Annotated in this window: 53 protein-coding genes and 1 pseudogene (1 of these 54 running past the window's edge); 19 read left to right on the forward strand and 35 right to left on the reverse strand. The window is 30.5% G+C overall.

Features of this window, described 5'->3' with window-relative positions; all coding sequences use genetic code 11:
* Positions 1-93 (forward strand): IS3 family transposase (locus DAD81_RS03040; protein ID WP_157961064.1); only part of this gene is annotated, 93 nt, incomplete at its 5' end.
* Positions 94-375: 282 nt separating this feature from the next.
* Here the strand turns inward: DAD81_RS03040 and DAD81_RS03045 are convergent.
* The 6 genes from DAD81_RS03045 to DAD81_RS03070 all read right to left on the reverse strand — a co-directional run bounded on the left by DAD81_RS03045 (position 376) and on the right by DAD81_RS03070 (position 4,048).
* Positions 376-1,086: an aromatic aminobenezylarsenical efflux permease ArsG family transporter gene (locus DAD81_RS03045; protein ID WP_111706768.1), complete on the reverse strand. Its 711-nt coding sequence runs from the start codon at positions 1,084-1,086 to the stop codon at positions 376-378.
* Positions 1,087-1,518 carry a nitrophenyl compound nitroreductase subunit ArsF family protein gene (locus DAD81_RS03050; protein ID WP_111706769.1) on the reverse strand — a complete coding sequence of 144 codons (432 nt, stop codon included), beginning with the start codon at positions 1,516-1,518 and terminating at the stop codon, positions 1,087-1,089.
* 11 nt (positions 1,519-1,529) lie between these two features.
* Positions 1,530-2,507, reverse strand: coding sequence for a permease (locus DAD81_RS03055; protein ID WP_111706770.1), 978 nt, complete (start codon positions 2,505-2,507; stop codon positions 1,530-1,532).
* An 11-nt stretch (positions 2,508-2,518) separates the two neighbouring features.
* Positions 2,519-3,130, reverse strand: a complete 612-nt coding sequence (locus tag DAD81_RS03060; RefSeq protein WP_111706771.1) for a class I SAM-dependent methyltransferase — start codon at positions 3,128-3,130, stop codon at positions 2,519-2,521.
* A 203-nt stretch (positions 3,131-3,333) separates the two neighbouring features.
* Positions 3,334-3,654 (reverse strand): thioredoxin family protein, encoded by a 321-nt coding sequence (locus tag DAD81_RS03065; protein ID WP_111706772.1) that lies wholly within the window; start codon positions 3,652-3,654, stop codon positions 3,334-3,336.
* A gap of 61 nt (positions 3,655-3,715) precedes the next feature.
* Positions 3,716-4,048: an ArsR/SmtB family transcription factor gene (locus tag DAD81_RS03070; RefSeq protein WP_111706773.1), complete on the reverse strand. Its 333-nt coding sequence runs from the start codon at positions 4,046-4,048 to the stop codon at positions 3,716-3,718.
* Between the two features lie 96 nt (positions 4,049-4,144).
* On the opposite strand from DAD81_RS03070, the gene DAD81_RS03075 reads away from it, so the two are divergent.
* From DAD81_RS03075 to DAD81_RS03085, 3 genes are all read left to right on the forward strand, one after another.
* Positions 4,145-5,323 (forward strand): Lcl C-terminal domain-containing protein, encoded by a 1,179-nt coding sequence (locus DAD81_RS03075; RefSeq protein ID WP_111706774.1) that lies wholly within the window; start codon positions 4,145-4,147, stop codon positions 5,321-5,323.
* A gap of 16 nt (positions 5,324-5,339) precedes the next feature.
* Positions 5,340-6,587, forward strand: coding sequence for an Lcl C-terminal domain-containing protein (locus tag DAD81_RS03080; RefSeq protein ID WP_111706775.1), 1,248 nt, complete (start codon positions 5,340-5,342; stop codon positions 6,585-6,587).
* Between the two features lie 121 nt (positions 6,588-6,708).
* On the forward strand, positions 6,709-8,037 hold the full coding sequence (locus DAD81_RS03085) for a sulfatase-like hydrolase/transferase (protein ID WP_111706776.1): 1,329 nt from the start codon (positions 6,709-6,711) through the stop codon (positions 8,035-8,037).
* Here DAD81_RS03085 and DAD81_RS03090 read toward each other — a convergent pair.
* From DAD81_RS03090 to ileS, 3 genes are all read right to left on the reverse strand, one after another.
* Positions 8,027-8,647: a lipoprotein signal peptidase gene (locus DAD81_RS03090; RefSeq protein ID WP_111706777.1), complete on the reverse strand. Its 621-nt coding sequence runs from the start codon at positions 8,645-8,647 to the stop codon at positions 8,027-8,029. The two genes, DAD81_RS03085 and DAD81_RS03090, sit on opposite strands and share 11 nt — an antisense overlap.
* Positions 8,648-8,720: 73 nt before the next feature.
* On the reverse strand, positions 8,721-9,098 hold the full coding sequence (locus tag DAD81_RS03095) for a TraR/DksA family transcriptional regulator (RefSeq protein WP_111706778.1): 378 nt from the start codon (positions 9,096-9,098) through the stop codon (positions 8,721-8,723).
* 4 nt (positions 9,099-9,102) lie between these two features.
* A complete protein-coding gene (gene ileS, locus DAD81_RS03100) occupies positions 9,103-12,510 on the reverse strand; it encodes an isoleucine--tRNA ligase (RefSeq protein ID WP_111706779.1) in 3,408 nt (1,135 codons plus the stop codon).
* Between the two features lie 134 nt (positions 12,511-12,644).
* Here ileS and DAD81_RS03105 point away from each other — a divergent pair, with 134 nt between their 5' ends.
* Positions 12,645-13,535: a metallophosphoesterase gene (locus DAD81_RS03105; protein WP_111706780.1), complete on the forward strand. Its 891-nt coding sequence runs from the start codon at positions 12,645-12,647 to the stop codon at positions 13,533-13,535.
* A 266-nt stretch (positions 13,536-13,801) separates the two neighbouring features.
* Here the strand turns inward: DAD81_RS03105 and DAD81_RS03110 are convergent, their stop codons facing one another.
* Complete coding sequence (locus tag DAD81_RS03110; protein WP_111706781.1) at positions 13,802-14,542, reverse strand: TerB family tellurite resistance protein; 741 nt, start codon at positions 14,540-14,542, stop codon at positions 13,802-13,804.
* Positions 14,543-14,785: 243 nt separating this feature from the next.
* Between DAD81_RS03110 and DAD81_RS03115 the strand changes: the two genes are divergently transcribed.
* A complete protein-coding gene (locus DAD81_RS03115) occupies positions 14,786-15,196 on the forward strand; it encodes a BrxA/BrxB family bacilliredoxin (protein ID WP_111706782.1) in 411 nt (136 codons plus the stop codon).
* Positions 15,197-15,255: 59 nt separating this feature from the next.
* Here the strand turns inward: DAD81_RS03115 and DAD81_RS03120 are convergent, their stop codons facing one another.
* The 5 genes from DAD81_RS03120 to DAD81_RS03140 are packed head-to-tail and all read right to left on the reverse strand — an operon-like array spanning position 15,256 to position 20,708.
* A complete protein-coding gene (locus DAD81_RS03120) occupies positions 15,256-16,185 on the reverse strand; it encodes a hydroxypyruvate isomerase family protein (protein WP_111706783.1) in 930 nt (309 codons plus the stop codon).
* A 30-nt stretch (positions 16,186-16,215) separates the two neighbouring features.
* Positions 16,216-17,544 (reverse strand): Gfo/Idh/MocA family protein, encoded by a 1,329-nt coding sequence (locus tag DAD81_RS03125; RefSeq protein ID WP_111706784.1) that lies wholly within the window; start codon positions 17,542-17,544, stop codon positions 16,216-16,218.
* A gap of 9 nt (positions 17,545-17,553) precedes the next feature.
* The gene (locus tag DAD81_RS03130; protein WP_111706785.1) at positions 17,554-18,351 is read right to left on the reverse strand and encodes a 3-keto-disaccharide hydrolase; all 798 of its coding nucleotides are present in this window, start codon (positions 18,349-18,351) and stop codon (positions 17,554-17,556) included.
* Positions 18,352-18,363: 12 nt separating this feature from the next.
* The gene (locus DAD81_RS03135) at positions 18,364-18,990 is read right to left on the reverse strand and encodes a gluconate 2-dehydrogenase subunit 3 family protein (RefSeq protein WP_111706786.1); all 627 of its coding nucleotides are present in this window, start codon (positions 18,988-18,990) and stop codon (positions 18,364-18,366) included.
* Positions 18,991-19,001: 11 nt separating this feature from the next.
* Positions 19,002-20,708, reverse strand: a complete 1,707-nt coding sequence (locus DAD81_RS03140) for a GMC oxidoreductase (protein ID WP_111706787.1) — start codon at positions 20,706-20,708, stop codon at positions 19,002-19,004.
* 157 nt (positions 20,709-20,865) lie between these two features.
* Between DAD81_RS03140 and DAD81_RS03145 the strand changes: the two genes are divergently transcribed.
* The 3 genes from DAD81_RS03145 (at position 20,866) to DAD81_RS03155 (ending at position 23,727) form a co-directional block, all read left to right on the forward strand.
* Positions 20,866-21,813, forward strand: a complete 948-nt coding sequence (locus DAD81_RS03145; protein WP_111706788.1) for a sugar phosphate isomerase/epimerase family protein — start codon at positions 20,866-20,868, stop codon at positions 21,811-21,813.
* Positions 21,814-21,834: 21 nt separating this feature from the next.
* Positions 21,835-23,007, forward strand: coding sequence for an MFS transporter (locus DAD81_RS03150; RefSeq protein WP_111706789.1), 1,173 nt, complete (start codon positions 21,835-21,837; stop codon positions 23,005-23,007).
* Positions 23,008-23,073: 66 nt separating this feature from the next.
* The gene (locus DAD81_RS03155; protein WP_111706790.1) at positions 23,074-23,727 is read left to right on the forward strand and encodes an HD domain-containing protein; all 654 of its coding nucleotides are present in this window, start codon (positions 23,074-23,076) and stop codon (positions 23,725-23,727) included.
* A 19-nt stretch (positions 23,728-23,746) separates the two neighbouring features.
* On the opposite strand, the gene DAD81_RS03160 is transcribed toward DAD81_RS03155, so the two are convergent.
* The 7 genes from DAD81_RS03160 to leuS all read right to left on the reverse strand — a co-directional run bounded on the left by DAD81_RS03160 (position 23,747) and on the right by leuS (position 31,745).
* A complete protein-coding gene (locus tag DAD81_RS03160) occupies positions 23,747-24,325 on the reverse strand; it encodes a YceI family protein (RefSeq protein ID WP_111706791.1) in 579 nt (192 codons plus the stop codon).
* A 95-nt stretch (positions 24,326-24,420) separates the two neighbouring features.
* Positions 24,421-25,005: a Crp/Fnr family transcriptional regulator gene (locus DAD81_RS03165; protein WP_111706792.1), complete on the reverse strand. Its 585-nt coding sequence runs from the start codon at positions 25,003-25,005 to the stop codon at positions 24,421-24,423.
* Between the two features lie 23 nt (positions 25,006-25,028).
* Positions 25,029-25,805, reverse strand: coding sequence for an enoyl-CoA hydratase/isomerase family protein (locus tag DAD81_RS03170; RefSeq protein ID WP_111706793.1), 777 nt, complete (start codon positions 25,803-25,805; stop codon positions 25,029-25,031).
* Between the two features lie 4 nt (positions 25,806-25,809).
* Positions 25,810-27,270, reverse strand: a complete 1,461-nt coding sequence (locus DAD81_RS03175; protein ID WP_111706794.1) for a sensor histidine kinase — start codon at positions 27,268-27,270, stop codon at positions 25,810-25,812.
* Between the two features lie 86 nt (positions 27,271-27,356).
* Positions 27,357-27,614, reverse strand: a complete 258-nt coding sequence (locus tag DAD81_RS03180; protein WP_111706795.1) for a SemiSWEET family sugar transporter — start codon at positions 27,612-27,614, stop codon at positions 27,357-27,359.
* A 100-nt stretch (positions 27,615-27,714) separates the two neighbouring features.
* Positions 27,715-28,788: an alanine dehydrogenase gene (ald, locus tag DAD81_RS03185; RefSeq protein ID WP_111706796.1), complete on the reverse strand. Its 1,074-nt coding sequence runs from the start codon at positions 28,786-28,788 to the stop codon at positions 27,715-27,717.
* 140 nt (positions 28,789-28,928) lie between these two features.
* A complete protein-coding gene (gene leuS, locus DAD81_RS03190) occupies positions 28,929-31,745 on the reverse strand; it encodes a leucine--tRNA ligase (RefSeq protein ID WP_111706797.1) in 2,817 nt (938 codons plus the stop codon).
* Between the two features lie 121 nt (positions 31,746-31,866).
* On the opposite strand from leuS, the gene DAD81_RS03195 reads away from it, so the two are divergent.
* Entirely contained in the window at positions 31,867-32,643 is a 777-nt protein-coding gene (locus tag DAD81_RS03195) for a patatin-like phospholipase family protein (RefSeq protein WP_111706798.1), read from the forward strand.
* Between the two features lie 58 nt (positions 32,644-32,701).
* Here DAD81_RS03195 and DAD81_RS03200 read toward each other — a convergent pair whose 3' ends face one another.
* Entirely contained in the window at positions 32,702-33,244 is a 543-nt protein-coding gene (locus DAD81_RS03200; protein ID WP_111706799.1) for a DUF2911 domain-containing protein, read from the reverse strand.
* Positions 33,245-33,399: 155 nt separating this feature from the next.
* On the opposite strand from DAD81_RS03200, the gene DAD81_RS03205 reads away from it, so the two are divergent.
* Positions 33,400-34,317, forward strand: a complete 918-nt coding sequence (locus tag DAD81_RS03205) for a DMT family transporter (protein WP_157961065.1) — start codon at positions 33,400-33,402, stop codon at positions 34,315-34,317.
* Here DAD81_RS03205 and DAD81_RS03210 read toward each other — a convergent pair.
* Positions 34,310-35,239 carry a ketopantoate reductase family protein gene (locus DAD81_RS03210; protein WP_111706801.1) on the reverse strand — a complete coding sequence of 310 codons (930 nt, stop codon included), beginning with the start codon at positions 35,237-35,239 and terminating at the stop codon, positions 34,310-34,312. The genes DAD81_RS03205 and DAD81_RS03210 overlap by 8 nt on opposite strands.
* A gap of 260 nt (positions 35,240-35,499) precedes the next feature.
* Between DAD81_RS03210 and DAD81_RS03215 the strand changes: the two genes are divergently transcribed.
* From DAD81_RS03215 to feoB (DAD81_RS03225), 3 genes and pseudogenes are all read left to right on the forward strand, one after another.
* Entirely contained in the window at positions 35,500-36,168 is a 669-nt protein-coding gene (locus DAD81_RS03215; protein WP_111706802.1) for a metal-dependent transcriptional regulator, read from the forward strand.
* Positions 36,169-36,172: 4 nt separating this feature from the next.
* Positions 36,173-37,213, forward strand: coding sequence for a metal-dependent transcriptional regulator (locus DAD81_RS03220; protein WP_111706803.1), 1,041 nt, complete (start codon positions 36,173-36,175; stop codon positions 37,211-37,213).
* A pseudogene (feoB, locus tag DAD81_RS03225) lies at positions 37,194-39,402 on the forward strand (ferrous iron transport protein B). The gene DAD81_RS03220 and the pseudogene feoB (DAD81_RS03225) overlap by 20 nt, the downstream one beginning before the upstream one ends.
* A 99-nt stretch (positions 39,403-39,501) precedes the next feature.
* Here the strand turns inward: feoB (DAD81_RS03225) and DAD81_RS03230 are convergent.
* The 4 genes from DAD81_RS03230 to DAD81_RS03245 all read right to left on the reverse strand — a co-directional run bounded on the left by DAD81_RS03230 (position 39,502) and on the right by DAD81_RS03245 (position 42,722).
* Positions 39,502-39,624 carry a FeoB-associated Cys-rich membrane protein gene (locus DAD81_RS03230; RefSeq protein ID WP_111706804.1) on the reverse strand — a complete coding sequence of 41 codons (123 nt, stop codon included), beginning with the start codon at positions 39,622-39,624 and terminating at the stop codon, positions 39,502-39,504.
* Positions 39,624-41,735, reverse strand: coding sequence for a ferrous iron transport protein B (gene feoB / locus DAD81_RS03235; RefSeq protein ID WP_111706805.1), 2,112 nt, complete (start codon positions 41,733-41,735; stop codon positions 39,624-39,626). Before feoB (DAD81_RS03235) ends, DAD81_RS03230 begins: the two co-directional genes overlap by 1 nt.
* Positions 41,736-41,745: 10 nt before the next feature.
* Positions 41,746-41,970: a FeoA family protein gene (locus DAD81_RS03240; RefSeq protein WP_111706806.1), complete on the reverse strand. Its 225-nt coding sequence runs from the start codon at positions 41,968-41,970 to the stop codon at positions 41,746-41,748.
* 74 nt (positions 41,971-42,044) lie between these two features.
* A complete protein-coding gene (locus DAD81_RS03245) occupies positions 42,045-42,722 on the reverse strand; it encodes an SCO family protein (RefSeq protein ID WP_111706807.1) in 678 nt (225 codons plus the stop codon).
* A gap of 162 nt (positions 42,723-42,884) precedes the next feature.
* Here DAD81_RS03245 and rseP point away from each other — a divergent pair, with 162 nt between their 5' ends.
* Entirely contained in the window at positions 42,885-44,204 is a 1,320-nt protein-coding gene (rseP, locus tag DAD81_RS03250) for an RIP metalloprotease RseP (protein WP_111706808.1), read from the forward strand.
* Between the two features lie 26 nt (positions 44,205-44,230).
* On the opposite strand, the gene DAD81_RS03255 is transcribed toward rseP, so the two are convergent.
* From DAD81_RS03255 to hypA, 5 genes are all read right to left on the reverse strand, one after another.
* Complete coding sequence (locus DAD81_RS03255) at positions 44,231-45,910, reverse strand: sulfatase family protein (RefSeq protein ID WP_111706809.1); 1,680 nt, start codon at positions 45,908-45,910, stop codon at positions 44,231-44,233.
* A gap of 43 nt (positions 45,911-45,953) precedes the next feature.
* The gene (locus tag DAD81_RS03260; RefSeq protein WP_218939664.1) at positions 45,954-46,793 is read right to left on the reverse strand and encodes a sulfurtransferase; all 840 of its coding nucleotides are present in this window, start codon (positions 46,791-46,793) and stop codon (positions 45,954-45,956) included.
* A 49-nt stretch (positions 46,794-46,842) separates the two neighbouring features.
* On the reverse strand, positions 46,843-47,100 hold the full coding sequence (locus DAD81_RS03265; protein ID WP_111706811.1) for a HypC/HybG/HupF family hydrogenase formation chaperone: 258 nt from the start codon (positions 47,098-47,100) through the stop codon (positions 46,843-46,845).
* A gap of 111 nt (positions 47,101-47,211) precedes the next feature.
* The gene (gene hypB, locus DAD81_RS03270; RefSeq protein WP_111706812.1) at positions 47,212-48,003 is read right to left on the reverse strand and encodes a hydrogenase nickel incorporation protein HypB; all 792 of its coding nucleotides are present in this window, start codon (positions 48,001-48,003) and stop codon (positions 47,212-47,214) included.
* 11 nt (positions 48,004-48,014) lie between these two features.
* Entirely contained in the window at positions 48,015-48,356 is a 342-nt protein-coding gene (gene hypA / locus DAD81_RS03275; protein ID WP_111706813.1) for a hydrogenase maturation nickel metallochaperone HypA, read from the reverse strand.
* A 385-nt stretch (positions 48,357-48,741) separates the two neighbouring features.
* Between hypA and hypF the strand changes: the two genes are divergently transcribed.
* The 3 genes from hypF (at position 48,742) to hypE (ending at position 53,234) form a co-directional block, all read left to right on the forward strand.
* A complete protein-coding gene (gene hypF / locus DAD81_RS03280) occupies positions 48,742-50,994 on the forward strand; it encodes a carbamoyltransferase HypF (RefSeq protein ID WP_111706814.1) in 2,253 nt (750 codons plus the stop codon).
* Between the two features lie 122 nt (positions 50,995-51,116).
* Positions 51,117-52,205, forward strand: a complete 1,089-nt coding sequence (gene hypD, locus DAD81_RS03285; RefSeq protein ID WP_111706815.1) for a hydrogenase formation protein HypD — start codon at positions 51,117-51,119, stop codon at positions 52,203-52,205.
* Positions 52,206-52,208: 3 nt separating this feature from the next.
* Complete coding sequence (gene hypE, locus DAD81_RS03290; RefSeq protein ID WP_111706816.1) at positions 52,209-53,234, forward strand: hydrogenase expression/formation protein HypE; 1,026 nt, start codon at positions 52,209-52,211, stop codon at positions 53,232-53,234.
* A gap of 10 nt (positions 53,235-53,244) precedes the next feature.
* Here hypE and DAD81_RS03295 read toward each other — a convergent pair whose 3' ends face one another.
* The gene (locus DAD81_RS03295) at positions 53,245-54,831 is read right to left on the reverse strand and encodes a hypothetical protein (protein WP_111706817.1); all 1,587 of its coding nucleotides are present in this window, start codon (positions 54,829-54,831) and stop codon (positions 53,245-53,247) included.
* Between the two features lie 181 nt (positions 54,832-55,012).
* On the opposite strand from DAD81_RS03295, the gene DAD81_RS03300 reads away from it, so the two are divergent.
* The gene (locus DAD81_RS03300; protein ID WP_111706818.1) at positions 55,013-57,271 is read left to right on the forward strand and encodes an alpha-L-fucosidase; all 2,259 of its coding nucleotides are present in this window, start codon (positions 55,013-55,015) and stop codon (positions 57,269-57,271) included.
* Positions 57,272-57,505: 234 nt separating this feature from the next.
* Here the strand turns inward: DAD81_RS03300 and DAD81_RS03305 are convergent, their stop codons facing one another.
* Positions 57,506-57,671 carry the 3' end of an urease accessory protein UreH domain-containing protein gene (locus DAD81_RS03305; protein WP_111706819.1) on the reverse strand. 536 nt of this gene lie beyond the right edge of the window, so 166 of the gene's 702 nt are visible here — the last part of the coding sequence; its start codon lies off the right edge, out of view; its stop codon occupies positions 57,506-57,508.

Raw genomic sequence — 57,671 nt, forward strand, 5'->3', positions numbered from 1 at the left:
CAGTATATAAAATATTATAATAATGAAAGAATTAAACTAAATTTAAAAGGAATGAGTCCGATTCAATATCGAACTCATTATTATCAAAATTAATTATAAATTTGTCTAAACTTTGGGGTGCAGTCTAAAATTAGATTGGTCTTTTATGTTGTTTTGTGAAAAAGTTGCTGTACTTAAATACATAAAAAAAATACTCAGTACAACTGTTTTAATTTGAGGTTTGTGGGGCATCTTAAATTGCTTTAAACTTAAAACGCAGCTAATTACAAATTATTATTAGCCATTAAAAAAATTCAAAACATTTAAAAGAAAAGCTATAAATATAAACCTGCTTATATATAGTTTAATTAATTATCTTTTTCAACAAGTTATTTTCTATTTAATAATTCCTGAAAAAATTAATATATAATAAAGTCCCGTAAGTAAAAATACAATTCCTGTAATTGTTCGCATCCATTTTTCAATCTTAGTAATTTTCTTATAAAAATCACCTACACTACCGGCTGCAAAAGCCAATAAATAGGTAAATAAAATAACAGGGATCCCAGTTCCAAGAGCAAAAACAATTGGTAATAACAAACCATCTACGCTTGAAATTGTCATTGGAATTAGCATTCCAAAATATAAGGCACCACTATACGGACAAAAGGCTAATGCAAATAATATTCCAATTAAAAATGAACCAAGCAATCCATTACTTGAAAATTTCTCACCTAATTTATTGGTGAAATTTGTCTTGTTTAAAAAATTTAGTCTAATAATATTTAGCATTACTAAACCTATTAGAATTAATAACGGGCCTAAATATTTTTCTCCGTTTTGCTGAAAAAACTTAGCTAAATGAAACTTACTCGCTCCAAAAAATAATATTAAACCAATTAAAGTATAACTAAAAGCTCTTCCTAAAGAATAAATTATTCCACTTAAAAAAACTTTCTTTTTATTTGTTATATTTTTAGAAATATAAGCTGTAGCTGTAATATTTGTAGCTAACGGACAAGGGCTAATACTTGTCATTAAACCCAATACAAAAGCGGATAAAATTGGAATGTTATAATTTTCAAGTAAAGATTTTAACAACTCCATTTATATTTTTGTTAACTCAGCTTCTATTTTAGTTTTTAATTTATCTGAAAATACGTTTTCATCACTTGCTTCCATAAAAGCAAAATCTGTTAAATCAACAATTGTTTCTTTACCATCTGCAATTACATTTAAAAACAATGAAGTTCCAGTTGCCTGAAATTTTTCAGCCAGTTGAAAATTCTCTTCTTCATCTACATTTACAGATTGAAACGTTATTTTATCACTCTTTAATTCATTAGAAAAATAATGATTTAATGTGCTTTTTGTATTGCTTTCAATAGCGTTACACGTCATACACCTATGTGTTGAATGAAAATCAATCACTTCAATTCTATTTGAAAGTTTTACACTTTCAGCAGTTTCTTTTTTTACTGTTTCTTTACAAGAAAACAACAATCCTAAAACTAAAACTAATACACTTAACTTTTTCATTTATTAAATATTTAAAAAATTAGATTAAAAACAAATCCTGAAATTATTATACAAAAAGTTACCACCGAAAAGAAAATGGCAATCAACTTTATGGTCATTACTTTTTTTAACAACATTGCTTCTGGTAACGATAATCCAACAACCCCCATCATAAATGCGATTGCTGTTCCTAAAGGAATTCCTTTTGATACCAAAACTTGTATAACTGGTAAAATTCCAGAAGCATTAGAATACATTGGCACTGCTAAAATGGTTGCTACTGGCACGGCAAACCAATTATCTTTACTTAAATAAGTTTCAAAAAAACCTTCTGGAATATATCCATGCATTAAACCTCCAATGGCAATACCTACAAGTACATAAGGTAAGATTCCTTTTAAAATTGTTCTAGATTCTTGCCAAATAGAAGGTAATCTATCTTTTAATGAAGCTCCTTCTAACTCAAATATTTCAGTTTCTTTTTGTGAGTTTGCTAATACTTGCTGCACCCAAGGAGATAAATATTTTTCTAATTTTAATTTTTGAAGAATTATCCCCGAAATAGTTCCTAATAAAATACCACTTATTACATAAATAACTGTAGTTTTTAAACCAAACAAACCTATAAATAATCCAATTGCAACTTCGTTAACCAAAGGCGAAGTAACTAAAAAAGCAAAAGTTACTCCTAAAGGGATTCCTCCTTTTACAAAACCGATAAATAATGGTATAGAAGAACAAGAGCAAAATGGTGTTACCACTCCAAAAAGCGATGCCGTTAAATACTCAAAACCATACAATTTATTTCGAGACAAATAGTTTCTTACTTTTTCAACAGGAAAATAACTATTTACAATTCCCATTAAGAAAATGATAACAAAAACGAGTAATAAAATTTTTATAGAATCATATATAAAGAAATTTAAAGCTTCCGTTAAATGTTTTCCCTCTTCTAATTTAAAAATATCAAATACAACCCAATCTGCTAATTGCTGAATCCAATCGAACATAACTAATCTTTTTATTTTTTTCCTACAAAACGAATAACAACACCTTTCCCCTTATGATGAATACCTTCATTTAAATTTATTTCCTCTTCTGTTAAAACTTCTATTTCAAATTCTTTAAAATCACTTCTAATCTCATCAATATGATAAAGCATTTCTATATTTTTTGGACCAAAAACTTGATTATTTTCCGCATTAAGCTTTAGTTGATCTTTACTAAAACCTTCTAAAATTAAAACGCCGTCTTTTTTTAAATACTTCGTGATTCTTTTATGATATTGTGCTTTAACTTTTAGAGGGAAATGTGCATAAATTAAGGCTATTACATCAAATGAATTTTCTTCAAAATGCAATTCAGAAAGTTCTCCTACCAAATAATTAATATTCACATTATTTATTTTGGCTAATTTTTCGGCCTTCAACTTTCCTTGCAAGCTCATATCAAAACAAGTAACATTCAGTCCCATTTTTGCGGCAAAAACAGCATTTCTACCTTCTCCTTCTGCAGGTAATAAAATAGATCCTTTTAACTCATTTTTTCTTAATATATTTTCAAAAAATACATTAGGCTCAACACCATAAGCAAACTCTTCATTACCATACCTTTCTTCCCAAAATTCTTTCATTTTCAATCTAATTTGAATAGTCTTTCCGTTTTAATCTTTATAAAACTTTTACCTACATAATAAACCGGCATCTCTACCAAAGGGTAATTTACACCTAATAAAATTTGTTGAGAATTAATTATATAAAACTGCAATTGCTAGCGCAATTTTTAATAGATCAAAAGGAATTTCTATAATTAAATTATATTATTACACGTTACCTTTTAGCAACAACCTGTTCCGTTTTCATCAGTTGAACAACAAGAATCACTTGATTCTTCAATAGAGCAACAAGCATTATTAGCGAAATTATCAACTAATAAAGCCTTCATTTCTTCTTTACTTGGCACCTTTCCTTTTATCATCACTTTGTTATCAATAACAATTGCAGGAGTACTCATAACATCATATGCCATGATATCCATAATTTCAGTTACTTTAACAATTTTAGCTTCAATGTTTAATTCATTTACAACTTCAGTCACCACTTTCTCTGCGCTTATACAACTTGGACAACCAGTCCCTAATATTTTTATTACTTTCATTCTAATATATTTTTAATTTTATTTATTTTATTATTCCTCCGTAGTTATAAATAACAATAATTTAATCACAAGACCTTTTATTCATATTTCTACTAAAAAATTCATTGAATAATGCCTTTGCTTTTATCCAATTCTCTTGATTAATACAGTATTTAATTTTTGGAGGGTTTACAGTTCCTTGAATCAACCCAGCATCTTTTAATTCTTTTAAATGCTGTGAAATTGTAGATTGCGCCAAAGGCAACACTTCCAACAAATCACCCGTATAACAACAACTTGCGTTATCTAAATGATTTAATATTTTAATACGAGTTGGATGCCCTAAAGCTTTAGCAAATTTGGCTATTTCTTCGGTTTCAACTTGATAAACGATATTTTCTTTTGTTCTTTTCATAAGTCTATCGCAAATGTACGATAAGTATTTAAATTTCAAAAATATTTTAAACCTTTTTAAATTTATATGGTCTTAATTCAAACAAAATGCAAAAGAATGAAAATGTTAAGTAGACTTCTATTAATTACATTGATCGGTTTTCAATGTTCTTATGCTCAAGAGCAAAAACAAACGTACCCTATTGTTGACACAGGAGTTAGTGAATTTTACAGTGATAGCATTATTATTAATGAACCCAAACCAAATGAACACTTTTATGGACAAGATGCTCATTATACCGGAAATCAACCATCATATACTAATAATGGCAATGGAACAATAACCGATAATATTACTGGTTTAATTTGGGAACAATATATGGGTGAAAAATTAACTTTTGAAGAAGCTTTTAAAAAAGCTAAAAATTCAACTTTAGGTGGTTATACAGATTGGCGTGTACCAACTATTAAAGAGTTGTATTCATTAATACAATTTACTGGCCAAGTGAAAGGAGCACATTCAATAAAATTATTTATAGACACCAATTATTTTACTCAACCTTTGGGTGACACCACAAAAGATGAAAGAGAAATTGACGCACAAACTTGGTCTTCTTCAGAATATGTTGGAAGAACAATGAGAAATGACGAAACTGTTTTTGGAGTAAATTTTATTGATGGAAGAATAAAAGGGTATCCAAAATATAATCCACGTACCAAAGATGCAAATACAATGTATTTTAGAATGGTTAGAGGTAATATCGCTTACGGAAATAACAACTTTATAGATAATGGAGATGGAACTATAAGTGATTTATCAACTGGTTTAATGTGGCAAAAAACAGATGATGGAACTTCAAGAAATTGGGAGGAATCTTTAACCTATGCTGAAAACTTAACTCTTAGAGATAAATCTGACTGGAGGTTACCAAATGCAAAAGAATTACAGAGTATTGTAGATTATACTCGCTCATTACAAACCACAAACTCTCCTGCAATAAATCCTGTTTTTGAAACTTCAGAAATAAAAGATGCCAATGGAAATACCAATTATCCTTTTTTCTGGACCTCAACTACACATAAAGATGGAATAAATCCATATGGTAGCGCGGTTTATATTGCTTTTGGAGAAGGACAAGGTAAAATGAGAGACATACTAATGGATGTTCACGGTGCTGGTTGCCAACGTAGCGACCCAAAAAGCGGAGATTTAAATGAATATCCTCAATTTTTTGGACCTCAAGGCGATGTCCGATATGTGTATAATTATGTAAGATGTGTAAGAACTATAAATTAAAAAAAGACTAAATAATATGAAACTAAATCAATTAACCCTAATAGGATTGTTATCCATATTTCTTATTTCCTGCAGTAGTAATGATAATGATTTGGATGTAAATAACGAATCTAATGAAGAAGAAGCAGAAGTTATTGAAATATCAACTCCCGATAAACCTTACTCAATTGTTGATACCGATGTTTCGGATTTTTACAGCGATGTAGCAATTATTTCAAAACCATCTTCAACAGATACTTTTTTTGGACAAGATGCTAACTATAACCGAAACCAACCTTCTTATACAAATAATAATGATGGAACAATTACAGATAATGTTACCGGTTTAATGTGGGAACAAGATATGGGCTCTAAAATAGCTTTTAGTGAAGCTTCGTCAAAAGCATCAAACTCAAATTTAGGAGGTTATAACGATTGGAGAGTTCCAACTCTAAAAGAATTATACTCATTAATATTATTTACTGGAAAAGTAAAAGGTGAAGTTGCCATAGACTTTTTTATAAATACCAATTACTTCAATCAACCTTTAGGTGACACATCAATTGGCGAACGTGAAATTGATGCTCAAACTTGGTCTTCCACAGAATATGTTAGTACTACAATGAATTCAGATGAAACTGTTTTTGGTGTAAATTTTGTTGATGGGCGTATTAAAGGATATCCAAAATACAAGCCTGGCACAGGTGCTGCAAATACAATGTATTTTAGAATGGTTAGAGGCAACTCTGAATACGGTAAAAATAATTTTATTGATAATGGTGACGGAACAGTTAGTGATTTAGCAACTGGTTTAATGTGGCAAAAATCTGATAATGGAATTTCAAGAGACTGGGAGGAATCTTTAGCCTATGCAGAAAATCTTAACCTTGGAAACAAAACTGACTGGCGTTTACCAAATGCTAAAGAATTACAAAGTATTGTAGATTATACCAGATCTCCAAAAACTACCAATTCACCAGCCATTGACCCTCTTTTTAATTGTACCGAAATAGCCGATCCGGATGGAAACACAGGTAATTATCCGTTTTATTGGACTGGAACTAGCCATTTAGATGGCGCAAATCCATATTCAAGTGGCGTTTATATTGCTTTTGGTGAAGGACAAGGAAAAATGAATGGTGTTTTAATGGATGTACACGGTGCTGGCTGTCAACGTAGCGACCCAAAAAGTGGAAACATTAATGATTATCCTGAATTTTTTGGTCCTCAAGGAGATGTTCGATATGTATATAATTATGTTCGTTGCGTGAGAAACATTGAATAATAAAATTTATGTGAACTTGATTAGCCTCGGTAAATCTGCACTTTCAGGTTCACATACTAATTGATAATCAGCGAGATGAGATACTAAAACAAGATCAGAATAACGCTTTTAAACAGTAAAAATGAAGAAAAATAGAATATTCATACTAATTCTAACAGCAATTACACTTTTATCTTGTTCTGAAAATAATGATGATTTTGTAGATTCAGAAATTGAGAATGAAACAACTCCTGAAATTGAGATAGAAAATAAAAAACCAAATATATTATTGGTTATTGCAGACGATATGGGTTTAGATGCTTCTCCTGGTTATTCCGTAGGAACAGAAAAACCGAATATGCCACAGCTTCAAAACTTAATAAATACAGGTATTACATACAACAATGTTTGGTCTAACCCTACGTGCTCTCCAACAAGAGCAACTATTTTAACAGGGAAATACGGTGTTAACAATGGCGTTTTGGCTGTAAACAATGCTTTAAGCACTTCTGAAATATCCATTCAAAAATATCTAGAGACTAATTTAAATTCAGAATATAGTTCAGCAGTAATTGGTAAATGGCATTTATCAAACAATAAGAACCACCCTGAAAGTATGGGTATTGACTATTACTCTGGCTCTTTATCTGGTACTTTAACTGATTATTGGAATTGGACACTTACCGAAAACGAAACTCAAACAACATCCACAACTTACAATACTACAGCATACACAAACACTGCAATTGATTGGGTTGAAGAACAAACCAAACCTTGGTTTTTATGGCTTGCTTACAACGCGCCACATACACCATTTCATTTACCTCCAACAGATTTACATTCGCAAGGAAGTTTACCAACCGATCAAGGAAGTATTGATGCAAATCCGCTACCTTATTATTTAGCAATGCTTGAAGCAATGGATACCGAATTTGGAAGACTTTTAAACAGTATGTCTTCAGAAGAAAAAGAAAATACAGTTATTATTTTTATTGGAGATAACGGCACTCCAAATCAAGTAGCGCAAGAATACAACAGCAAACGAGTTAAAGGCTCTTTATACCAAGGAGGCATAAATGTACCTATGGTAATTGCAGGTAAAAATGTAACTAGAGTTAATGAAACAGAAAACGCATTGATAAATACAACAGATTTATTTGCAACCATAGCAAACATTGCAGGTGTAAACGTTGATAAAATTAATGACAGTAATAGTTTTTATGAATCGTTCTCAAATTCAACTACTAAAGTAAGAGAATATGCTTATGCTGAAGATGAATTTAATGTAACTATTAGAAACAATACACATAAATACATGTTATTTGAAGATGGCTCAGAGTCTTTATTTAATCTAGCTGAAGAACCATTAGAAACTAAAGATTTATTAAAAGCAAACAACCTTCCTTTAAGTGAAAGTGATAGTAAAATAAAGGATGAATTAGTTGAAAAACTAGCAGAGATTAATCCGTAATCTCTGTTGTTTCTTCTTCCTTTGGAAATGCTTTTTTATTGAAAACTATTAAAATACCAACAGCTATAGAAATTGCGGCATCTGCTACATTAAATATCGCATTAAAGAAGGTGAAAGGTTTTCCACCCCATATAGGAATCCAACTTGGTAAATCACCACTCCAAATTGGAAAATAAAGCATATCAACTACTTTTCCATATAATAATTCTCCGTAAGGTTTATCAGCAAATAAGGTTGCTGTAGCATTATTAGGTGAATCAAAAATAACTCCATAAAAAACTGAGTCTATTATATTACCCATTGCTCCTGCAAATATCAATGAAATAGCAATTACTAGTACAGTTGGAGCATTTTTCTTAACAGAACTATGCAACCAATATCCAATACCCGCAATGGCAAATAGCCTAAATACTGTTAAAAATAACTTTCCAGTTCTACCGCCTAATTCAGCTCCCCAAGCCATTCCATTATTTTCAATAAAATGAATTCTAAACCAATCAAAAACAACTACATCTTCGCCGTATAAAAAATTAGTTTTAATATATATTTTACTAATTTGATCTATTAGCAGGACAACAATTATTATTAATATTGATTTTTTCAATTTTATTCAGATTTTTCTAGTATTCGTATAAAAAGTGAAGCTCCTTAAAAAAGAAGCTTCTTAATTTTAAAAATTACGTTTATTGTTGCATATTCTTAGCTTCAATACTTAAAGTAGCATGAGGTACTAATTTTAATCGTTCTTTTTGGATTAATTTACCTGTTACACGGCAAATTCCATATGTTTTATTTTCAATTCTAATTAGTGCATTTTTCAAATCTCTAATAAACTTTTCTTGCCTAATTGCTAACTGTACATTTGCTTCTTTTGACATTGTTTCGGATCCTTCTTCAAACGCCTTAAATGTAGGTGAAGTATCATCAGTTCCGTTATTACTGTCATTTTTAAAAGAACTCTTCAATAAATTTAAATCTTCTACTGCGTGAATAATTTTTTCATTTATAATTTCTTTAAATTCCGCTAACTCAGTGTCAGAATATCTACTATTTTTATTCATAAGCTTACATTTTTTTAATTAATATTTTCGTGCTTACATCGTCAAAAGCAATTTCCGTGCCTTTTTCTAATACGTCTTCAAATACCAATTCATTGGTTAATGTTTCTGTTTTTATATATTCTTCGTTCGCCTCAATTGAGCGTTCTAATATATCATTTTTTTGAATGATAAGTTTAATTCTATCATTTACTTCAAAACCAGATTCTTTACGTAAATTTTGAACCCTGTTTATTAACTCTCTTGCATTCCCTTCATTTCGTAATTCATTGGTAATTTTAACATCTAAAGCTACTGTTAAACTGCCCTGATTTGCTACCAACCAACCTTCAATATCTTGTGAAGTAATTTCAACTTCATCTATAGATAAATTTACAACTTTTTCGTTTATTGTTAAAGAAATCTTTCCATCTTTTTCAATTTTTGAAATATCATCTTGATCTAATTTTTGAATAGCCTGCCCTACAAAACGCATATCTTTTCCAAACTTAGGCCCTAACACTTTAAAATTAGGTTTTATGGTTTTTACTAAAATACCTGAAGCATCGTCAATTAACTCAATTTCTTTTACATTAACTTCAGATTTTATTAGGTTTTCAACAGCTAAAATCTCTTCTCTATCAGCTTCATTTAAAATAGGAATCATTACACGTTGTAAAGGTTGACGTACTTTTATCATTTCCTTTTTACGCAATGATAATACCATTGATGATATTTTTTGAGCCTGTTGCATTTTATGCTCTAATTTATGATCAATTAAACCATTATCACTTTTCGGAAATTCACCCAAATGTATAGATTCAAAGTTTTCTTTTTCTGAAACTGATATTAAATCTTTGTAAAGATTATCCATAAAAAATGGTGCTATTGGAGAACCTAATTTAGCAACAGTTAACAAACATGTGTAAAGTGTTTGATATGCTGAAATTTTATCTTGTCCGTATTCACCTTTCCAAAAACGTCTTCTACTTAAACGAACAAACCAGTTACTTAAGTTTTCACCTACAAATTCTTGAATTGCACGTGCCGCTTTTGTTGGCTCATACTCTTCATAAAATTTCTCTACATTATTAATTAACGAGTTTAATTCAGACAATACCCAACGATCAATTTCTGGTCTATCTTTAATTGCTATTTCATCTTCAGCATATGTAAAGCTATCTAAGTTTGCATACAATGAAAAGAACGAATATGTGTTGTATAACGTTCCAAAGAATTTTCTACGAACTTCATCAATTCCCTCAACATCAAACTTTAAGTTATCCCAAGGGTTTGCATTTGAAATCATATACCAACGTGTAGCATCCGCTCCGTATTTATCCATTGTTTCAAACGGATCAACAGCGTTTCCTAAACGTTTACTCATTTTTTTACCTTCTTTATCTAAAACCAATCCGTTAGATACTACATTTTTATATGCAACAGAATCAAAAACCAAGGTTCCAATTGCATGTAATGTATAAAACCAACCACGAGTTTGATCTACTCCTTCAGCAATAAAATCTGCTGGAAAGAATTTTTTCTCATCTATTAATTCTTTATTTTCAAATGGATAATGCCATTGTGCATATGGCATAGAACCAGAATCGAACCAAACATCAATTAAATCGCTTTCACGTTTCATTGGTTGTCCTTTTGGTGAAACTAACACTACTTTATCAACTACATTTTTATGTAAGTCAATTTTATTATAGTTTTCTTCACTCATATTTCCAACTTCAAAATCAGCGAAAATATCAGCTTCCATAATACCTGCATTCACAGATTTTTGCATTTCAGCTTTTAATTCTTCAACAGAACCAATCAAAATTTCTTCAGTTCCGTCTTCTGTTCTCCATATTGGCAATGGAATACCCCAATAACGTGAACGTGATAAATTCCAGTCATTTGCATTTTTTAACCAGTTTCCAAAACGTCCTTCTCCAGTAGATTTTGGTTTCCAATTAATAGTTTCGTTCAAATCAAACATTCTTTCACGTTTGTCTGTTACTTTTACAAACCAAGAATCTAATGGATAATATAAAATTGGTTTATCTGTTCTCCAACAATGTGGGTAACTGTGACGATATTTTTCTACGTGAAATGCTTTATTTTCTTCTTTTAATTGTATTGAAATTTCAACATCTAATGAACGCTCTGGAGCTTCACCATCGTTGTAATATTCATTTTTAACATACTTACCTGCATATTCACCCATATGTTTAGTGAATCTTCCTTGTAAATCTACTAAAGGAACAGGATTTCCGTTATCATCTAACACTAACATTGGTGGTACTTCAGGAGTTGCTTGTTTGGCTACCAAAGCATCATCTGCACCAAAAGTTGGAGCTGTATGCACAATTCCAGTTCCATCTTCTGTAGTAACAAAATCTCCTGCAATTACTCTAAAAGCATTTTCTGGATTTTCATATGGAAGCGTGTATGGTAATAATTGTTCATATTTAGATTCTAAAATATCAGCTCCTTTAAATTCTTGAACTACATAAAAAGGAATCTTTTTATCGTTTGCTTTATACTCAGCTAATTGAGCTTCATCTTCAACAGAAAAGAACTTTTTACCGAATTGCTTTCCAACTAAATTTTTAGCTAAAACAACACTAATGGGTTTAAAAGTGTATTGGTTAAATGATTTCACCAACACATATTCTATCTTTTTTCCAACGGTTAAAGCTGTGTTTGAAGGCAACGTCCAAGGTGTGGTTGTCCAAGCTAAAAAGTGAACATCTCCATCAACTTTTTGTAAAAATTCTGGCAATGTATTTTTCACAGCTTTAAACTGAGCTACTGCTGTTGTATCTGTAACATCCTGATAAGTTCCTGGCTGATTTAATTCGTGAGAACTTAAACCTGTACCTGCTTTTGGTGAATATGGCTGAATTGTATATCCTTTATAAATTAAGTCTTTCTTATACATTTGAGAAAGCAACCACCAAACAGTTTCCATGTATTTTGGTTTGTAAGTTACATATGGATCTTCCATATCTACCCAATAACCAACACGTTTTGTAAGGTCGTTCCAAACATCTGTATAACGCATAACTGCTTTTCTACAAGCATCATTATACTCTTCAACAGATATTTTTTTACCAATATCTTCTTTAGTAATTCCTAATTCTTTCTCAACACCTAATTCAACTGGTAATCCGTGAGTATCCCAACCCGCTTTACGCTTTACTTGAAAGCCTTGCAAGGTTTTATAACGACAAAAGATATCTTTAATCGCACGCGCCATAACATGGTGAATACCTGGTAAACCATTTGCAGAAGGAGGTCCTTCAAAAAACACATATGGCTTATTTTTATCTTTTGTTGCTATACTTTTTTCGAAAATATTTTCTGCTTCCCAAAACTTTAAAGTCTCATCTGCTACCTTTGTGAGGTTCAATCCTTTATATTCTCTGAATTTTTTGCTCATTTTTTACCCTTAAATCAATTAGTTTGCGAAATTACGGATTTTCTTCAAAATATCATTGCTATCAATAGCAAAAAATATCAGTACTAAAACATTGAATTAATAAGTTTATATTTGTGTTAATTTTTCTTGAAATTATGATTCAACAAATTCTATCAAATTCTTATAAAAACGCAAAGAAAATCTCATTGGATTGCGACTCTAAATTTGTACTTTTTAGCGATTGCCATAGAGGAGATAATAGCTACGCTGATGATTTTACTCATAACAGAAATATTTATTATCATGCATTAAGAAATTACTATGATAATGATTTCACCTACGTTGAATTAGGAGATGGTATTGAGCTTTGGGAAAACAGAGATTTTAATGAAATTTTTGAAGCTCATCAAAATGTATTTTTATTACTACGTGAATTTCATTTAAAAGGAAAACTACATATGCTTTGGGGAAACCATGATATGGTTTTACGAAAAGAGAAAAGGGTAAATAAATTACTTAGCACCTATTTTGATGCAATAACTTCAACAGATAAAGATTTATTAAAAGGTTTAAAATTTGATGAAGGGATTATTTTAGAAGTTGATGGTTTTGAAAAAAATATATTATTAATTCATGGTCATCAAGCTGATTTTTTTAACTATGTTTTATGGAAATGGAGTCGATTTTTAGTACGTTTTTTATGGAAACCATTACAAATTTTGGGAATTAAAGACCCAACAAGTCCTGCAAAAAATTACAAGGAATTGATTAAAGTTGAACGGAGATTAAAGAAATGGATTGAAAATAATAATAACCAAATGATTATTTCAGGTCATACCCATAGACCAAGATTTCCAGAACCTAATGAAACTCCCTATTTTAATGATGGTAGCTGTGTTCATCCAAGATCTATAACGGGAATTGAAATAGTTGACATGCAAATTTACTTAATAAAATGGCACACTATTTCTAACAAAGATGGGACTCTACAAATAGTTAGAACTGTTTTAGAAGGACCACAAGATATTGCAAGTTATCTAAAATAAAAAAGCGCCTTATAAAAGACGCTTCCTTAATTTTAGGGCTTTCAATTTTCCTCTCGAATTAAATATCCGACCCTATAACTAATCACTAACCATCTACTATGACACCTTATTATTTAATAAGTCACATTTTATAATAAAAAAAAGCGCCTCTAAACGAAACACTTAATTAATTTTAAGATCAATTAAAAAAAGAGGGATATAATTTTACCCTTAGAATTAATTTTATCACCATTATATAACACTTAAGCTATAAAAAAATCATAAAATTAAACTCCTCTCTCTTTTTGAATTTGTTCATAAGCTTTTTGAACCTTTTTAAATTTTTCTTCAGCTCCCTTTACATGTTCTTCTCCTAAATGCTGTAATTTATCTGGATGGTATTTTTTCACCATTTTTCTATATGCTTTTTTAACTTCATCATTAGACGCAGACTTTTCAATCTCTAAAATCTTATATGAACTCTCAACACCATCATAAAACATAGCTTTAATAGATTCAAAATCTTGTTGACTTATATATAAATAACCAGCTATTAATTTAATTGAGTTAACTTCAGACTCAGTTACAGCTCCGTCAGACTTTGCAATTCCAAACAAGAAATGAATTAATTGCAAACGTGAGGCATGCGTCATATTTTGTCTTATTTGCAAACAAACCTGACGTGTAGAAACATTATTATTTTTTATAAATCCATTAAATAATTTAAAAGCATGGCTTGCTCTTTCTTCACCATACATGCTTTTAAAATGATTTCGAACATAAGACAATTCTCTTTGATCTATTTTACCATCGACTTTTATTACAGTAGCTGAAAGTAATAATAAACTAATTTCAAAATCTCCAGATTGAACATTTCTACTTGATGTTCTATATGTTTTAGCCTGCTCAACATCTTCCTTTGAGAACCCATCAATAAAACTCCCAACAACATAACCTAGCACACTTCCTATTGTTCCTCCAAAAGCAAAACCTAACCCGGCACCTAGCCATTTTACAAAATTTCCCATAAATAATTTAAAAATTCAAAGATACATTGTTTTATTAGTACGGTATACACTTCATAAAGTTACAAGTTGTTAAATAATTTATAAACTTTTAATTCAATTTAACCTTCAAAACTAAAAGTACATCATTAATATTCAGAAATATAGCCCAACTTTATGTTAATTTCATTTACCAATAAATTTAATAAGAAAAAAAATATGTAGGTTTGCATCTTAAAATACGTCTAATTAAAAAAAGTAAAAAATATGTATCCACCTGAACTAGTAAAACCTATGTATGAAGAATTAGAACATGCAGGTTTTGTATCATTACATTCAGCTCAAGAAGTTGAAGAAGTATTACAAAAAGAAGGAACAACATTAGTTGTAGTAAATTCTGTTTGTGGTTGTGCAGCAGGAACTTGTCGCCCTGGAGCAATTGCTTCATTACAGTTTGATAAGATTCCAAATAATTTAGTTACCGTTTTTGCAGGAGTAGATGCTGAAGCTACAGGAAAAGCAAGAGAGTTTATGATCCCTTTTCCTCCTTCATCACCAGCAATTGCATTATTTAAAGATGGAACTTTAGTGCATATGTTAGAAAGACATCACATTGAAGGAAGATCTGCTGAAGTAATTGCTTCAAATTTAGCAGGAGCTTTTGAAGAGTATTGTTAAAATATTTTCCTAAAAAAAGTAAAAAAAAGGATGGTTAAGTTTAACCATCCTTTTTTTTATTAAAAATTATCTGTTTCTCTATACGCTTTAATAACGGCTAGTTCACCTTCTCTCCCCTCCATTGAATTTCCATGTTCCATCCCTAACACACCGTTAAATCCTTTGGAATGAATAAATTTAAAAATATTCTTATAATTTATTTCACCTGTTGTAGGTTCTTTTCTTCCGGGATTATCTCCCATTTGAAAATAAGCCACTTCATCCCATGCCTTTTCAATATTAGGTATAATATTTCCTTCATGTATTTGCTGATGGTAAACATCAAATAAAATTTTACACGAAGGACTATCTACTGCTTTACAAATTTGGTATGCCTGTGATATTTTATTTAAAAATGCTCCCGGATGATTAAAGAAATTTAATGGCTCTAAAACCATAGTTAAATTATGTTTTTCTAAAATTCCCGAAGCTTGTTTTAAAGACTCAACCACATTGGCAGTCTGATAACCCATATCCTGCCTCAAATCTACAAAACCAGGAACTACGGTCATCCATTTAGCATTTACTCTTTTAGCTACCTCAACAGATTCTTCAATTTCACTTAAAAATTGAGTTCTAAAACTTTCTTTACCTGAGGTTAAACTTGGCTCTTTCCAATAAATTTTATGAGCAACAAATACGCCCATAGTCATATTTCTTTTTAGCAAAGTTTGAGCCATTTTTTCTTGTAACTCAACTGACTTTTTTTTCATTCCATTATCTTCAAAAGCCTTAAAACCTTGATCAGCCATAAAATTTAATTGACCAATTGAATCTTTCCCTCCAAGATTTTTAAACATCCCTAAATGAGGTGCATATTTTAACTTAAATGAATTCGTTTTTTCATCTTTTTTAGAGTCAGATAAATTCATGGCATTTAACCCAGTTACACCTATTCCTGCCATTGATGCTGCTACTGCAGTCTTTTTAATAAACGATCTTCTTTCCATAAATTTCTATTTATGATTTTTAAAATTCAACTAAATTAACTTTGTAACACCTGGTACTGGAATTGGATATGCCCCTTCTAAATCTGGGACAACTGGCGGTATCGTTTCCCAGGTTAAAGTATTTTCATCTGGAACTAATAAATGAGATGAATTCATAGCTGCATCCCAAGTTACTAATTCTCCGGTGTAGGTTGCCATTCTACCTATTATTGCTGCCATTGTACTTTTAGCACCATATTCAGCATTATTTATTGGTTTATCTTTTCTAATCGCATTAAATAATTGGTCATGCTCCTCTTGATATGGATTTTTATTTCCTTTTCCATCATGGGTATACAAGTCTTTCCCTGAGTAGGATTTTAATAAAGCTATATTTCTACCACTTGTGTTTGAAGTTCCTTCTGTACCTTGAAAAGTTTCAGAAACTCGTTTCATACAATCTCTTTGATGCCTACATTGACTTGAAATTACAGCTCCACCTGGATATTCAAATTCAACAAAATGATGATCAAAAATTTGCCCATGATCTATGCCTTTTCTAACTTCTCGCCCTCCCATTCCTTGTGCTTGGGTAGGATATTCTCCAATAAACCAATTTGCTACATCAATATTATGAACATGTTGTTCTAAAATATGATCTCCACAAATCCAATTAAAATAATACCAGTTTCTCATTTGATATTCCATTTCGGTCCAATTCTCCTGTCTAGGTCTTACCCAAACTCCGCCTCCATTCCAATACACCTGACCTGAAATAATTTTTCCAATATCTCCTTTTTGAATTCTCTTAAAAGCCTCTAGATAATTTTGTTGATAACGTCTTTGTAAACCAACAACAACACTTAAATTATTTTCCTTTGCTAATTTTGCAGCTGCCAATACCTTTTTTATTCCGGCGACATCAGTTGCAACAGGTTTTTCCATAAACACATGCTTACCTTGTTGAATTGCATACTCAAAATGCTGAGGTCTAAATCCTGGAGGTGTAGCAAGAATAACAACATCTGCTTCATCAATTGCCTTTTTATAAGATCCAAAACCTACAAATTTATTTGCTTCAGATACATTTATTTTATTAGAATCAAATGCATCTGATAAATTTTTATAAGCTTTATCTAACCTATCTTTAAATAAATCAGCCATAGCCACCAATTCCACATTTTCATCTGCCTGCAACGCCTGACTTCCTGCTCCTGAACCTCTACCTCCACAACCAACAATTGCTAGTTTTAATTTTTTTTCACTTTTAAATAATGGTGCAGATGAAAGAATAGAGGGGGCTAATAATACGCCTCCAGTTAGCAATGTTGATTCTTTTACAAAATTACGTCTTGACAATTTCTTTGGAACTTGGCTCATTTGGTTTATTTATTTAATTTCTAATAATTCTATGTTTTTAAATTCTACTGGATGACTTTCACTTTGAAGTGATATATAGCCCTTTTTTAATGGTTGTCCTTCTTTCTTTTTCCATGCTTCAATATCAAAATCTACCTTACCACCTATTTGCGGTTTAAAATAAGTCATTACTGTTTCACCGTTTATTTTATGCGAAATAATTTCATCATTTTTTACTAAAATCTCTAATTGCACCCATTGATCTCCATGAAATGTTTTTGAACTTGAACTTATACAATGTTTTTTTTCTAAATCATCTTTTAAATAAATGTGAGTTCCCGGGGTACATACGTTTGCTGTAGGCCTTTCTCCTTCTCCTAAACCTCCTAATAATTGAACTTCAATTGAAACGGGAAATTTTTGATTTATGTTCATAGTTTCTGGGGCTTGGCAATGAATCATAACTCCGCTATTTCTAGCTGCCCAAGAAGCCATATCTTTTAATTGCTCTCCTGTAAATCTATACTCTAACCTCATTTTATAGTTAGAATATTCGTTCTTGTAAAAAATGTGGCCAAATGAATTATTAAAAACACCATCATACTGATCATAATTTACTTGAAGCACTCCGTCATTAACACGAAACGTATTTTTATAATTATCATTTAATTTATGTCCAGTAATTTTAACATTCCAGCCATCAAGATTTTTTCCATTAAAAAGTTGAATCCACTTTTCATTCTCAGAATCATTTTTATTCTGACTATTTATTTGAAAACAACTAACTATCAAGCATAAAGCAATTACTCCTATTGTATTATATTTCATCTTTATTCTATATTATTTTAATGACCAAGCATTTCCAATCTCTTCCAACGGAACACAACCTTTATAAACTCCAGGAACAGGATCATAACTTAAAACTTCTTCTCCAATTTTTTCTGACGTAACATACCCAAATACAGCATAATATCTTATAGCAAATAAAAACTTATACATATAATAAAGCGGCTTATTTTCACTACTAACAGCTTTTTCTTTTATTCTTTGTCTTCTTAAAACCTGTTTGGTTTCTTTTTCTGAAAGTTTAAAATAGGTTTCAAATAATTCCTGAAATTCTATATTAGTTCCATTTAAAATATTTTTATCAAACTTTTCTTCAAACATAGATTGAAATTCTTTTGCCCCCTTTTGAAAAAATTTTTTATTCGATTCCTTTTCAACATCATTGTACATTAAATCAATAAACTGAGGAACATTAACATCTAAACCTCCAGGAATTTCAGACATAGGTAAAATTATTGCTACCAAATTAGTAACCATATATTTTTGTTCTTCTGTAAAATAAAGTGGTTTCCAAGTTTCTAAATCTGCAGTACAAGATGATAACATATTAAAAATTGTAGGTGCAGCAATAGCATACCCTAATCCCAATGTTAAATTTTTTAGTGCTAATCTTCTATTCATAGTACTTTTTCTTATTGGTTTTTATTGAATTCTTTAGCTGCATGATTTGCCGCTCTTGCCGAAAATGCCATATAAGTTAGTGATGGATTTTGACAAGCCGAAGACGTCATAAATGATCCATCGGTTACATAAACATTTGGAACTGTATGAACCTGATTGTATTTATTTAAAATAGAAGTCTTAGGATCGTGCCCCATTCTTACCGATCCCATTTCGTGAATTCCAATTCCCGGGTATGATTTATTATTAAACCCTTTTACATTTTTAAAGCCAGCAGATTTTAAAATTTCAATTCCTTGAAGCATCATATCTTCCTTCATTTTCAACTCATTTTCTTTATACTCAACATCAAAATCTACTGTTGGTAAACCCCATTCGTCCAATTTATCATAATCTAATGTGATTTTATTTTCATGATAAGGTAAGCATTCACCAAAAGCACCTAAAACTATTGACCAAGGCCCTGGCTTTAACAATTCTTCTTTTAATTTTAGACCAAAACTCATTTCAGGAATTATCCTTTTCCAATCTGATCTTCTAGCACCTCCTTGATAACCATAACCACGTATAAATTCCTTTTGTTCTGATTTTTCATCTATATTTCTAAATCTTGGAATATAAATTCCGTTTGGTCTTCTGCCTTTATAATAAATATCATCAAAGCCTTCAACTGTCGCTCGAGCTCCAGCATGACTGGTATGATCCATAATATTATGCCCTAACTCTCCACTATCATTACCTAATCCATTTGGAAATCTTTTTGATTTAGACTGCATTAAAATACTTGCCGAAGCAATGGTAGAAGCACAGCTAAAAATGATAGCTGCTTTAAAAAATATTTTTTCTTTAGTTAAAGCGTCAATTATTTTAACTCCAGAAGCTTTCCCTAATTTTTCATCATAAACAATTTCATATGCAATTGAATTAGGACGTAAATGCATATTCCCTGTTTTTTCAGCTGCTGGCAACGTAGATGAATTACTACTAAAATACCCTCCAAAAGGACATCCTCTAACACATCTATTTCTATATTGACAATTTACTCTTCCTTCATGCACAGCATCACCTGTTTTATGAGCACATCTCCCAATAGTTAATTGCCGATCTGAATAATTTTCAGAAATCTTTTTCTGTAATTCTTTTTCAACACAGTTTAATTCCATTGGCGGACCAAACTTTCCGTCGGGTAATTGAGGTAGACCTAAATTTTCACCAGATACTCCAATAAACTCTTCCACTTTATCATACCAAGGAGCAATATCTTTGTATCTAATTGGCCAATCAACTCCATGACCATCTTTTTTATTCGCCTCAAAATCTAAATCACTTAATCTATATGATTGCCTTCCCCACATTATAGATCTACCACCAACATGATAACCTCTAATCCAATCAAAACGTTTAGTTTCACTGTAAGGATGTTTTAAATCATTTACAAACCAGTGCTTACTATCTGGGCCAGCTATATAAGATCTGTTTTGTTTAGGTTGTTGTTCTATATCTTTAGGGTCTTTTGCTCCTCTATACTTAAAACCCCAAGGATCTTTATTCATATTTGGATAATCTACAATATGCTCAACATCTCTTCCTCTTTCAAGAACTAAGGTTTTTAATCCATTTTCACAAAGCTCTTTTGCTGCCCATCCTCCTGAGATTCCAGTTCCAATTACTATGGCATCATATTTCAATGGGTGCTCTTGTATTTTTTTATTCTGCATTGAGTAAATAAATTATATATAAATTGATTTTTTAAATATAAAAAATTAGAATCTAATTCCCTAACTAATTTAAATTAACTAATTTGCGTACTCAATTAACATTTTAAACCTACATATAAGTATATAAACCTTTAATAATAGAACTTCAAATTTATATATGAATCGCAGAAATTTTCTATCAAAAACAGGTCAAGCAAGTGCAGCCTTAGCTATTTTAGGACTTTATGGTTGTAAAGCTTCAAACAAAACAAGCTCTTATTCAGAATCTAAAAAACAATTATTCTTTAAAATTTCATTAGCTCAATGGTCTTTACATAGGGCATTGAGCAAAAAGGAATTGGATAATTTAGATTTTGCTTCTAAATCCAGAAATTTTGGATGTGAAGGATTAGAATATGTAAATGGTTTTTTTAAAGATAAAGCGAAAGATTTTTCTTACTTAAAAGAAATGAATTCCAGAGCCAATTCTGAAGGACAAAAAAATGTTCTAATTATGATTGATGGAGAAGGATCATTGGCTGATTCAAATACCAAAAACAGATTAGATTCTATTGAAAACCATTATAAATGGATTGAAGCTGCACATTTTTTAGGATGTCATGCAATTCGTGTTAATTTGGCTGGTGGGATTGATAAAAAAGATGCTGCCAAAGCAAGCATAGATTCACTAACTAAGCTTTCTGAATTTGCTAAAGGCTCAAACATTAATGTTTTGGTAGAAAATCACGGTGGTTTTTCTTCAAAAGGAACTTGGATGACAGAGGTTTTTAATAAAATTAAAAATGAAAATTGTGGTACTCTTCCTGATTTTGGAAATTTCTGTATAGAAAAAAATAAAAACAAAGAATGTATTGAAGATTATGATCGTTATAAAGGAATTAAAGAGTTACTACCTTTTGCTAAAGCCGTTAGTGCTAAATCTTATAATTTCGACTCCAATGGAAACGAAACTCTTATTGATTATTACAAAGTAATGAAAATGGTTAAAGAATCTAATTATAACGGATTTGTTGGTATTGAGTTTGAGGGAAACAATGTATCTGAAGAAAAAGGAATTGAATTAACCAGAGACTTATTAATAAAAGTAGGAAACCAATTATCATAAAATAAATTAACCAAATATATTATGAAGAACATTAATAAAAATAGACTTTTTTTAGCAAGCTGTCTTGCTCTAATAACCACAGCTATGACCTTTGCTATTAGAGCAAGACTTGAAACTGTTTTTGGTCCTGAAGGTATTGGATTAACGCTTGAACAAATTGGATATGCTTTTACTCCTGCATTTTTCGGATTTACTTTAGCTATGATTTTTGGTGGTCCTTTGGTTGATTTTTTAGGAATTAAAAAAATTACTTGGATAGCTTTTATTACACATGCAATTGGAATTGTTTGGACTTTAATGGCAGACTCAATGTCTTCTTTATTTATCGCAACTCTTTTTGTAGGAATAGGAAATGGAATGGTAGAAGCAGCCTTAAACCCAATGATAGCATCAATGTATAGCGATCAAAAAACCAAAATGTTAAACCGTTTTCATGTTTGGTTTCCTGGTGGAATTGTAATAGGATCAATATTAGGTTGGGTAGTAATGGATGTTATGGGCTTAAGTTGGCAACTAATGGTTGCTACTTTATTTATTCCATTAATTGCATATGGATTCCTTTTTTATGGACAAAAAATTCCAGTTACAGAACGCGTTCAAATGGGAATAAGTAATAAAAAAATGTTCTCTAGTATTACAAATCCGTTATTTTTATTTATGGTTTTTTGTATGCTTTTAACAGCAGCCTCAGAACTAGGAACTACACAACGAATAGAGTCTCTTTTAAAAACATCTGTTGATGTACCTTTATTAGTTTTAGCATTTATTAACGGAATAATGGCTTTAGGAAGAATGTTTGCTGGCCCCGTTGTTCATAAATTAAAACCAGCTGGTATGTTATTATTCTCAGCCATTTTCACTTTTGCAGGATTGTGGTTATTAACTATTACGACTGGAGAAATGACATTTGCCGCCGCCGCAGTATTTGCAATAGGAGTTACCTTTTTCTGGCCTACAATGCTTGGTTTTGTAGCAGAATATTTACCCGAAACTGGTGCCTTAGGATTATCTATTATGGGTGGAGCAGGTATGTTTTCAGTATCTATTGTACTACCAATTATGGGTAATTTAATGGATAATTCTAGCCCACATGAAGCCTTAAGAACAATGTCTATCTTACCCGGAATACTAATAATTGCTTTTGTAATTTTAAATGTTATTATGAAAAATAAAAAATTAACACAAACAGCATAAAATAATATTAATAAAAAATTAGAAAGAAATCCACTTAGTTATAGGTGGATTTTTTATTTTTAACCTATGAACAAAACAACAATAATTTCTAACACAAAAACTTTTGTACAACATACATTACAAAACGCAGAAGGTGGCCATGATTGGTTTCATATTTTACGAGTTTGGAACAATGCAAAATTGATTTCAAAATCTGAAAATGTAGATGTTTTTATTGTTGAATTAGGTGCATTATTGCACGATATAGCCGACTCAAAATTTCATGAAGGTGATGAAACCGTTGGACCAAAAGTAGCTAGAGATTTTTTATTGAATGAAGGCGTTTCAGAAGAAATTATAATTAACATTGAAAATATCATTAGAAACATTTCTTTTAAAGGTGGAAATTTTAATCAGGAATTTTCTTCTCCAGAATTGGAAGTTTTACAAGATGCAGACAGATTAGATGCCATTGGTGCAATTGGAATAGCGCGCTGTTTTAATTATGGAGGATTTAAAAATAGACCTTTATACAACCCTGAAATCTCACCAAATTTAAATATGACTAAAGATGAGTACAAAAAATCAGAAGCTCCAACAATTAATCATTTTTATGAAAAATTATTGTTACTAAAGGATAAAATGAACACACAAACAGGCAAAAAAATTGCTGAAGAACGTCACCAATATATGGAAACATTTCTTCAGCAGTTTTATAATGAATGGGATGGTTTAAAATAAGCCCCTCACATTTTTTTAATTAAAATTCTAAATCAACAATTAAATCGAATTCATCATAAATTGCTTTATCTTTTAAATTATCAAAAAAACTTGTTGATCCATATTTAACATTAAATTTAGATCTATCAATTTTAAGGCTTGCATTTGCCTTATTTCCATAAATAGAAAAATTGAAATTAACTTTATTTGTAATACCTTTAATAGTTAAATCTCCTATTATTTTATATGAATTTTTCCCTAATAATTTAACATTTTTGAATACTAATGTTGCTGTAGGATTTTTTTCAACCCCAAAAAAATCATCAGACTTTAAATGCCCTTCTAATTTTCCTTTATATTCACCTTCTAGGTCTGTATTAGTTATAGAGTTCATATTAATAGTAAACTCCCCTCCAACCAATTTGTCTTCGCTAAAGATTAATGAACCATCTTTTAAAGCAATTGTTCCTTCGTGAGATCCGGCAACCTTATACCCTTTCCAAACTATCTTACTATTTTCTACTTTAATTTCCTTTTTCTCTTTAATAATTCCGGTAAAAGAAAATGTAATAAATGCTACTACAGTTATAACTGCTAAATTTTTAATTGAATTTTTCATGTTTTCTTATTTTTAAATTATGACACAAAGTTGCAAAACATTGTTTGACAGAAAAATAAGGTAGATTATGAAATGATGTTAATCTAGTTTAACATTTATTGCTCTAAAATTAATTGACTTTTAATTTTACTCAGAAATTCTTTTGTAATTCCAAGGTAGGATGCAACCATATATTGAGGCACTCGCTTCTCTATAGTTGGATACAATTCTTTAAATTGAATATATTGTTCTTTAGCTGTAAGGCTAAAATTTCTGATAATTCGTTTCTGAGAGGAAACAAGCGCCCGTTCAACAATTTTCCGAAAAAAACGTTCCAACTTCGGAATTTTAAGAAGTAATTCTTCATTTGTATCATATGAAAACTGAATAAGCTCAGTGTTTTCAATACATTGTACATTAAAATCGGCTGGAGATTGAGATATATAACTTCCCATATCTGATGTCCACCATTCTTCTATAGCAAATAAAACAATATGTTCTTGTCCACTTTCATCCAAATAGAATGTTTTTGTACAACCAGAAAGTATGAATCCCGTAATTTTACAAATATCTCCCTGCTGAACTATATATTGGTTTTTTAAATACTTCCTATAAGATACTTTTGAAATCAGTAACGATTCTTCCTCTTTAGTTAAATTAACATACCTTTTTATATAATCTAATAAAGGTTTTGAATTCATTCTATCAATATTTTTTATAAATATTATTCAAAATTTGGTTTGCGTTTTTCTAAAAATGCCGAAGTCCCTTCTTTAAAATCTTCTGTTCCAAAACTAACACCAAATTGTTCTATTTCTACAGAAAAACCATTAACACAATTTGTATAATTTGCATTTACAGCCTTTATTGCAGCTTCAATTGCAACTGATGAATTATTAATTATTTTATTTGCTAATTTTTCACACAGAGGAATTAATTCTTTTTGCTCAACAACATAATTAACCAATCCCCAATCTTTAGCTTCTTCAGCAGAAATCATAGCTGCAGTCATAATCATTTCCATTGCCTTTCCTTTACCAACTAACTGCGGTAAACGCTGAGTACCACCATAACCAGGAATAACACCTAAACTAACTTCTGGCAATCCCATTTTAGCATTAAAACTTGCTACCCTAAAATGTGCCGCCATAGCTAATTCTAACCCTCCACCTAAGGCAAATCCATTTACAGCTGCAATAACAGGAGTTCCTAAATTTTGAACAAAATCAAATAAATTCTCATGTCCCTTTCTTGATAATTCGGTACCTTCTTCTACATTAAAATCTGCAAATTCTGAAATATCTGCACCAGCTACAAAAGCCTTTTCTCCACTCCCGGTTACAATTATAACCTTAACAGAATTATCTTCATTTAAAGTTTTAAAAACTAGGTGTAACTCTTCAATTGTTGCTTTATTAAGTGCATTTAATTTAGTTGGTCTATTAATTGTAATAGTAGCTAAATTATCTTTTTGTTCAACTAAAACATTCTCTAAATTCATAATTTTATTTTTTAGGTAATACTATCTTAAAAACTGTTCCTATATTGTATTGAGTGGTAAATGAGATATTTCCATTATAAGCTTCAACTATATTTTTAACCATAGGCAAACCAAGCCCCATACCACTAGATTTAGTAGTGAATTTTGGTTCAAATATTTTATCTTTATCTTCTTCTGAAATTCCTTTACCGTTATCTGCAACAATAATAATCACCTCTTCTCCAATGGATTCTACAGAAACCTCAATTTTTTTAGATTCAACTTCAGTTAAAGCTTGTGAAGCATTCTTTACCAAGTTTGTAACAACTCTAATTAATTGATTTTTATCTAACTCAGCAATAATTACACTTTGTTTTGGGAAAAATGAAATATAATCTTCAGCAAAAATATCCAACGCTAATTTCACTACTTCCACTACATTTAACTCTTCTCTTTTTTGAGTTGGCATTTTAGCGAAGTTTGAAAACGCCGAAGCTATTGAACTCATTGTATCTATTTGCTGAATTAAAGTTTTACTAAATTCTTTAATTTTATCATAAATCTCTGGGTCATTTGCATCAAATTTTCGCTCAAAACTTTGTACTGTTAACCTCATTGGAGTTAATGGATTTTTAATTTCATGAGCAACCTGCTTTGCCATTTCTCTCCAAGCTTGTTCGCGCTCTCCTTTAGCCAACTTAACAGCACTAATTTCAAGTTCATCAACCATTTTATTGTATGCACTCACCAAAGTGAAAATTTCTGTACTAGCATTCTCCAAAAATATTTTCTCATTAGAAGCATTCAACCTAGTGCTATTCATTTTATCCGTAATTGCTTTTATATTTCTAGTAATATAACTTGAAATAAAATACGCTAGCGCAATGGCTATTAGAAACATTAGTAGATAAACATAAGTCATTCTAACCAAAAACTCTTCTAAATCTCTGTCTTGAGCTGTATTATCTTGCACATATTGTAGATTTAAAACTCCTATTGGTTTAAATTTATTATCTGTAATATATGAATAAGATGATTGTAAACTTTGTCCATTTACCACCCTTGTATTTACAAAACGGTGTTGAGCATTATTCAATACACCTTTAAGAATTGAATCGCTTAATTTAGTTTGAGCATCCCTTTTAACAAAACCAGAATGTGATGTTTTAGCAATATTTCCTGATAAATCATATACATTTATCTCTAGCTTTTCAATATCTGAAATTTCGTAAATTTTTTCTCTAAAAATATACTTTAAGTTCTTTTCTTCAACCGGAAAAGTATTACCATTACCACTGTTTATCCAATAATTAATAGCTGCTTTAACGGACTCCTCTTTACGCTCCAATCTCTCCTGATTGTATTCATCAGTTTGCTCCTTATATTGAAAAATTGTAACTGTAGCTATTAAAACAGACGCTAATAAAATTAGCAATATCATTGCTAAAAATATTCTATTTCTTAATGAAATTTGTTTAATATTCATTTCTAATTTTTAGCGGTTTTTATTATTTTTGAAGTAAATATAACCATTTAATTATTTTTCAATTACTCAACAATCATTCCAAATTGTTATTTATATTTCAATTTAAAAATGATTATAAGCACTGTTAAAATTATAGTTACAATGTTAGCTAAAATCATTGCTAAACTATTTAAATGAATCCCATAAATTAACCACAAAATTACACCAGACAACATAACCAAATACATGGTAAGCGATATATTTCCTGCAGATTTGGTTTTCCAAGTTTTATACGCCTGAGGAACATACGCTGATGTTGTTAATGCAGCAGCTATTAACCCAATAATTTCATTTGAATCTATCATTATATATTAAATAGGATTTAGCTAAACTAACCAAAATAAAAAAGCTTTCATATTTCTATGAAAGCTTTTTTATTCTAATTTAGTTTTTAAAACAAATAACTTATTTCAATATATCTTCGCAAACTATTTCTCCTTTAACAATGTTTAATCCTTTATTTAAATGTGGATTAGAATCACAAGCATCTACCCAACCTTTATTTGCTAATTGCAATACATACGGTAACGTAACATTTGTTAATGCAATTGTTGATGTATATGGTACAGCGCCTGGCATATTAGCCACACAGTAATGTACTACATCATCAATTATATAAATAGGATCTTCGTGTGTTGTTGGTTTTGTAGTTTCAATACATCCTCCTTGATCAACAGCTACATCAACTATTACAGTTCCTGGTTGCATATCTTTTAACATATCACGTGTAATTAATTTTGGTGCTTTTGCCCCCGGAATTAACACACCTCCAATAATTAAATCGGCATCCTTAATATGTCTTCTAATATTATATTCGCTTGAAAACTCTGTAATTACATTGTTTGGCATTACATCATTAATGTAACGTAATCTATCCATGTTAATATCTAAAATATTAACAATTGCACCTAATCCAGCTGCCATTTTTGCTGCTTGCACACCTACAACTCCACCTCCTAAAATTAATACTTTTCCGGGCCTAACACCTGGTACACCACCTAGTAAAACACCTTTACCTTTAATTGGTTTTTCTAAATATTTAGCACCTTGTTGAACGGCCATTCTACCAGCTACTTCAGACATAGGTGTTAATAATGGCAAAGTACCTTTATTATCATCAACAGTTTCATAAGCAATACAAACGGCTTTGCTTGCTACCATTGCATCTGTTAAAGTTTGGTTTGAAGCAAAATGAAAATATGTGAAAATAATTTGACCTTCTCTTGCCAAACTATACTCTTCTTCAATTGGTTCTTTCACCTTTACAATCATATCTGCAATTGCATATACCTCTTCAATTGAAGGAAGTATGTTAGCACCTGCATTTATATAATCAGCATCACCAAAACCACTATCAAATCCTGCTCCTTTTTGAACATAAACTGTATGGTTATTTTTAGTTAATTCAAACACTCCTCCCGGAGTAATTGCCACTCTACTTTCGTTATTTTTTATTTCCTTTGGAAGACCTACAATCATTTTTTGAGATTTTTAATTTTTCCGCAATATAAATGAAAAAAAAAGTTCTTTTTAACAAAATCATTGTCAAAAAGAACTCTTTTAAGATAAAATTAACATTAATACTACGATATTAATAATAACCAATATAATATTACCATTTAACCTACAATATTAATAATTTTACCCGGTACAATAATTACTTTTTTAGGTGTTCTTCCCTGTAATTGAGCTGCTGTTTTTTCGTGAGCCATTACAATATCTTCAATTTCTTGCTTACTTAAGTCTAACGGTAATAGAATTTTAAAACGCATTTTACCATTAAATGAAACTGGATATTCTTTTTCACTTTCAACCAAATGTTCTGGTTCAAATATTGGAAAATCTGCACAAGACACTGAAGTAGTGTTCCCTAACTTATTCCATAACTCTTCAGCAATATGCGGTGCATACGGCTCAATAATTACAGCTAAAGGCTCTAAAATTGTACGTTTATTACATTTTAACGCTGTTAATTCATTTACAGCAATCATAAATGTTGAAACCGAAGTATTGAAAGAGAAATTAGCAATATCATCTTCAACCTTTTTTATTGTTTTATGAAGCGTTTTTAACTCATCTTTTGTTGGTGCTTCATCAGTAACAGAAAACTCTCCGTTTACAATGTATAATTTCCAAAGCTTTTTTAAGAAACTGTAAACACCCGAAATACCTGAAGTTTTCCAAGGTTTAGATTGCTCTAAAGGCCCTAAAAACATTTCGAACAAACGTAAACTATCTGCTCCGTATTCTTCACAAATTTGATCTGGATTTACAACATTGTATTTAGATTTCGACATTTTTTCAACCTCTCTACCAACTTTAAAAGTCCCATCTTCCTCAGTAATAAATTCAGCATCGTTATATTCTGCTCTCCAATTTTTGAAGGCATCTATATCCAACTCATCAGAACCGTTTACAAATGAGACATCTGCATGAATTGGTTGAACTTTTAAATCTCCAATTAATCCTTTTGAAACAAATTTATTTTCACCTTCTATTCTATAAACAAAAGCCGAAGTTCCGGTAATCATTCCTTGGTTAATTAACTTTTTTGCATATTCATCAACAGGTACAATTCCTTTATCGAACATAAATTTTTGCCAAAATCTAGAATATAATAAATGTCCTGTTGCATGCTCACTTCCACCAATATATAAATCTACATCTTGCCAATAATTTACAGCTTCTTCAGAAAATATATCCTCATTATTTTGAGGATCCATATACCTGTTAAAATACTGAGAACTTCCTGCCCAACCTGGCATGGTATTTAATTCTAAAGGAAAAATAGTTTCATTGTTAATTTCATCATTTGAAACTACTTCATTTTTAACAACGTCCCAAGCCCAAACAGTTGCATTTCCTAAAGGTGGTTTTCCATCTTCAGTAGGTAAATACTTTTCAACTTCTGGCAAAACAATTGGCAAATATTCTTTGTCAATCATTTGTGGCAATCCATTTTTATAATATACTGGAAAAGGTTCCCCCCAATAACGTTGACGACTAAATACAGCATCACGCAAACGGTAGTTTATTTTTCCATAACCAATTCCACGTTTTTCAATTTCGTAGATAATGGTTTTCATTGCTTTCTTGTAAGTTAAGCCATTTAAAAAATCTGAATTTGCAATTTTCACACCTTCTTTTACTGAACATGCTTCTTCAGAAATATCAATTCCTTCAAAAATATTTGGAATATCTAATCCAAAATGATTAGCAAAAGCATAATCGCGCTCATCACCACAAGGTACAGCCATTACAGCTCCCGTTCCATAGCTTGCCAATACATAATCTCCAATCCAAATTTGAACTTTTTCACCTGTAAAAGGATGTAAAGCATAAGCACCTGTAAACACACCAGAAATGGTTTTTACATCAGCCATACGTTCTAATTCACTTCGTTTTGAAGTTGCTTTTACGTATGTTTCAACAGCTTCTTTTTGTTCAGCAGTTGTAATTTTAGAAACTAGCTCGTGTTCTGGTGCCAACGTCATAAAACTTACTCCGTAAACCGTATCAGGACGTGTAGTAAACACATCAATTTTAGCATCAAAACCATCAACATTAAAAGAAACCATTGCTCCTTCTGAACGACCAATCCAGTAAGTTTGAGAATCTTTTAAAGGTTGTGGCCAGTCAATTTTACCCAATCCGTCTAATAAACGTTGTGCGTATGCAGTAATTCTCATACTCCATTGCATCATTTTTTTACGAACTACAGCATGACCTCCACGTTCTGAAACTCCATTTACAATTTCATCGTTTGCCAACACTGTTCCTAAACCAGGACACCAGTTAACTTCAGTTTCAGACAAAAATGTTAAACGGTATTTTAATAATATATTTTGTTTTTCTTCTTCTGAATAGTTTTTCCAATCTTCTGCAGAAAACACTTCAATTTCATCATCACAGGCAGCTTTTACAGTTTCATTTCCTTCAGCTTCAAAAATTGAAACTAATGTAGAAACATCTTCTGCTTTATCGCTTGTTTTATTGTACCAAGAATTGAACAATTGAATAAAAATCCATTGTGTCCATTTATAATAATTAGGATCTGAAGTTCTTACTTCACGAGACCAATCAAACGAAAAACCAATTTTATCTAATTGTTTTCTGTATGTTTTTACATTGGCCGCAGTTGTTACTGCTGGGTGTTGCCCTGTTTGAATAGCATATTGCTCTGCAGGTAATCCAAAAGAATCATATCCTTGTGGATGCATTACATTAAAACCTTTATGACGTTTGTAGCGTGCATAAATATCTGAAGCTATATAACCAAGAGGATGCCCAACATGTAGTCCTGCTCCTGATGGATACGGAAACATATCTAATACAAAAAACTTTGGTTTATCTGATTTATTTTCGGCTTTAAATGTTTGGTTTTCTGCCCAATACTGTTGCCATTTAGCTTCTATCTCTCTAAAATTATATTCCATGGTCGCTTTCAAATTTTTGAAAGCGCAAAGTTACGGTTAATCTACAAAAGAATAAAGTCTTATTTAAAAGGATAAAACAAAACTATATTATTTGTATTTTTAACCTATCAAATTGTAAAAAGTGAAAAAGGAAAATATTGGATTGGTACTTTCAGGAGGTGGAGTAAAAGCAATAGCTCATATAGGATTAATTGAAGTTTTATTAAAAAACAACATTGTGCCAAACATAATTTCAGGAACAAGTGCAGGTGCTATGATTGGTGCTTTGTACGCAGCAAACCATAGTCCACTAGAAATGATTTCTTTTTTTGAAAAAACACCTTTAATTAAAGTGTCTTATTTTGCTAGAAATAAACCTGGATTTTTAGATAGTGAAAAATATGCAAAACATTTTAGTCATTATTTTTCTGAAAATTCATTTGAATCATTAAAATATCCACTTTCAATTGCTGCAACCAATATTTTAAAAGCTCAAGTAGCATACTTTAATCAAGGACCGCTAATTAAAGCTATTATCGCCTCTTCCGCATTACCACCTCTTTTCTCTCCTGTAGATATTAATGGACAACTTTATTGTGATGGAGGTATTTTAGATAATTTCCCTTTAGATCCAATTAAAAAATATTGCAACAAAATAATTGGCAGTTTTGTAAACCCTGTAACCGAAATTAACAGATCAGAAATTAACTCTTCAACCGATTTGGTTTATAGAGCATATCACATTGGAATGGACGTAACAGATATTAAAAAATTTAAATATTGTAACTATGTTTTTTCCCCTCCAAAAATAGATACTATTGGAGCAATAGATACAAAATCGATTAGAAAAGCTTACCAAATTGGATACGATTTTGCTACTGAAGAGATTGAGACAATTATAAAATATTTAAAATATTAGTTATAAAAAAGGCCCATAATTTAAATTTATGAGCCTCCAATTCTACAAAAAAAATAATTTATTTTTTAATAGGAACTGTTACAAGTGTATTTCCAAAACCTAAATACATATTAACGTTGTTCTCTTTTCCATCAAATGCAATTGAAAAAGCTTCAATAGATTCTTCAGATTTTGAAACTGCTCCTTTTACTCTTACCACATCTTCACTTTCATTATAAAAATATGAACCCCAAACATTTTTAGCTGTACTTAAGATTACTGTCCACTCATTAGCCGATGGAATTGTAAATAATGTATATGATCCAGCTTTTACAGCTTTACCTCCAAAAGTAACATCTTTATAAAATGTAATTTCAACAGCTTCATTTGCTCCTGTTCTCCATACTTTGTCAGCTGGCGCTAACTCTTCAACAGTTCTTCCTTTTAATTGAGGTCTGCTATAAATAACTTTCACTAATTTATCTGAATTTTTATAACTCGTTGGGTATGCAGCAGCATCCATAGGACTTTTATCTAATTTGGCAAATTTCTGAGCAGACATCTCATTTGTAAATAAGAATACAATTGCTATAAGAGCAATAAACAATACATTTTTCTTCATTTTAATAGTTTTAGTTTATACAATAATTTTACTATTTGTCTTACTAATATATAATTTCATACAAAAAATTTCATTTATTTTTTATTGATGTCTTTATCTGAAAGAATATTTACTTTTCTACATTATTGATTACTTTCGCGGTTAAATTAACTTTTTTGAATAAAAACACCTACAAAGCACATTTAGCTTTATTAAGCGCCAATGTTATTTATGGAATGAACCATATAATAGCAAAAGATATAATGCCCGAAAAACTTGGTGCAACTGCTTTTATTTTTATTCGAATTTTAGGTGCAAGTATTTTATTTTGGATCATTAAAAACTTCATTAAAGAAAAAATTGACAAGGAAGACTATTTTAGGTTGGTTGTTTGTGGTGTTTTAGGAATTGCGATTAACCAATTATTATATTTTCACGGACTAAGCAGAACTTCACCTATTGATGCTTCAATTATTTACACATCTGTCCCCGTTTTAGTCTTAATTTTCAGCTACTTTTTATTGAAAGAAAAGATAACTAGAACTAAAATTTTAGGAATATTTATTGGCGGAACCGGAGCATTACTACTTATTTTATATGGAAACAAAAACCAAGGAACCAGCACTCTTTTAGGGAATGGTTTAATATTTTCAAATGCTATTTTTTATGCATTTTATTTAGTGTACGCAAAACCATTAATGAAAAAATACCATCCAATAACTGTTATTAGTTGGGTGTTTTTAATCGGCTTTGTTTTTATGATCCCTGTAGGAATTAGCGACGTAATATCAACCAATTTTAGTGCGTTTACATTAAACACCTATTTGGTAATTGCTTTTGTATTATTTGGAACTACATTCTTAACTTATTTATTTAATATTTATGCACTTTCAAAAGTTCCTCCTTCGGTTAATGGAAGTTATATTTACCTGCAACCTGTTATAAGTTTTGCAATGGTTACTATTTACGCATTGGTTTTTGGAAACAAAGAGTACGCACAAGATATTAGTTTTGTTAAAATTTTAAGCTCAGTTTTAGTAATTGCTGGCGTTTATTTAATAAGCTTGAAAAGCAAAGAATTAAAAACTACTTAATACCTCTTGCCTTATTTTCTTGCGGAAGTAAAGCATAATAAATTAAATAATTAATTGGAGTTGGAATGCCAAACTCTTCACCTAACCTAACAACTGTTCCGTTCTGAGCTTCTAATTCTGAAGGTTTTCCATCCATAATATCACGTTGTAACGAAGCCGTTGTCTCAAAAGGTAAGGACTCTAAAGTTTTAAATTGTTTTATAACAATATCCTCCTTTAAATAAACTCCTTTTGCTTTTGCAATTGCAAATATTTCTTCAGCTGTTTGGAGCATCATATTTTTAATATATGGCGAAGCTAACATTTCTCCAAGTGTAGCTCTTGTTAAAGCGCCCAAAGCACTAAAAGTTGTTATAAACAAGTATTTTGTCCATATTTCAGGATAAATATCATCTGCTAATTTTATGGAAATATCAGCAGAATTAAATGTCTGTTCTAACAACAATGCTCTTTTTGTTTTTTCTTTATTTAACTCTCCAAAAACAATTGCGGGTTCAAAAGCAACATGATTAATAACACCATATTCTTCAACAAAACTCACTATTTTACATAAACCACCTAAAATGTGTTTTTTATCAATAACTGAAGCTAAAACTTCGTGATTATTACAGCCATTTAATAATGAAATAACCATAGTGTTTTCATTTAAAACAGGCTTTATAATTTTAGCAACTTCTTCAACTTGCCAAGTTTTAACACATATTAATATTAAATCTATATTTTCAACTTCAGTAATATTTGCAGTTGCATTTGCAGGCTTAACTAAATAATCTCCATTTACACTTTTAAGTTGCAGTCCATTTTTTTGAATTGCCTCTAAATGCTTTCCTCTAGCTATAAAAGTTACATTATTTCCTGCTTGAGCCAAACGCGCTCCAAAATATCCACCAACTCCACCTGTACCGTAAACTACTATATTCATATATTCAAAAATTAAATATCAAAAATAAGGATTTACTATAAAAATTTCAGTTTTATTCCAACAAAAAATGTTCTTGGCATTAACGGACCGTAGATATAATTACTATCATGGTTTTTACAAGATAAATAATTACCCTGCTATTATCATGTATCACCACTTAAAATATTTTCTCAATTTATTATTTTTTTATAAATCTATATATTTTTTTAGACTTATCTAAATTTAATTTTATACCGTTAAAAATTGTATATTTGCACTCAATGAAATTAAAGTTATCACAAACAGAAGAAAATTATATTAAAGCAATCTACAGTATTGAGATACATACAGGTAAAAGTGTGAGTACTAACAAGATTGCTGAAAATTTAAAAACAAAGGCATCTTCCGTTACGGATATGATTAAAAAACTTTCTGATAAAAAATTAGTTGATTACGAAAAATATAAAGGTGTCACAACCACATCTGAAGGAAAAAAACGAGCAATAAAAGTTGTTAGAAAACACCGATTATGGGAGGTCTTTTTAGTTGACAAACTAAATTTTAATTGGGATGAAGTACATGAAATTGCGGAACAATTAGAGCATATAGAATCTGATGAATTAATTACAAGATTAGACACTTTTTTAAACTTCCCAACAAAAGATCCTCATGGAGACCCAATACCAGATTCACAAGGCAACATAAGAATCAAAAATTCTATTTTATTAAATAGCGCAATACATAATACTTTATATAAAATTGCGAGTGTAAAAGATAATTCAAAAGCATTATTAAATTTTTTAGACAAGCATTCATTAAATATAGATTCGGAATTAACGGTGTTGGATAAATTAGATTTTGACGATTCAATGACCGTTAAATTAAGTAATGGAAATAATTTAACATTATCAAAAAAAATATGTACCAACGTATTTGTAACTATAAAATAATATCATGACAAACCCAGTAACATCTTTAGTTATATTTGGAATTGTAGTGTTTCTCCTTTTCCTAATATTTTATCCGAAAAATGGAATTTATTGGAGAGTAAAAAGAAGTCTTGAAGACGATACTAAAACGCTAATTGAAGACATTCTTAAAAAATTATATCATGCTGAAGATAATGGTAACAACCTAAACAGCAACGACATAATAAACTCTTTAAATAGCAATCCTAAAAAAGTATTGGAAACTATTGCCGAAATGAAAAACAAAGAACTAATAAGTTTTGAAAACGGTGATATAAGATTAAACGAATTAGGAATGGACTATGCGCTTAGAATAATAAGAGTTCATAGATTGTGGGAGAAATACCTTTCAGAAAAAACTGGTTTCGACAAAAAAGATTGGCACGAAATAGCTGAAAAAATGGAACATCAAATAGATTCCAATCAAGCAAAAGAATTAGCTATTGATTTAGGAAATCCAAGATTTGACCCACATGGTGATCCAATCCCTACAGAAACAGGTGAAATTGAACCAATAAATGGTAAACCGCTTCCTGCATTTTCTGAAGGAACTATTGGACGAATTATACATATTGAGGATGAACCTGAAATTATTTACAAACAAATTTTAGCTGAAGATTTACACATTGGTTCGCATGTTCATATAATTGAAAACAACAAAAAAAGAATCATTTTTCATTCTGAAGGTGAAGAATTTATTTTGGCGCCAATTGTTGCAAACAACCTTACTATTTCTGAACTACAAAAGGAAGACATTTCAGAAGAAGCTATTTTTAGACTTTCAAATTTAAAAGAAAATGAACAAGCTAAAATAATAGGAATATCACGCGAATGTAGAGGAGAAACAAGAAGAAGACTGCTTGACCTAGGTTTTGTTATTAACACAAAAATTGAAGTTGATTTAATAAGCCCAATGAGAAATCCTAGAGCATATTTAGTTAGAGACACTTCAATTGCAATACGAAACGAACAAGCCAAATTCATACTAATTGAAAAAATAAAAAATCATGCAAAAAGTAACATCTAGTGCTTGTGAAGGCTGTGACTTAAATAAAGCTTCAAACTTAAAAAAACTTGGAATAAACATAGATAACAACAACTATGTAGTTGCACTTGCAGGAAATCCAAACACTGGAAAAAGTACTGTTTTTAATGCATTAACGGGGTTAAAACAACATACTGGAAATTGGCCAGGAAAAACAGTAACTCGTGCAGAAGGTGGGTATAGCTACAATGATAAAAAATACAAATTAGTTGATCTTCCAGGAACATATTCGCTACTTTCTACCTCACAAGATGAAGAAGTTGCTAGGAACTTTATACTCTTTGGAAAACCAGATGTAACTATTATTGTAGTTGATGCTAGCAGATTAGAACGTAACCTAAATTTAGTTTTGCAGATATTAGAAATAACTGATAAAGCTGTATTGTGTTTAAATTTAATGGATGAAGCAAAACGCTTGCAAATTGATATTGATGACAGAACTTTAGCCCGAGATCTTGGAATCCCTGTTGTACCAACAAGTGCAAGATCTAAAGAAGGAATACCGGAGTTATTACAAACTGTACATCAAGTTGCAACTGGAGAAATTAAATGCAAACCTCATCGTATAAAAAATATTCCAAAAAACATAAACAACGCAATTGAAAAATTGCGTTTAGAAATAGAAACAGAGTATCCAAATGTACCAAACAGTAGATGGATAGCACTACGTTTATTAGATGGAGATGAACGGATTATTGAAGCTGTAAAAACAGGTGAATTTATTACTGAATAATTAATTTTTTTGATTAGAAAAGACAATGAAGACAAACAAAATATTAAATACTAGTAATGACTTAAGATGGCAGATTGGTGAAGGGTTTCATGATAAATTAACTGAAGGGATTTATTCTGATGCGGCAACAATTGCTCAAAATTCGGTACAAAAAAAGGGCGATGAAAAACGCTTTAGATTTGATCGAAGCTTAGACAAAATTGTAACTAGCAAAATATGGGGATTTCCGATAATGATACTTATTCTTTCTGTTGTTTTATGGCTTACCATAATTGGAGCAAATTACCCTTCAGGCTTATTAGCTGATTTATTAATAGGAACCGTTTATCCTTGGTTAAAAAGTATAGGAGAATCCTTAGGATTTTCATGGTGGTTAAGTGGTTTTTTGTTTGATGGTGTATATCTAGCTCTGGCATGGGTAATTGCCGTAATGCTACCCCCAATGGCCATATTTTTTCCGCTTTTTACTTTGCTTGAAGATTTTGGATATTTACCTCGTGTAGCTTTTAATTTAGATCATTTATTAAAAAAATCTGGAGCACATGGAAAACAAGCCTTAACTATGAGTATGGGTTTTGGTTGTAATGCAGCAGGGGTAATTGCCACAAGAATAATTGATAGCCCAAGAGAACGTTTAATTGCAATTATAACAAATAATTTTTCTTTATGTAATGGTCGTTGGCCAACACAAATTTTAATTGCATCTATATTTATTGGAGCATTAGTTCCTGAAAATTTTGCAGGTGCAGTTTCAACACTTGCAGTTATAAGTATTGCCTTATTGGGTATCTTTTTCACGTTTATGGTTTCTTTATTTTTATCAAAAACAATGTTAAAAGGAGAAGTATCTTCTTTTACTTTAGAATTACCTCCATATAGACCGCCAAGATTTTGGAAAACTATTTACACATCTTTAATAGATCGTACATTAATTGTTTTATGGAGAGCTTGTGTTTTTGCAGCTCCAGCAGGTGCGGTTATTTGGTTAATTTCAAATATTGCTATTGGAGATTCTAACATTGCCAACTGGTTAATTGTACATTTAGATGGTTTTGGACTTCTTTTAGGATTAAATGGTGTAATCTTATTAGCATATATTGTTGCCATTCCTGCAAATGAAATTGTTATACCTACTATTCTTATGCTAACCGTAATGACAGCTTCAATTACCGGAGTAGGAAGTGGAGATGGTGTAATGTTTGAATTGGAATCTGTTTCAGCAACTGGAGACATCTTAAAAGCTGGAGGTTGGACCTTACTTACAGCCATTAATTTAATGTTGTTTAGTTTACTGCACAATCCATGCAGCACAACTATTTATACTATTTATAAAGAAACAAAAAGTATTAAGTGGACTACCGTTGCTAGCATATTACCAATAATATTAGGGTTTATAGTTTGTTTTATTGTAGCCCAAGTATGGAGAATAATGGTATAATACTACATTTTATAAAAATTGAAAACTGATTTAAGATAAAACTATTAATCTTATACTCAAGCTGATATTAAATTATTTTAGTATCAGCTTTTTTATTGATTAATTTTTGCAACTCCCACAACCCGGACCACAATTATCATCTTTTGTAGATTTAAAGAAATACTTTTTAACTAAAAAACCAATTGCTAATCCCAGCGCTATGTATACTAAAATATCTTGCATTAACTAAAAATATTAAAAACTATTACAGCCGAAACATAAGCTAAAATCCCCATTCCAAATAACTGAAGCATTGGCCATTTCCAACTATTAGTTTCTCGCTTAACAATTGCCAAGGTACCAACACATTGCATTGCAAAGGCATAGAATATTAATAAAGACATTCCCGTTGGAAAATTAAACCGTTTTTCACCCGTATCCGGATTTATCTCAGCTGCCATTCGCTCTTTTATAGTACCTGTATTTTCACCATCGCTATCAACATTATAAATTGTTGCTAAGGCACCAACAAAAACTTCACGAGCAGCAAAAGAACTAATTAAAGCAATACCAATTTTCCAATCATAACCCATTGGTTTAATAACAGGTTCAATTGTTTTCCCCATATAACCAATATAAGAGTTCTCTAATTTATATGAAGCAATTTTCTTTTGAAGCTCTTGAGGATGAAGCTCTGAATTTTCAACCTTATTAGTAACAATTTCTTCGGCATTTTTAAATGATGAAGATCCGTTTGATGCTAAAAACCAAAGTACAATTGAAAGCGCTAAAATAATTTTACCTGCTCCAAAAATAAAGGCTTTTGTTTTTTCAACAACTTCGTATAAAATATTTTTAATTGAAGGTAATTTATAATTTGGCATTTCAATTACAAATAAACTTTTACTCTTAATTTTTAAAACATTATGCAATAAAATTGAAGATGAAATAGCTGCTGTAAAGCCTAACAAATACATGGCCATCATTGTTAAACCTTGCAAATTTAAAAATCCAAAAATTCTTTTATCAGGAATAATTAATGCAATTAAAATTGCATATACAGGTAAACGCGCGGAACAAGTTGTAAATGGAACTACTAAAATTGTTATTAAACGCTCTTTCCAACTTCCAATATTTCTTGAAGCCATAATTGCTGGAATTGCACAGGCAGTACCCGAAATTAACGGTATAACACTTTTACCACTCATTCCAAATTTTCGCATTATTTTATCCATTAAAAAAACTACACGGCTCATATAACCTGTTTCTTCAAGAATGGAAATAAATGTAAATAAAATAGCTATTTGCGGAATAAAAATTATTACACCTCCAATACCAGGAATAACTCCTTCAGCAATTAAATTTGTAAAAGTTCCTGGAGGCATTACTGATTTTGTCCAAGAACTCAAATTTGCAAAAGCAGTATCAATTAAATCCATTGGGTACGTTGCCCAATTAAAAATACCTTGAAAAATAAACAACAAAATGAGTGCAAAAATCACATATCCAAAAATCTTATGGGTAAGCACTCTATCTAAAACACCTCTTAAATCTGTTGCCTTAGATTTATCTACATTAAAAGTATCTTTTAAAACATCATTAATTATTTGATATCTAAAAATTGTTTCTTTATGTTGATAACGCTTAATGCATTCTAAATTTTCTCTAAATTTTAAAACTAATTTTTTCTCATCTTCAGTTATAAAATCAAATTCCTTTTTTTGGGTAATAAGCAACCAAGACTTATATAAAGGAAACTCTGGAAACGCTTCCTTTAACTTAGAAAAATATTCTTTATCTATTTTAATTGAAATATCTCCAACTGGTGTTATATCAATATTTTTATAATCTAAAATAGCTTCTTTTAAATCTCCAATCCCAATTTTTTTTCGGGCACTAGCAAGAACTATTTTAGTATTAAGTTGTTTCTCTAATTTTTGTACATTTATATGAATACCTTTTCTATTCATTTGGTCAATCATATTGATTACCAAAATTGTAGGTATTTTTAAATCTTTTAATTGTGTAAAAAGGAGTAAGTTTCTTTTAATGTTTTCAATATCTACAACCACAACAATTACATCCGGAAATGCATCACCTTCTTCATTTAACAAGGTATCTAAAACCAAAGTTTCATCTAGTGATGTTGGATTAATGCTATATGTTCCTGGTAAATCGGTAATTTCCGCCTTAACAGATTCATTTAATTTACAAAATCCTTGTTTTTTTTCTACAGTAATACCTGGGTAGTTTCCAACCTTTTGTTTTAAACCTGTAAGTTGATTGAATAATGAAGTTTTTCCTGTATTGGGGTTTCCTATTAAAGCAACTTTTACGACATTGTCATTAGTCATTACTTTAAAATTACTTAACTATAGTTATTTTTTCTGCAGTTTCTTTCCTTATTGCTAAATGACTTCCATTAACTTTAATATATAATGGGTCAAGCATTGGTGCTTTTTGGATTAATTGTACTTCCATTCCTGGCAAACAACCCATTTCCAGCAATTTTAAAGGAATTTTGTCTAAACAAAGTTTTTCAATAAAAGCTGATTCTCCAATTTGTAAGTTTGCAATAGTTTTAAACATTATTAAGACTGATTATAAATAATTTTAAGCAAATATACTAAATTAGAATGATTCTAAACAATGACATTTATCATTTAATCTTTAGAATTATGCTGTAATATTTTAATATCATTTATTAAACGCTTAATATCCTCATTATCAGTACCATCATAAAAACCTCTAATTTGCCTTTTTTTATCAACCAATACAAAATTTTCAGTATGAATAAAATCTTGCAATCCGCCATCACCCTCATCTAACACGGCAAAATAACTCTTTCTTGCCAATTCATAAATATGAGATTTGGGCCCCGTTGTTATATTCCATTTACCATCTATAACACCTTTTTTTATAGCATATTCTTTTAAAACAGAGACACTATCCATTACTGGTGTTACAGAATGTGATAAAAACATAACATCATCATCATTTTTAAAAACTTCTTGTAACTTCCCTATATTAGTAGTCATAATTGGACAAATAGTCATACAACGTGTAAAGAAAAAATCGGCAACATAAATTTTACCTTCATAATCCTTTTGAGTGATAATCTCACCATTCTGATTTATCAATTTAAAATCTGAAACTTTATGATTTCTTCTTATATGAACCATACTTTCATCAACCAGTTTAGGATTAACATCAGCTGGATTGTAAACTGGTAATTGTTTATCCGGAGTTAATAGTGAATAGATTGCATAAATCATTATCACAGAAAAAACGCCCATTATTAAAAGAGTAGGAATCGATTTTTTAAAAAATTTTAAATCCATTTTTATTTCAATTTTAAAAAACAAATTTAATACAAATAGAAATCATAGATGGTTTAGAACTCTAAATCTTTGTTAAAACGCTTAATAACTTATTTAATTGCTTTTTTAAACTGTTTTTAAAACCGTACATTTGTGCGATTTTAGATTTTTGAAAATACATTTATGGAAATATTAATAAAGGCTTCTCAATTTATATTAAGCTTATCATTTTTAATTGTTTTACACGAATTAGGACATTTTATTCCTGCAAAATTGTTTAAAACAAGAGTTGAAAAATTCTATTTATTTTTTGATTATAAGTTTTCTTTACTTAAAAAGAAAATTGGAGATACTGAGTATGGTATTGGTTGGATTCCGTTAGGTGGATATGTAAAAATATCTGGTATGATTGATGAAAGTATGGACACAGAGCAATTGAAACAACCTGCTCAACCATGGGAATTTAGATCTAAACCAGCTTGGCAACGTTTAATAATTATGTTAGGTGGAGTTACCGTGAACTTTATTCTTGGTATTGTTATTTATATAATGATAACTTTCGCTTGGGGAATTGATTTTGTGAAGCCAGAATCAGTAAAAAATGGATTTGCAGTTGACGAAATATTTCAATCTTACGGATTTAAAGATGGTGATAAAATAACAAAATTTAACGGTGAAACACCACTAGATGTTACTGAGGTAAATAAGCATTTATTTATGAGAGGCTTAACTTCTTTAGATGTTATTCATGAAGATGGAAGTACCGAAACAATTGCCATTCCTGAAGATATTGGAAGCATTATGTGGGAAAATGGAGTATTAGAACCTTTTAGAGTTAGAACACTTCCAGTAATTGATACCGTTATAGTTGATTCACCTGCGGAAAAATTTGGAATTTTAAAAAATGACAAAATAATTGCAGTTAATAATACACCAGTAAAATATTGGCAAGATTTTTCAAAAATAGCATCAAATTCAAAAGAAGATAAACTAACGCTTACAGTTGAAAGAAATGGCTCTGAAAAGACTATTTCAATAACTCCTAATGAAAATAAAACTATTGGTGTTTCTAACTACCAACAAAGAGGAGTTACTATAGATCATAAAGATTTTACTTTCTTAGAAAGTATTCCGAAAGGAAATTCAAAGGCTATTTGGATATTGAAAGATTATATTACTCAATTTAAATATGTTTTCACTAAAAAAGGAGCTACAAGTATTGGTGGTTTTATAGCAATTGGAAATATTTTCCCTGCTACTTGGAGCTGGCAAGCATTTTGGGGAATTACAGCGTTCTTATCCATTATGCTAGGATTTATGAATTTACTTCCTATTCCTGCATTGGATGGTGGTCATGTTGTATTTACTTTGTATGAAATAATTACTGGTAGAAAACCAAACGATAAATTTTTAGAATATGCCCAAATCACTGGATTTATTCTTTTAATTGCGTTACTACTTTTAGCTAATGGAAATGATATTGTAAAATTATTTACAAACTAATTCAACAATATCATTTTCGTAATTTACTAAAACTCAGAAGTATCTCTTAATTCCTCCCATTTAGATTTTTCCCAATCTGCTGGTAATGGGAATGATTTTGAGTCTCTAAAATATTTATTAGATAATTCCTTAATAATTTCTGGGTTACTATCAGCTATATTATTTAATTCTCCTGGATCATTTTTAATGTTATATAATTCTATAATAGCTTCACGACCATCCATAAAATCAAGGTAAACACCTTTTTCTAAAATACCTGTATAACGTAATAAATAATCATCCTGAATTACAACCCAAGCCGGAGGAGCAAACTTAGCCTCAGTGTTATGAGTTTTAGCTGATTTATTAATAAGATATCCCCATTTATAAGCTTGCACACCAGACCAAATTAAATAGTCATGAATTTTTCCTTTAGATTCATTCTTAAAAATAGTTTTTAAACTTTTTCCGTCTATATTATTAGGGATTTCTCCTCCTGCAATATCTATAACTGTTGGTAAAATATCCATTGTAGAAATTAACTGACTTGAAACTTCTGCCTTTTTAATTTCTTTTGGCCAATGAACAAAAAACGGAACTCTAAATCCACCTTGATAAAAATTACCTTTGTGACCTTTAAAAGGTGTGTTTGCAGGCAACGGTGAACCTGTTTTGTTTCCATCATATGATCCTCCAGCCATTGCTCCGTTGTCTGAAGTAAAAACAATAATTGTGTTTTCATATTCTTTTTTAGATTTTAAAAACGACACTATTCTTTTCACATTTTCATCAACTCCGTTTATATGAGCGTAAAAATTATTTAGATGTTTAGATTTTGAATTGAATTTCTTGTAATATTTATCTGGTGCTTGCGGCTCAATAGAATCATGTACAGCATGGTAATGCAATTGAATATAAAATGGTTTCTCTTTACTAAAAGATTTATCCATAAAAGCGATAGTCTTATCAGTAAAAACATCTGTATTATAACCTTTTTGCTGACCGTTATATTTATAGTCTTCCCAAACTTTTTTTGAATTATAATAATCACTAGACCAATGGTTGTATCCAAAATAATAATCAAAACCATTTTTTAAAGGATGCTGTTCATTACTTACAGAACCATTAAAACCTAAGTTATTTAGTTGTTTATACAGTTTAGGATGTGTTGTTCTTAAATAGTACATATTTACACTATCATCAAGCCCATTCTCCTTAAGCAAATCACTAATCATAGTGAAATTTTTTCTACCTATGTGCCATTTCCCTATATGAGCCGTTGTATAATCTAACTTCTTAATAGTTTCAGCTAAATGAGTTCCCGGAACCAAACCATCCTTTTCACAGTCTTCATTTGTATATACTCCAAATCTATTCTGGTTTGTTCCTGTAGCAATACCTAATCTAGAAGGTCCACATACATTACTGGTTGTATAAGCCTTGTTAAAAATTATTCCCGTTTTTGCTAATTGAGTAAGTGTTGGAATTGCTTTTTTTGAAAATTCAAGAGATTTCTCCAAAGAATATCCTTGTAAACTATCTACCAAATGCACAAAATAAGGATTAAAATCTTTGGTGGTAATTGTATCATTATTCACTCCAAATTGCCCATAGCCCAAATCGTCCATCATTATAAACAGCACATTAGGATTTTTTATTTTTTCAGGTTTACAACTTACATTTATCACTAATAAAAGAATAAATAACTTTAATAATATTTTGTTCATTTCTTAAATTTTATGAATCAAATATACCTAAAAATCGAATTAGTTATTTCTCTACAACCGTTTCTTTTTCATTTCTAGACCACTCACTCCAAGATCCAATATATAAATTTGGAATATCTAATCCTGCAATTTCAAAAGCCAATAAGGTATGGCAGGCCGTTACACCCGAACCACAGTGTACAATTATTTTTGAAGACTCTCGATTTTTAATAATTTTTAAATAATTTTTCTTTAGTTCTTTTGCCTCCAGAAATAATCCTTCCTTATTTAAATTAGTTGAAAAAGGGATATTTATTGCTCCAGGAATATGCCCCGAAACTAAATCAATTGGTTCAAATTCTCCTTTATATCTCCCTTCTTCTCGAACATCAATTATTAAAGAATTGTGATTTTTAAGATTCTTTTCAACTTCATCAGTAGAAACCAATGAAAGTAACCAATTTGAAAGCTTATATTTTCCTTTTACCTTTGGAAACTCTTCAATAGAATTTATAGGGAAACCAGTATTTTTAGCCATCTGAAATCCCCCATCTAAAACTTGAACTTTTTTATGACCAACAGATTTTAACATCCACCAAAAGCGTGCAGCTGCGTTAGCTCCATTTTTATCATCATACAACACCACATGAGAATCTTTTGAAATACCTAAATTCCCCAATGTTATTGAAAATTCTTCCAAACTTGGTAATGGATGTCTCCCTCCTTTAGCTAAATCAATATTAATGGTTGCTAAATCTATATTAACATCAACAAAAATGGCCTTATTTAAATGATTTTTTAAATAATTATTCTTTGCAAAGGGACCATTGCTAACATCAAAAATTAAAACATTAGGATCTTTATAAATTAATAATAATCCTTCAACACTAATAATTGGAGTCATTTTTTCCATAAGTTAAGCTGTTCTAATTTAAAATAATAAAATATGAGCTCTAAGAATCTTCATCTTCTAATTCGTGGAGTTGGTTTAACTGTTTTAATAGCTCAAATGTTTTTGCAGCCTCTTCTTCATCTATAATTGAAATTGCTGCGCCTACATGTACCAACACATAATCTCCGATAGTAGCTTCAGGAACAAGAGCTAAACTAATTTCTTTAATAATTCCATCAAATGAAACTTTCCCCATTCTAAAAACCTCATCTATTTCATTGGTAATTTCAACTAATTTTCCTGGAATTGATAAACACATAAATTTAAATATTAGATTTATTATTTGCTAACTTAAAGGAACCAGAGTGCTAATAATCAACTAGATTTAATTTATCTTCAACTCTGCTCATCCAGCTAAATATTGAAGTTTTTACATTTCCTCCTTTAACCATTTATACCACTCATTCATTCCATCTCCATTTGTTGCGGAAACTTCAAAAAATAATAAATTAGGATTTACTTGTAACGCATAATCCTTTAATTTTTCAACATCAATATTTACATAAGGTAATAAATCCATCTTATTAATAATACAAATGTCAGCAGTGTAAAACATATCTGGGTACTTAATTGGCTTATCTTCACCTTCAGTTGTACTTATTATCACAACACGCTTTTTTTCACCTAAATCAAACATTGAAGGACACACTAAATTCCCAACATTTTCAATCATTAAAACTGAATCGTTTTTCATTTCAAGCTTCTTCACAGCATTATAAACCATATCACTTTCTAGATGACAACCTTTTCCTGTATTTATTTGTACAACTGGAACGTTTAAAGCATCAATCCTATTTGCATCATTTAATGTTTGCTGATCACCTTCAATTACATAGAAAGATATTTCATTTTTTAAGTCTGCTAGTGTTTTTTCTAAAATTGAAGTCTTTCCACTTCCTGGAGAGCTTACTAAATTTAAGGTGAAAATATTTTTAGCTTCAAAATATCCACGATTTCTAGCTGCTAAAATATCATTGTTTTGCAGTACATCTTTCTCCACTTCAATTACACGTTGCTTATGGTTGTGTGAATGACCATGAGAATGATCATGATTGTGCACGTGATTATGATCATGTTCATGATGATGATCGTGATTATGTTCTCCTGGTTTTAAAATAATTGGACCGTTTCCGTCGGTTCCACATCCGCAAGTTCCACACATAATAATTGATTTTAAATTACTTCTAAGCGCTTTATTTTCATCCCTTTACCTTGTGTGATGTTTTTAAAATTACTATTACATTTTATACAAACATCATATATATTTTCCAATTCAAATTCAGTATTACAATTTTCACATATTGCCATACCTTTTATTTTAACAATTTCTAACACTGCTTTTTCAAGTACACTATCTTTTACCGCTGAAGACCAAACAAATTTTAAAGCATCTATTTCTATACCTGACAGTGCTCCTATTTCCAACTCAATTTTAGTAACATCACTGGCATTTACTTTTAAAGTTTCATCTTCAGCAATTTTAACAATACTTGTTGCAATTGATAGTTCATGCATATCTGATAAATATATATCTTCATAAAGTTACAAATTAAAAAAACCTGACACCTTATTTTTAACATTTTTATAAAGGTGTTACTTTAACATAGTTTAAGATAAAAAGACCTTATCTTTAATGGTTATAAATTAAATAGTTACCTTGTTAGTGTTAAATAATTTTGTAAATTTATACGTTCTTTTTTCTAAAAGAATATAAAAAATTATCAGCCCAAAGATGAAAGTAAATTCATTTAACCTCTGTCATAAGTTAAATGAATTTGCTTTTCAATTTATACTCAAATCAAGACACTATAACCTTTCATAAATTTAAGAAATTAAATTATCTTTTACATTGATTTAAAAAAAGCGTAAATTTATATTGAATTTATAAGCTTTTAATTAAATGTTTAAAACCTATAAAATTTCTATTTCTGGTCAGGTTCAAGGTGTAGGTTTTCGTCCTTATGTTTATAAATTAGCTATTGAATTTTTATTAACTGGAACCGTTTCTAATAATGAGGAAGGTGTTATTATTTTTGTTTCTGGTAGTAAAAGTAATATTGAGAATTTATATCAGAAATTAATCAATTCTCCACCTCCAGTCTCCAAAATCCAAGAAAGTTTTATTGAAGAAATTGAAACAATAAATTTTGAAGACTTCAAGATAATTCCTTCTAAAAAAGATAGACAATTAAACTTACCATTAACTCCCGATTTTGCAATTTGTAATGATTGTCAAGAAGAAATAAAAAAGACTAAAAACCGAAGAGTAGATTATGCATTTACAACTTGTGTAAACTGTGGCCCACGTTGGGCAGTAACTCAAACTTTTCCTTTTGAAAGATCCAATACAAGTATAGATTATTTTTCAATGTGCGAAGCCTGTCTGGAAGAATATAAAAACCCCACAAAAAGACGATTTCATTCACAAACAAATACCTGTTCAACTTGTGGAATTCAATTGAAGCTCGTTAATAATTTAGGTGCAGAGATTCAAGTCAAAAATTCAGAATTATTTAAAAAAATAGCCAATTTACTTTCTGAAGGAAAAATAATAGCCATAAAAAACACGAGTGGATATCTATTGTGCTGCAATGCTGAAGATAAAGATACTGTTAACAAGCTTAGAGATAAAAAACATCGGCCAAACAAACCATTTGCTGTTTTATATCCTTCCTTGGAATTCCTTAAAAATGAAGTTGATTTAAATGAGAAACAAATGAATTCTTTAAAATCTGCTGAAAGACCAATTAACATTGTTTCGTTAAAAAGCTATAGAGGAAGTATAGCCTTAAATGAAGTTGCTCCAAACTTAAATCAGTTAGGTGTACTGTTGCCGTACACCGGAATTTTACAATTGTTGGCAAATGAATTAGAGTTTCCAATTGTTGCTACAAGTGGAAATATTCACGGTTCTCCAATTATTAGCGAAAGTGATGAAGCCATTGAAAAACTTAAAAATGTAGCCGATTATTTTTTACAACACAATTTAAAAATAGAGCATCCACAAGATGATTCTGTGCTGAAATTCAGCAATAAATTTCAACAAGAAGTATTGTTTAGGAGATCACGTGGATATGCTCCTAATTATTTAAACGCTAAAATTAATTCTGGAGAGAAAATATTGGCAATGGGAGCGCATTTAAAAAGCACTATTGCATTTTATCCGAATGAAAATTTATATGTAAGTCAGTATTTAGGAAACCTAGATAGTTATGATGTTTACAACAGGTTTACAGAAACTACAGAAAATTTCACACAGTTGTTTGAACAAGAGCCAAAAGTTATTTTGGTAGATAAACATCCATTATATCAGAGCACTCAATTTGGAAAAGAAGTTTCAGAGAAATACAATTCAAAATTAGTTGAGATACAACATCATAAAGCGCATTTTTCAGCAATCTTAGGTGAACATAATTTATGGGGCGAAAAAGTATTGGGAGTTGTTTTTGATGGAACTGGATTTGGAAATGATTCTAACATTTGGGGAGGAGAGTTTTTTAGTTATGAAAACAATTCAATAGAACGAATTGCACAAGTTGAGAATTTTGATTGGTTGTTGGGAGATAAAATGTCTACCGAGCCAAGAGTTTCATTACTTGCGTTAGCTTCAGAAGAAATGAAGGCTGTTTTAGTACAAAAATTTTCACCTTCAGAAATGAAAAATTATAACTATTTAAAATCGCAAAACAAACTTAAAACCTCTTCGGTTGGTAGATTGTTTGACGCTGTAGCTTCACTTTTAAATATCACTGATTTCAACAGCTACGAAGGTGAAGCAGCTATTTTATTAGAAAATTCAATTTCAGATTATAATTTAAGCAATTGCAAATTGTATTGTAAATTGAGTTCAAAAGGATTTTCAGCAAAAGAAATTATTCAAAATATTTATAATGATTTAAAATTGGAAGTTGCAAAAGAGCAAATAATTGTCAATTTTTTATATACGTTGGCAACTTCAATAATAAGTTTTGCTAACCTTAAAGAAATTAAAAACATTGCATTTAGCGGTGGTGTTTTTCAAAATACAACCTTGGTGGATATGTTGTTAGAATTAGCGCCTAAAGAATTAAAATTGTACTTTCATAAAGAATTATCACCCAACGATGAAAACATTTCATTTGGTCAAATAATGTATTATTTAAATGTTAAATGATAGAAGAAATTAAAATATAGAGTTCCCGTCAACCTGAACTTATTTCAGGTTCTCATCATCATTTATGTGTTGTTTGATGAGATTCTGAAATAAATTCAGAATGACGATTATAATTAAAAAGAATGAAGTATTTAAGTGAATATAGAAATTTGGAAGCTACCAAAACCTTGTTAAATGAGCTCCATAAAATCACTACAAAACCGTGGAATATTATGGAAATTTGTGGTGGGCAAACTCACGGTTTGGTGAAAAATGGAATTTTAGAATTATTACCAGAAAATGTGCGAATGATTCACGGTCCAGGTTGTCCGGTTTGTGTAACCCCGTTGAACTTGATTGATAAAGCCATTGAGTTATTAGAGCAAGGAGTAATTGTATGTTCGTTTGGCGATATGATTCGCGTGCCAGGAAGCAAAAAGAGCTTGTTAGAAGCTAAGGCTTTGGGAGGAGACTTACGTATTTTATATTCACCTATTGAAGCTGTTTCAATTGCAAAAAATAACCCAGATAAAGAAGTAGTGTTTTTTGCTGTTGGTTTTGAAACTACTGCACCAGCAAATGCGCTTTCAGTTTTACATGCCGAAAAAGAAGGAGTTGAAAATTATTCGATTTTAGTTTCTCACGTGTTGGTTCCCCCAGCTATGGAAGCCATTTTAGATGATGAATTATGTACTATTGATGGTTTTTTAGCAGCAGGACATGTGTGTGCTATTATGGGAATTCAAGAGTATTATCCGTTGGTTGAGAAATATAAAATTCCAATGGTGGTTACAGGTTTTGAACCGTTAGATTTGGTACAGGGAATTTATATGACCGTAAAACAACTGGAAGCGGGAAAATACAAGTTAGAAAATCAGTATGCGAGAGCAGTTAAGGAAGAGGGAAATACTTCAGCAATAAACGTTATTAAAACCATTTTTGAAGTTGGATCACGTGAATGGCGTGGAATTGGTGAAATTCCAAATAGTGGTTATGTACTTAAAGAAGCTTATAAAAAGTACGATGCTGAAACAAAATTTGGGATTGAAAATATAAAAGTTCCTGAAAATTCAAAATGTATAGCAGGTGAAATTTTAAGAGGAATTAAAAAACCACACGATTGCAGTGAGTTTGGTAAAACTTGCAAACCATCTAATCCGTTAGGTGCTCCAATGGTTTCTTCAGAAGGAGCTTGCGCTGCATATTATCATTTTTCAAATAATACAATCTAAGGTATGAATATAGAAAATTTAGGTTTTGAAACTATTAATTTAGGTCACGGAAGTGGAGGAGAATTAACGCGTAATTTGTTAGATAAAATCATATTTAAAACATTTAGCAATCCATATTTAGATCAAAAACACGATGGTTCTATTGTGCAAATTGACGGTAAAATGGCTATTTCAACAGATAGTTTTGTAATTACACCTATCTTTTTTAAAGGTGGGGATATTGGAGCGTTAGCAGTTCACGGAACTGTGAATGATGTTGCTATGTGCGGTGCTATTCCTAAATATTTATCGTTGGCTTTTATTATTGAAGAAGGAATGAAGGTGTCGGAATTTGTGCAGGTTGTGGAGTCAGTAAAAAAAGCAGCTGATAAAAGTGGAGTTTTAATTATTACTGGAGATACAAAAGTTGTTGAAAGAGGAAAAGGAGACAAGATTTTTATAAATACTACAGGTTTTGGAGCAATGCATCCAAAGGCGAATATTTCAGTTCAAAATATAAATGAAGGAGATGTTATTTTAGTGAACGGATTTATAGCTCAACACGGAATGGCAATTATGAGTGAGCGTGAAGGTTTAGAATTTGAATCTACTATTGAAAGCGACTCAACTAACTTAAATTATTTGGTAAACGATTTGTTAGATGAGTTTGGTGATAAAATAAAGTTATTTAGAGATCCAACTCGTGGTGGTTTAGGAACTGTTTTACACGAATTAGCAAACGATGTTTCGGTGGGAGTAGATTTAAAAGAAATTGATATTCCGTTAGAAAAACAAGTTGCTGCAGCTTGTGAAATGTTAGGTTTAGATCCAATGTATGTTGCTAACGAAGGTGTGTTTTTAACAGTGGTTGACGCTAGTATAAAATATGAAGTTTTAGTGTTAATGCAAAACCATTCCAAAGGGAAAAATGCTGCAATTATTGGTGAAATTACAGATGAACATCCAAACAAAGTTGTAATGCAGAGTCTAATTGGAGGGAAACGAATTGTGAGTCCGTTGGTTGGAGAGCAACTACCTAGGATTTGTTAAGAGGATATTTTTAAAGTTTAGATAGGTGATTACTTAAACTTTCATCACGTCTAAGGTCAAGTTTTTTACGAATTCTAGACCTAGCAACATGTACACTATTAAGTGATATTCCTAAAAGATGAGACATTTCTTTACTATCAAAATTCAGTTTTATTAATGCGCAGTGTTTTAAATCTGTAGTTGTTAATTCAGGATTTAATTTATGGAGTTTCTTATAAAATGTTGTATTCGTTTGAGAAAATCTTAAATGAAAATCATTCCATATCTTTTTATTACTGTGTTTATATTTGCGATTTAATACTTTAAAATTTTCCGGATCATTTATTTTTAAAGACTCCAACAGCTCTTTTACTAAATGTTCTTTTTCAATAAGCTGCAATGCATTTGTAGTTAACTCTTTATTTTTAACCTCTAAAATAGCTTCATTTTTTTCATTTTCTTGGTTTTGTTCTTGAGACATTCTTTTCATTCTAAAAATAAGTCTGAACGTAACAAACCCAATTACCACCAACAATATTAATATTCCAACTAATAATTTTAATCTAAACTTAGCCTTATCGTTTGATTCTATAAGTTTTTCTTGAGCTATAATTTGCTCTTCTTTTTTTACTAAATCTTCCTTATATTTATTTTTAATCTCAAATAAAACTTGATTTTGTTTACTTTGAGTGTTATATAAATTATCTGATATTCTTTTAGATTCTTGAAGTCTTAAAAATGCTCCCTTACTATTGTTTTTCTTTAAATAAGCATTTGCTAATTTTTCAAGAATAATGGGTTTCAATTTTAAATTAGATTGAAAAGAATCTATGGAATTGATAGATTTCTCATAATAGTAAATAGCACTATCACCTTGATCTAAAGCCGATTTCAATTCAGCCAAAAAATAATAAGTGGAAGATTGAAAACCTAACTTTTGTTTTTCGAAAAAAGGCACTAAATTGGTGAAATATTCCTTTGCTTTTGGATAATTTCCTTGTTTGGTATAAATAAAACCATAGTGAGCATCCACAAAATGTAAGCGTTTTTGGGAAGTATTTATTATATAGCAAGAATCAAGATATGGCAATGCTTTTTTATAAGATTTCATTTCAATATATCTAACCGCCACATCTAGATAACTAGATATTAAAGAATCATTACTTTTTAATGTAGTTTTAATATTATGAACAGAAAGGTTATGTGCCATTATTGTATGTTGAAGCGCGATACTATCCTTACCATAGATTCCATATAAAATTCCAAGAATACTATGAATTTCTATAGATGGTTTTTTATTTAAAATTTGGTTAGAAATAGGAAGAACATCAAATAAAAGATCAAAAGCAATTGTAAACTGACCTCGTCTCATTTCTATATCTGATAAGTTGATTGTACATCTCAAATAATTTACTGTATCACCTTTTTTAATAAAATATTCAGCTCCCTCTTTAAAATACTTATATGCATCTTGGGTATTCAATTGAATCATTTTAAAGCGATTCTTTAAATAGTTCTCTTTGGAATAAATGCTATCCTCTTTTGATTGCGCTATTATTCCCGGTAAAAAGAACCGGAACAAAAAAATTAATAATAAATATTTTTTAGCTGAATTCATTAATTTTTCAAGAATGATTTATTTATTATTCAAATATCCGAAAAATATAGTTTGTATTTTAGGTCATACAGCTAAAGTTAAGTTTAAATATAGTTCGTTTTTAAGGTTTAAGCTTGATAGATGGTACTTTTGAAGTATTGAAAAACAGTGATTTAAATTAATCTATAGAAAAGTTAACAGTATGATGAAAAAACTGCATTTATTGAGCTTATTTTTGGTAATTATAGTGGGATGTTCTAATCCTCAACCAAAATTTGAACCAACTGTTGAATCACTTCAGCAGTATGAAACACCTGAATGGTTTAGCGAAGCTAAATTTGGAATATGGGTGTGTTGGAACGCCTATACAGTTCCTGCAGTAGGTGATTGGTATGCGAGGAATATGTACATTGAAGGACATCCACATTACAAATATCATCTTGAAAATTATGGACATCCATCAGAATTTGGCTACAAAGATATTATTCAAAAATGGGATGGAGAGGAATTTAACGCTGAGGAATTAGTTGATTTATTTGTAGATATTGGAGCCAAATATATTGTAGGAATGGCAAATCATCATGATAATTTTGATTTATGGAATTCAAAACACCATTCTTGGAATTCGGTAAACTATGGACCTAAGCGAGATATCATGGGCGAGTTTCAAAAAGCTGTTAGAAAGTATGAAAGTCAAGGAATAAGATGGGGAGTTACCAGTCATGTTGAACGTGCATCTTGTTGGTTTCAAACAAATAAAGGAGCCGATAAAAGTGGAAAGTACGCAGGTATTCCATATGACGGGAATGAAAAAAAATATGAAGAATTATACCTCCCACCTGATCCAAATGGTGATGTAAAACCAACGCAACCTTCTAAAGCTCCAGAATATTGGAAAGAAAATTGGTTAGCACGTTGCAAAGATTTATTTGATAATTATGATCCTGATTTTTTCTACGTTGATGGTGGAGTACCTTTTCCCGGAGATGACAAAGGTGAAACAGGATTGGAAATGATTTCATATTTATACAATCAAAGTATGAATCGTAATGAAGGTATTAATGAATCTGTAATGTGCATAAAAGATTGGTATAAAAAAGCTCCAAAAGGAGAGTGGGGTTACTATTGGGATGGTATTGCTACATTGAACTTGGAACGTGCTCGACTTCCTCAAATACGAAAAAAACCTTGGCAAACTGACACCTCTATTGGAGATTGGACTTACGTAAAAGATGGAAAGTACCGTTCAGCAAAAGAGATAATTCATGAGCTTATTGATATTGTTTCAAAAAATGGTAACATGTTACTGAATGTAAGTCCTATGTCTAATGGGAAATTAGATGAAAAGGCATTTAATCTTTTAAAGGAAATTGGAACTTGGATGAAAGTTAATGGTGAATCTATATATGGCACAAAACCTTGGCTTACGAGTGGTGCAGGTAATCAAAGAATTGTTAAAAAAGACAATAATTTATTGTATTTGAGTTTAATGGAAATACCAAAAAACAATAAAGTTACTATCCCATATATTGCTTCTCAGAAAGGAAAATCGTTAGGTATAACTTCAATTACGGTTTTAGGTCAAGAAAACAAAAAAATAAATTGGATTTCAGATGAAAACGGCTTGATTCTAAATTTACCCGCCGACATTAAAGATATGCCTGCAATTGTACTTAAAATTCAGGCTGATGGAATTCAAAATTACGATGAAGCAGCGATTATAAAATTGTCCGACCGTACTGAAGAATTGACTAAGTGGTGGGAAAATCAATCTACCATAAAAACAGCAGCAGGCTTTAAAAAAATCACTTGCGATTTCAAAAACAGAATATGGGCAATTAAGAATGATAATTCTTTAATTGAATTAAAAGACGGTAACGAAATTCCATTGGGAATTAAAGCTCAAGACGTTGGAGCAAGTTCCAGCGGCATTGTTTATACTTCATTGGACAGAAGTGTATATCTACATACATTTCGCCCTTTGGAATGGGTAGATTTACCTGATGATAATAATGTGAAAAATTTTACAAGTGAAGATGGGAAAAAGTGGATTCAATTACCAGGTATTAAAGCGACTCGATGTGACATCACTCAAACAGGAACCGTTTGGGTTATCGATAAAAATGAAAAGGTGAATTATTATAATGACCTAGTTTGGAAGATGCTAGATAAAAAAGCTGAAGATATTGCTTGCGGAGGCGGTTGGGTTGGAAGCACAGCGGTAATAAGTAATGGACAGTTAGAAAGTTTCGAAGGAACGCATTGGGAAAATAAAGGAGGGGAAAATTTAATAGCTTTAGATATTTCTATTAATAAGGAGGTTATTGTAACACTTAACAAAAAAGGAGATGTTATACTCTATGATGAAATGGGATCTGTGAAAATTGATGAAAATGAAGCCTACAAGGATATAAGTTGTGGCCTAAGTAATAATATTGAATCCATTTCTCTAAATAAATGAGCGCTTTGATTAATTAAAAAAAGTTTTTCAAATTTGTTACTCTAAAAGTTGGTAAAGAATCTCTCATAAGTAAAAAGAGATTCTTCATTTCAGTTTGCTGCATTAAGAATGACAGTTTGTATCGTCATACCGGTGAAAATAGGTATCTATTTCGTGTCAATTGGTTTTATGCTATGGATTCCTGCCTTCACAGGAATGACAAGTTCGGTGCAATCACTGATAGGTTCGAAATTGTTAATTAGAAAGTGCCCAGTAAATACCAATAACCAAAGCAAATAAGCCACCTGCTAAACGAATTCCTTTGAAAAAAGTATCGTTATGATCTTTTTTAGAGAAATCGGAAATGCTACCAATTACCATTGCAAAAGAAATCATTGCAATTATAGTTCCTATGGCAAAA

Origin of the sequence: Lutibacter citreus, assembly GCF_003260195.1 — a bacterium.
In the GTDB taxonomy this organism is placed as follows: domain Bacteria; phylum Bacteroidota; class Bacteroidia; order Flavobacteriales; family Flavobacteriaceae; genus Lutibacter; species Lutibacter citreus.

Bases quoted from the DNA above. Each gene is read 5' to 3' on its own strand.
- DAD81_RS03155 (WP_111706790.1), top strand. From the start codon at position 23,074: ATGAACAAAACAACAATAATTTCTAACACAAAAACTTTTGTACAACAT.
- DAD81_RS03300 (WP_111706818.1), top strand. From the start codon at position 55,013: ATGATGAAAAAACTGCATTTATTGAGCTTATTTTTGGTAATTATAGTG.
- DAD81_RS03075 (WP_111706774.1), top strand. From the start codon at position 4,145: ATGAAAATGTTAAGTAGACTTCTATTAATTACATTGATCGGTTTTCAA.
- DAD81_RS03245 (WP_111706807.1), bottom strand. From the start codon at position 42,722: ATGGATTTAAAATTTTTTAAAAAATCGATTCCTACTCTTTTAATAATG.
- DAD81_RS03180 (WP_111706795.1), bottom strand. From the start codon at position 27,614: ATGATAGATTCAAATGAAATTATTGGGTTAATAGCTGCTGCATTAACA.
- hypB (WP_111706812.1), bottom strand. From the start codon at position 48,003: ATGTGTGGAACTTGCGGATGTGGAACCGACGGAAACGGTCCAATTATT.
- DAD81_RS03125 (WP_111706784.1), bottom strand. From the start codon at position 17,544: ATGAGCCAAGTTCCAAAGAAATTGTCAAGACGTAATTTTGTAAAAGAA.
- DAD81_RS03120 (WP_111706783.1), bottom strand. From the start codon at position 16,185: ATGGAAAGAAGATCGTTTATTAAAAAGACTGCAGTAGCAGCATCAATG.
- DAD81_RS03200 (WP_111706799.1), bottom strand. From the start codon at position 33,244: ATGAAGAAAAATGTATTGTTTATTGCTCTTATAGCAATTGTATTCTTA.
- DAD81_RS03230 (WP_111706804.1), bottom strand. From the start codon at position 39,624: ATGCAAGATATTTTAGTATACATAGCGCTGGGATTAGCAATTGGTTTT.
- DAD81_RS03145 (WP_111706788.1), top strand. From the start codon at position 20,866: ATGAATCGCAGAAATTTTCTATCAAAAACAGGTCAAGCAAGTGCAGCC.
- DAD81_RS03220 (WP_111706803.1), top strand. From the start codon at position 36,173: ATGACAAACCCAGTAACATCTTTAGTTATATTTGGAATTGTAGTGTTT.
- DAD81_RS03110 (WP_111706781.1), bottom strand. From the start codon at position 14,542: ATGGGAAATTTTGTAAAATGGCTAGGTGCCGGGTTAGGTTTTGCTTTT.
- DAD81_RS03240 (WP_111706806.1), bottom strand. From the start codon at position 41,970: ATGTTTAAAACTATTGCAAACTTACAAATTGGAGAATCAGCTTTTATT.
- hypA (WP_111706813.1), bottom strand. From the start codon at position 48,356: ATGCATGAACTATCAATTGCAACAAGTATTGTTAAAATTGCTGAAGAT.
- DAD81_RS03130 (WP_111706785.1), bottom strand. From the start codon at position 18,351: ATGAAATATAATACAATAGGAGTAATTGCTTTATGCTTGATAGTTAGT.
- ald (WP_111706796.1), bottom strand. From the start codon at position 28,788: ATGATTGTAGGTCTTCCAAAGGAAATAAAAAATAACGAAAGTAGAGTG.
- hypF (WP_111706814.1), top strand. From the start codon at position 48,742: ATGTTTAAAACCTATAAAATTTCTATTTCTGGTCAGGTTCAAGGTGTA.
- DAD81_RS03260 (WP_218939664.1), bottom strand. From the start codon at position 46,793: ATGACTCCAATTATTAGTGTTGAAGGATTATTATTAATTTATAAAGAT.
- DAD81_RS03265 (WP_111706811.1), bottom strand. From the start codon at position 47,100: ATGTGTTTATCAATTCCAGGAAAATTAGTTGAAATTACCAATGAAATA.
- leuS (WP_111706797.1), bottom strand. From the start codon at position 31,745: ATGGAATATAATTTTAGAGAGATAGAAGCTAAATGGCAACAGTATTGG.
- DAD81_RS03045 (WP_111706768.1), bottom strand. From the start codon at position 1,086: ATGGAGTTGTTAAAATCTTTACTTGAAAATTATAACATTCCAATTTTA.
- DAD81_RS03115 (WP_111706782.1), top strand. From the start codon at position 14,786: ATGTATCCACCTGAACTAGTAAAACCTATGTATGAAGAATTAGAACAT.
- DAD81_RS03080 (WP_111706775.1), top strand. From the start codon at position 5,340: ATGAAACTAAATCAATTAACCCTAATAGGATTGTTATCCATATTTCTT.
- DAD81_RS03085 (WP_111706776.1), top strand. From the start codon at position 6,709: ATGAAGAAAAATAGAATATTCATACTAATTCTAACAGCAATTACACTT.
- DAD81_RS03105 (WP_111706780.1), top strand. From the start codon at position 12,645: ATGATTCAACAAATTCTATCAAATTCTTATAAAAACGCAAAGAAAATC.
- DAD81_RS03070 (WP_111706773.1), bottom strand. From the start codon at position 4,048: ATGAAAAGAACAAAAGAAAATATCGTTTATCAAGTTGAAACCGAAGAA.
- DAD81_RS03095 (WP_111706778.1), bottom strand. From the start codon at position 9,098: ATGAATAAAAATAGTAGATATTCTGACACTGAGTTAGCGGAATTTAAA.
- DAD81_RS03295 (WP_111706817.1), bottom strand. From the start codon at position 54,831: ATGAATTCAGCTAAAAAATATTTATTATTAATTTTTTTGTTCCGGTTC.
- DAD81_RS03210 (WP_111706801.1), bottom strand. From the start codon at position 35,239: ATGAATATAGTAGTTTACGGTACAGGTGGAGTTGGTGGATATTTTGGA.
- DAD81_RS03170 (WP_111706793.1), bottom strand. From the start codon at position 25,805: ATGAATTTAGAGAATGTTTTAGTTGAACAAAAAGATAATTTAGCTACT.
- rseP (WP_111706808.1), top strand. From the start codon at position 42,885: ATGGAAATATTAATAAAGGCTTCTCAATTTATATTAAGCTTATCATTT.
- DAD81_RS03175 (WP_111706794.1), bottom strand. From the start codon at position 27,270: ATGAATATTAAACAAATTTCATTAAGAAATAGAATATTTTTAGCAATG.
- DAD81_RS03065 (WP_111706772.1), bottom strand. From the start codon at position 3,654: ATGAAAGTAATAAAAATATTAGGGACTGGTTGTCCAAGTTGTATAAGC.
- ileS (WP_111706779.1), bottom strand. From the start codon at position 12,510: ATGAGCAAAAAATTCAGAGAATATAAAGGATTGAACCTCACAAAGGTA.
- DAD81_RS03060 (WP_111706771.1), bottom strand. From the start codon at position 3,130: ATGAAAGAATTTTGGGAAGAAAGGTATGGTAATGAAGAGTTTGCTTAT.
- DAD81_RS03140 (WP_111706787.1), bottom strand. From the start codon at position 20,708: ATGCAGAATAAAAAAATACAAGAGCACCCATTGAAATATGATGCCATA.
- DAD81_RS03165 (WP_111706792.1), bottom strand. From the start codon at position 25,005: ATGAATTCAAAACCTTTATTAGATTATATAAAAAGGTATGTTAATTTA.
- DAD81_RS03255 (WP_111706809.1), bottom strand. From the start codon at position 45,910: ATGAACAAAATATTATTAAAGTTATTTATTCTTTTATTAGTGATAAAT.
- DAD81_RS03055 (WP_111706770.1), bottom strand. From the start codon at position 2,507: ATGTTCGATTGGATTCAGCAATTAGCAGATTGGGTTGTATTTGATATT.
- feoB (WP_111706805.1), bottom strand. From the start codon at position 41,735: ATGACTAATGACAATGTCGTAAAAGTTGCTTTAATAGGAAACCCCAAT.
- DAD81_RS03135 (WP_111706786.1), bottom strand. From the start codon at position 18,990: ATGAATAGAAGATTAGCACTAAAAAATTTAACATTGGGATTAGGGTAT.
- hypE (WP_111706816.1), top strand. From the start codon at position 52,209: ATGAATATAGAAAATTTAGGTTTTGAAACTATTAATTTAGGTCACGGA.
- DAD81_RS03160 (WP_111706791.1), bottom strand. From the start codon at position 24,325: ATGAAAAATTCAATTAAAAATTTAGCAGTTATAACTGTAGTAGCATTT.
- DAD81_RS03150 (WP_111706789.1), top strand. From the start codon at position 21,835: ATGAAGAACATTAATAAAAATAGACTTTTTTTAGCAAGCTGTCTTGCT.
- DAD81_RS03050 (WP_111706769.1), bottom strand. From the start codon at position 1,518: ATGAAAAAGTTAAGTGTATTAGTTTTAGTTTTAGGATTGTTGTTTTCT.
- hypD (WP_111706815.1), top strand. From the start codon at position 51,117: ATGAAGTATTTAAGTGAATATAGAAATTTGGAAGCTACCAAAACCTTG.
- DAD81_RS03215 (WP_111706802.1), top strand. From the start codon at position 35,500: ATGAAATTAAAGTTATCACAAACAGAAGAAAATTATATTAAAGCAATC.